The sequence below is a fragment of the Hyphobacterium sp. SN044 genome (assembly GCF_021864465.1).
GTDB lineage: Bacteria > Pseudomonadota > Alphaproteobacteria > Caulobacterales > Maricaulaceae > Hyphobacterium.
Genome location: NZ_JAKKUV010000006.1, coordinates 1 through 57,671, shown reverse-complemented (window position 1 = coordinate 57,671; position 57,671 = coordinate 1). Strand labels below are relative to the sequence as shown.

The 57,671-nt window shown below is 66.6% G+C and carries 42 protein-coding genes and 1 pseudogene (1 of these 43 running past the window's edge); 23 read left to right on the top strand and 20 right to left on the bottom strand.

Translation table 11 applies throughout. The features are described from left to right. The 3 genes in view from L5876_RS09510 to ccoS are tightly spaced (each overlapping or abutting the next) and all read left to right on the top strand, a layout consistent with a single transcriptional unit that may run on beyond the window. On the top strand, positions 1 to 276 hold the 3' portion of the coding sequence (locus L5876_RS09510; RefSeq protein ID WP_236956069.1) for a FixH family protein. 186 nt of this gene lie to the left of the window's left edge; only the last 276 of its 462 coding nucleotides appear in the window; the start codon falls outside the window, past its left edge; its stop codon occupies positions 274 to 276. Further along, positions 264 to 2,444 carry a heavy metal translocating P-type ATPase gene (locus L5876_RS09505; RefSeq protein WP_236956067.1) on the top strand — a complete coding sequence of 727 codons (2,181 nt, stop codon included), beginning with the start codon at positions 264 to 266 and terminating at the stop codon, positions 2,442 to 2,444. Before L5876_RS09510 ends, L5876_RS09505 begins: the two co-directional genes overlap by 13 nt. After that, entirely contained in the window at positions 2,441 to 2,632 is a 192-nt protein-coding gene (gene ccoS, locus L5876_RS09500; RefSeq protein ID WP_039710531.1) for a cbb3-type cytochrome oxidase assembly protein CcoS, read from the top strand. Before L5876_RS09505 ends, ccoS begins: the two co-directional genes overlap by 4 nt. Here ccoS and L5876_RS09495 read toward each other — a convergent pair. Continuing rightward, entirely contained in the window at positions 2,608 to 3,357 is a 750-nt protein-coding gene (locus tag L5876_RS09495) for a DUF2189 domain-containing protein (protein ID WP_236956065.1), read from the bottom strand. The genes ccoS and L5876_RS09495 overlap by 25 nt on opposite strands. A 94-nt stretch (positions 3,358 to 3,451) precedes the next feature. Between L5876_RS09495 and L5876_RS09490 the strand changes: the two genes are divergently transcribed. Then, positions 3,452 to 4,165 carry a sulfite exporter TauE/SafE family protein gene (locus tag L5876_RS09490; protein WP_236956063.1) on the top strand — a complete coding sequence of 238 codons (714 nt, stop codon included), beginning with the start codon at positions 3,452 to 3,454 and terminating at the stop codon, positions 4,163 to 4,165. A gap of 7 nt (positions 4,166 to 4,172) precedes the next feature. Here the strand turns inward: L5876_RS09490 and hemN are convergent, their stop codons facing one another. From hemN to L5876_RS09470, 4 genes are all read right to left on the bottom strand, one after another. Then, a complete protein-coding gene (hemN, locus tag L5876_RS09485) occupies positions 4,173 to 5,510 on the bottom strand; it encodes an oxygen-independent coproporphyrinogen III oxidase (RefSeq protein WP_236956062.1) in 1,338 nt (445 codons plus the stop codon). Between the two features lie 54 nt (positions 5,511 to 5,564). Further along, complete coding sequence (locus L5876_RS09480) at positions 5,565 to 7,373, bottom strand: sulfate permease (RefSeq protein ID WP_236956061.1); 1,809 nt, start codon at positions 7,371 to 7,373, stop codon at positions 5,565 to 5,567. A gap of 41 nt (positions 7,374 to 7,414) precedes the next feature. After that, on the bottom strand, positions 7,415 to 8,281 hold the full coding sequence (locus L5876_RS09475; protein ID WP_236956060.1) for an MBL fold metallo-hydrolase: 867 nt from the start codon (positions 8,279 to 8,281) through the stop codon (positions 7,415 to 7,417). A gap of 68 nt (positions 8,282 to 8,349) precedes the next feature. After that, complete coding sequence (locus L5876_RS09470) at positions 8,350 to 9,168, bottom strand: ferredoxin--NADP reductase (protein ID WP_236956059.1); 819 nt, start codon at positions 9,166 to 9,168, stop codon at positions 8,350 to 8,352. A 381-nt stretch (positions 9,169 to 9,549) separates the two neighbouring features. On the opposite strand from L5876_RS09470, the gene L5876_RS09465 reads away from it, so the two are divergent. After that, on the top strand, positions 9,550 to 16,365 hold the full coding sequence (locus tag L5876_RS09465) for an Ig-like domain-containing protein (RefSeq protein WP_236956058.1): 6,816 nt from the start codon (positions 9,550 to 9,552) through the stop codon (positions 16,363 to 16,365). 17 nt (positions 16,366 to 16,382) lie between these two features. Here L5876_RS09465 and L5876_RS09460 read toward each other — a convergent pair whose 3' ends face one another. Then, positions 16,383 to 17,333: a class I SAM-dependent methyltransferase gene (locus L5876_RS09460; RefSeq protein WP_236956057.1), complete on the bottom strand. Its 951-nt coding sequence runs from the start codon at positions 17,331 to 17,333 to the stop codon at positions 16,383 to 16,385. Positions 17,334 to 17,546: 213 nt separating this feature from the next. Between L5876_RS09460 and L5876_RS09455 the strand changes: the two genes are divergently transcribed. Genes L5876_RS09455 through L5876_RS09445 form a run of 3 tightly spaced genes read left to right on the top strand, consistent with a single transcriptional unit; the run spans position 17,547 to position 23,075 of the window. Beyond that, a complete protein-coding gene (locus L5876_RS09455; RefSeq protein ID WP_236956055.1) occupies positions 17,547 to 18,293 on the top strand; it encodes an ImuA family protein in 747 nt (248 codons plus the stop codon). After that, complete coding sequence (locus tag L5876_RS09450; protein ID WP_236956053.1) at positions 18,205 to 19,746, top strand: DNA polymerase Y family protein; 1,542 nt, start codon at positions 18,205 to 18,207, stop codon at positions 19,744 to 19,746. Before L5876_RS09455 ends, L5876_RS09450 begins: the two co-directional genes overlap by 89 nt. Next, entirely contained in the window at positions 19,746 to 23,075 is a 3,330-nt protein-coding gene (locus tag L5876_RS09445; RefSeq protein WP_236956051.1) for an error-prone DNA polymerase, read from the top strand. Before L5876_RS09450 ends, L5876_RS09445 begins: the two co-directional genes overlap by 1 nt. On the opposite strand, the gene L5876_RS09440 is transcribed toward L5876_RS09445, so the two are convergent. Beyond that, positions 23,069 to 23,539 (bottom strand): MgtC/SapB family protein, encoded by a 471-nt coding sequence (locus L5876_RS09440; protein WP_236956050.1) that lies wholly within the window; start codon positions 23,537 to 23,539, stop codon positions 23,069 to 23,071. The genes L5876_RS09445 and L5876_RS09440 overlap by 7 nt on opposite strands. Before the next feature lie 103 nt (positions 23,540 to 23,642). Here L5876_RS09440 and L5876_RS09435 point away from each other — a divergent pair, with 103 nt between their 5' ends. The 3 genes from L5876_RS09435 (at position 23,643) to L5876_RS09425 (ending at position 26,320) form a co-directional block, all read left to right on the top strand. Continuing rightward, entirely contained in the window at positions 23,643 to 23,867 is a 225-nt protein-coding gene (locus tag L5876_RS09435; RefSeq protein WP_236956049.1) for a hypothetical protein, read from the top strand. Positions 23,868 to 24,035: 168 nt separating this feature from the next. Next, the gene (locus L5876_RS09430) at positions 24,036 to 25,550 is read left to right on the top strand and encodes a peptidoglycan-binding protein (protein WP_236956048.1); all 1,515 of its coding nucleotides are present in this window, start codon (positions 24,036 to 24,038) and stop codon (positions 25,548 to 25,550) included. A gap of 32 nt (positions 25,551 to 25,582) precedes the next feature. After that, a complete protein-coding gene (locus tag L5876_RS09425; protein ID WP_236956047.1) occupies positions 25,583 to 26,320 on the top strand; it encodes a hypothetical protein in 738 nt (245 codons plus the stop codon). 9 nt (positions 26,321 to 26,329) lie between these two features. Here L5876_RS09425 and L5876_RS09420 read toward each other — a convergent pair whose 3' ends face one another. Further along, positions 26,330 to 26,863, bottom strand: a complete 534-nt coding sequence (locus L5876_RS09420; protein ID WP_236956046.1) for a DUF421 domain-containing protein — start codon at positions 26,861 to 26,863, stop codon at positions 26,330 to 26,332. Positions 26,864 to 26,927: 64 nt separating this feature from the next. On the opposite strand from L5876_RS09420, the gene L5876_RS09415 reads away from it, so the two are divergent. Next, the gene (locus L5876_RS09415; RefSeq protein WP_236956044.1) at positions 26,928 to 27,437 is read left to right on the top strand and encodes an MgtC/SapB family protein; all 510 of its coding nucleotides are present in this window, start codon (positions 26,928 to 26,930) and stop codon (positions 27,435 to 27,437) included. Positions 27,438 to 27,501: 64 nt separating this feature from the next. On the opposite strand, the pseudogene L5876_RS09410 reads toward L5876_RS09415, so the two are convergent. From L5876_RS09410 to L5876_RS09395, 4 genes and pseudogenes are all read right to left on the bottom strand, one after another. After that, positions 27,502 to 28,368: pseudogene (locus tag L5876_RS09410) on the bottom strand (SDR family oxidoreductase); the annotation flags it as partial. Positions 28,369 to 28,396: 28 nt separating this feature from the next. Then, entirely contained in the window at positions 28,397 to 30,874 is a 2,478-nt protein-coding gene (gene ligD, locus L5876_RS09405; RefSeq protein WP_236956041.1) for a DNA ligase D, read from the bottom strand. A 3-nt stretch (positions 30,875 to 30,877) separates the two neighbouring features. Next, the gene (locus L5876_RS09400) at positions 30,878 to 31,738 is read right to left on the bottom strand and encodes a Ku protein (protein WP_236956040.1); all 861 of its coding nucleotides are present in this window, start codon (positions 31,736 to 31,738) and stop codon (positions 30,878 to 30,880) included. A gap of 59 nt (positions 31,739 to 31,797) precedes the next feature. Continuing rightward, complete coding sequence (locus L5876_RS09395; protein ID WP_236956039.1) at positions 31,798 to 31,971, bottom strand: hypothetical protein; 174 nt, start codon at positions 31,969 to 31,971, stop codon at positions 31,798 to 31,800. A gap of 114 nt (positions 31,972 to 32,085) precedes the next feature. Between L5876_RS09395 and L5876_RS09390 the strand changes: the two genes are divergently transcribed. The 4 genes from L5876_RS09390 (at position 32,086) to gltB (ending at position 38,871) form a co-directional block, all read left to right on the top strand. Beyond that, complete coding sequence (locus L5876_RS09390) at positions 32,086 to 32,646, top strand: NADPH-dependent FMN reductase (protein ID WP_236956038.1); 561 nt, start codon at positions 32,086 to 32,088, stop codon at positions 32,644 to 32,646. Between the two features lie 19 nt (positions 32,647 to 32,665). Continuing rightward, positions 32,666 to 32,884, top strand: a complete 219-nt coding sequence (locus L5876_RS09385) for a hypothetical protein (protein ID WP_236956037.1) — start codon at positions 32,666 to 32,668, stop codon at positions 32,882 to 32,884. Between the two features lie 66 nt (positions 32,885 to 32,950). Continuing rightward, the gene (locus L5876_RS09380) at positions 32,951 to 34,372 is read left to right on the top strand and encodes an NAD(P)-dependent oxidoreductase (RefSeq protein ID WP_236956293.1); all 1,422 of its coding nucleotides are present in this window, start codon (positions 32,951 to 32,953) and stop codon (positions 34,370 to 34,372) included. Continuing rightward, entirely contained in the window at positions 34,369 to 38,871 is a 4,503-nt protein-coding gene (gltB, locus tag L5876_RS09375) for a glutamate synthase large subunit (RefSeq protein WP_236956036.1), read from the top strand. Before L5876_RS09380 ends, gltB begins: the two co-directional genes overlap by 4 nt. A 164-nt stretch (positions 38,872 to 39,035) precedes the next feature. Here gltB and amt read toward each other — a convergent pair whose 3' ends face one another. Both amt and L5876_RS09365 read right to left on the bottom strand, forming a co-directional pair. Continuing rightward, positions 39,036 to 40,328: an ammonium transporter gene (gene amt / locus L5876_RS09370; RefSeq protein ID WP_236956035.1), complete on the bottom strand. Its 1,293-nt coding sequence runs from the start codon at positions 40,326 to 40,328 to the stop codon at positions 39,036 to 39,038. 358 nt (positions 40,329 to 40,686) lie between these two features. Then, positions 40,687 to 41,919, bottom strand: a complete 1,233-nt coding sequence (locus L5876_RS09365; protein WP_236956033.1) for a NupC/NupG family nucleoside CNT transporter — start codon at positions 41,917 to 41,919, stop codon at positions 40,687 to 40,689. Between the two features lie 109 nt (positions 41,920 to 42,028). On the opposite strand from L5876_RS09365, the gene L5876_RS09360 reads away from it, so the two are divergent. After that, complete coding sequence (locus tag L5876_RS09360; protein WP_236956032.1) at positions 42,029 to 43,507, top strand: NAD(P)/FAD-dependent oxidoreductase; 1,479 nt, start codon at positions 42,029 to 42,031, stop codon at positions 43,505 to 43,507. Here the strand turns inward: L5876_RS09360 and L5876_RS09355 are convergent. From L5876_RS09355 to L5876_RS09330, 6 genes are all read right to left on the bottom strand, one after another. Further along, the gene (locus L5876_RS09355; RefSeq protein ID WP_236956031.1) at positions 43,504 to 44,187 is read right to left on the bottom strand and encodes a hypothetical protein; all 684 of its coding nucleotides are present in this window, start codon (positions 44,185 to 44,187) and stop codon (positions 43,504 to 43,506) included. The two genes, L5876_RS09360 and L5876_RS09355, sit on opposite strands and share 4 nt — an antisense overlap. A gap of 166 nt (positions 44,188 to 44,353) precedes the next feature. Continuing rightward, positions 44,354 to 44,713, bottom strand: a complete 360-nt coding sequence (locus L5876_RS09350; RefSeq protein ID WP_236956030.1) for a phosphate acetyltransferase — start codon at positions 44,711 to 44,713, stop codon at positions 44,354 to 44,356. Next, a complete protein-coding gene (locus L5876_RS09345) occupies positions 44,710 to 45,072 on the bottom strand; it encodes a MaoC/PaaZ C-terminal domain-containing protein (RefSeq protein WP_236956029.1) in 363 nt (120 codons plus the stop codon). The genes L5876_RS09350 and L5876_RS09345 overlap by 4 nt, the downstream gene beginning before the upstream one ends. Next, a complete protein-coding gene (locus tag L5876_RS09340) occupies positions 45,069 to 46,571 on the bottom strand; it encodes a long-chain fatty acid--CoA ligase (protein ID WP_236956028.1) in 1,503 nt (500 codons plus the stop codon). The genes L5876_RS09345 and L5876_RS09340 overlap by 4 nt, the downstream gene beginning before the upstream one ends. Beyond that, complete coding sequence (locus L5876_RS09335) at positions 46,559 to 47,362, bottom strand: enoyl-CoA hydratase/isomerase family protein (protein WP_236956027.1); 804 nt, start codon at positions 47,360 to 47,362, stop codon at positions 46,559 to 46,561. The genes L5876_RS09340 and L5876_RS09335 overlap by 13 nt, the downstream gene beginning before the upstream one ends. After that, entirely contained in the window at positions 47,359 to 47,967 is a 609-nt protein-coding gene (locus L5876_RS09330; RefSeq protein ID WP_236956026.1) for a TetR/AcrR family transcriptional regulator, read from the bottom strand. The genes L5876_RS09335 and L5876_RS09330 overlap by 4 nt, the downstream gene beginning before the upstream one ends. Before the next feature lie 90 nt (positions 47,968 to 48,057). Between L5876_RS09330 and L5876_RS09325 the strand changes: the two genes are divergently transcribed. The 6 genes from L5876_RS09325 to L5876_RS09300 all read left to right on the top strand — a co-directional run bounded on the left by L5876_RS09325 (position 48,058) and on the right by L5876_RS09300 (position 57,198). Then, complete coding sequence (locus tag L5876_RS09325) at positions 48,058 to 48,972, top strand: alpha/beta fold hydrolase (RefSeq protein WP_236956025.1); 915 nt, start codon at positions 48,058 to 48,060, stop codon at positions 48,970 to 48,972. Then, the gene (locus L5876_RS09320; protein ID WP_236956024.1) at positions 48,969 to 51,284 is read left to right on the top strand and encodes a TonB-dependent receptor; all 2,316 of its coding nucleotides are present in this window, start codon (positions 48,969 to 48,971) and stop codon (positions 51,282 to 51,284) included. Before L5876_RS09325 ends, L5876_RS09320 begins: the two co-directional genes overlap by 4 nt. Positions 51,285 to 51,366: 82 nt before the next feature. Further along, positions 51,367 to 52,290: an alpha/beta fold hydrolase gene (locus L5876_RS09315; protein ID WP_236956023.1), complete on the top strand. Its 924-nt coding sequence runs from the start codon at positions 51,367 to 51,369 to the stop codon at positions 52,288 to 52,290. Beyond that, the gene (locus tag L5876_RS09310; RefSeq protein ID WP_236956022.1) at positions 52,291 to 53,592 is read left to right on the top strand and encodes an MFS transporter; all 1,302 of its coding nucleotides are present in this window, start codon (positions 52,291 to 52,293) and stop codon (positions 53,590 to 53,592) included. It abuts the gene before it with no gap. A 99-nt stretch (positions 53,593 to 53,691) separates the two neighbouring features. Then, positions 53,692 to 54,405 (top strand): hypothetical protein, encoded by a 714-nt coding sequence (locus tag L5876_RS09305; protein ID WP_236956021.1) that lies wholly within the window; start codon positions 53,692 to 53,694, stop codon positions 54,403 to 54,405. A gap of 108 nt (positions 54,406 to 54,513) precedes the next feature. Continuing rightward, entirely contained in the window at positions 54,514 to 57,198 is a 2,685-nt protein-coding gene (locus L5876_RS09300; protein WP_236956020.1) for a M14 metallopeptidase family protein, read from the top strand. The last annotated feature ends 473 nt before the right edge of the window (positions 57,199 to 57,671 follow it).

Sequence of the window (57,671 nt, the reverse complement as noted above, 5' to 3'; positions counted from 1 at the left end):
GCTCTTGGCTGGACGGCGACGGCGGAGGTCGAAGGCGGACGTGTCGTGATCCGGGTTCTCGACGCCGAGGGTCATCCGATCGACGGGCTCGACATGAACGGCACGCTCCGCCATCCCGCGGACACGTCGCGCGACCAGGAGCTGGTGTTCGAGGCCCGGGCCGAGGGGCGTTATGCCGCCGTCCTGCCGGAGGGACTGCGCGGGCGCTGGACTCTGCGGGCATGGCGCGAGGGTGAGCCGCCCTTTACCCTGCAAACCGAACTATGGCTGCAATAGACCCCGCATACTCCGCTTCGACCGACGCCGATCCGACGGCCTTCGTGCGCGAGCGCGACGGGCACCGCGAGATCGACCTGCTGGTGAAGGGCGTGCATTGCGCGGGCTGCATTGCGCGCGTCGAAGGCGGCATGACGGAGATGCCGGGCGTGCGGAATGCGCGGCTCAACCTGTCGACCGGCCGGCTCGCGCTGAGCTGGGACGGCGACAAGTCGAAGGCGCGGGATTTCGTCCGCCGCCTCGCAGAGATCGGCTATCCCGCCACGCCCTACGCCCCGGAAGAAAGCACGTCCGCGCAGGACGCGGAGGAAAAGCGCCTGCTGAAATGCATGGCCGTGGCCGGCTTCGCGACCGCGAACGTCATGCTGTTCTCCATCCCGGTCTGGTTCGGCCAGGGCGAGATGGATGAAGGCACGAAGGGGCTTATGCACTGGCTGTCGGCGCTGATCGTGCTGCCGGCCGTCGCCTATTCGGGGCGCCCCTTCTTCGAGTCCGCCTGGCGGGCCTTGCGTGCGCGCCGGACCAATATGGACGTGCCGATCACGCTCGGCGTGACGCTGGCCTGCGGGCTCAGCATCTACGAGACGGTGTGGGGGTCCGGCCACGTCTATTTCGACGCGGCGGCGATGCTGCTCTTCTTCCTCCTGATCGGACGCTTCCTCGACAGCCGTTTGCGCGCGCGGGCGGGGGCGGCGGCGCGGCGCCTGGCCTCGATGCAGGCGGCGACGGCGAACCGGATGGACGCCAAGGGTCATGTCGAAGCCATTCCGGCACGCGATGTGAAGCCGGGTGACCGGCTGCTGATCGCGGCGGGTGAGAAAGTGCCGGTCGATGCCGTCGTGGCGGAAGGCGAAAGCGCGCTCGATACAGCGCTCGTGACCGGAGAGACCGTGCCGCGCGACGCCGTGCCCGGCGAGAAGATCTTCTCCGGCATGGTCAATCTCTCCGCGCCGCTGATCGCGGTGGCGGAGGCGCGGCGCGAGGATTCGCTGCTGGCGGAAATCACCCGCCTCGTCGAAGCCGGCGAGCAGGGCCGGTCGCGCTATGTCCGTCTCGCCGACCGGGCCGCGAAACTCTACGTGCCGATGGTCCATACGCTGGCGGCGTCGTCGGCGATCGGCTGGCTGCTCTTCGGGGCGGAGGCCTATACGGCCATCATCATCGCCATCTCGGTTCTGATCATCACCTGCCCGTGCGCGCTGGCCCTCGCCGTTCCTGCGGTGCAGGTCGTCGCGACGGGACGGCTCTACCGATCCGGCGTGCTGGTGAAATCCGGCGATGCGCTGGAACGCCTCTCGGAAGCCGATCTCGCCGTGTTCGACAAGACCGGCACGCTGACGATCGGCAAGCCGCAACTGGTCAACCGGGATGCGGTCGGCGAAGCCAATTTCCAGCTTGCCGCCAGGCTTGCGCGGACCAGCCGCCACCCGCTGTCACGTGCCGTCGCGGACCTTGCGGGGATGGGCGATGTCGCTTCCCGGGTCAGCGAGACGCCGGGCGGCGGCCTTGAGGCCATGGTCGAGGGCAAGCGCGTGCGCTTCGGCTCGGCGGCCTGGCTCGGTCTCCAAACCGGTCCCGACGGCGCGTCTGAAGCCTGGCTGTCGGTGGAAGGCGCGGATCCGGTCCGCTTCGCCTTCGCTGATGCGCTGCGCCCCGATGCGGCGGAGACGGTGTCGCGTCTGCGCGAGCTTGGTCTTGAACCGGTCCTGTTGTCGGGCGACCGGGAAGGCGCGGTGAAGGATGTCGCCGAAGCACTCGGCATCACGCACTGGCGCGCCGGTCTGAAACCGCAGGAGAAGATCGACGAGATCGAAGGCTTCAGGGCGCGCGGTCACAAGGCCCTGATGGTGGGCGACGGGATCAATGACGCGCCGGCGCTGGCCTCCGCGCACGTATCGGTTTCGCCGGCCGCGGCTGCCGACATCTCGCAGGCTGCCGCCGACCTCGTGCTGCAGGGAGAGGGGCTGTCGGCGATCCCGGACGCGGTCGTCGTGGCCCGCGCCGCCCGCCGCCGCGTGTTCGAGAATTTCGGCCTGACAATCCTCTACAACTGCATTGCCGTGCCGCTCGCCGTGTTCGGCTTCGTGACGCCGCTGGTCGCGGCCATCGCGATGTCCGGCTCGTCGATGATCGTCACGCTCAACGCGCTCAGACTGGCCCGCAAATGACCGTCATCCTGCTCCTGATCCCGGCCGCGCTCCTGCTCGCCCTGTTCGGGCTCGGCGCCTTCTTCTGGACGGTGCGCTCCGGCCAGTACGAAGACATGGACGGTGCCGCCGAGCGCATCCTGCTCGACGATGACGGTCCGCTACCCGACCGGGTCGAGACCGATCAGGACGGGAAAAGGTCCCGGTAGGCCCGGAAGCTGGCATGCCCCAGCCAGGGGAAGACGATCGCCAGCGGCAGGATGAAGAGGGCAATGCCGCCCGCCGTCATCAGCGCGATGGTGATCGCCCAGCTCAAGGCCAGGACCGGCATCCGCTTCACCGCATCGACACTGGCGATCAGCGCCGTCACGGCGTCAACATCGCGGTCGATCAGCATCGGGAATGAAAAAGCGGAGATCGCGAAGGCCGCGAAGGCGAGCGCGCCGCCGATCACCGTTCCCACCGCGATCATGGTGAGGCCGGCCGGATAGGACAGGGCGAATTGCGTGAACTCGCCCACCGGCAGGTAGTTGCCGATCGTGAAGCTGGCGTAGAGCGCCCGTGCAATGAGGATCCAGAACAGGAAGATCACGACGAGCAGGACGCCGAGGAAGGCGACCTGTCCGAACCGGCCCTTGGGGATGTCTCGGATCGCGGTCCAACTGACCTTCTGGCCTGCGTCTTCGAGCGCCGAAATGCGGTAGAAGCCGACGGCGAAGGCCGGAGCGACCAGGGCGAAACCCGCGAGCGCGACGGGCGTGATCGAGCCGAGACCGAGTGTCCAGAGACCGGCCGTGATCGCCAGCCCCACGGCCACGAAGATCAAGCCGTAACCGATGGAATATAGCGGCGCGGACCAGAGATCGCGCCACCCGGCCTTGAGCCAGTCCCAGTGCGATGCCGCGTCCACACGCTGTGCTGTCATCGTTGTCATTTCCGCCTCCCCGCGTCGAAAGACCACATTCTATTTACGGATGATTTCGGGCAAGGTTCAAGCACTCAAAAGGCCGCAGGTGCAGGGGACGAAATTGGACCACGGCGCGACCGTTTCGATCCTCACCCATCCCGGGTTCGCAGGGGGTGTTCTGACGGGCTTTGCCAGCACGCTGCACTGCGCCGTGATGTGCGGGGGGATCGGGTCGGCGCTGATGTTCTCCCTGTCGCCTGGCGGAAGCCTTACGTCGCGCGCCGGCGTGCTGGCGGCGGCGCAAACGGGAAAGTGGATCACCTATATCGGGCTCGGCGCGCTGGCCGGCTGGCTCGGCTCGGGCCTTCTGGCCTATCTTGAACCCAATGCCGCGCTACTTGTGACGCGCTGGCTGGCCGCAGTGACGCTGGTCTGGATTGGTTTGTCGATCACCGGGCTGCTCCCCTCCTTCGCCGCTGCCGACCGGGTGTTCGCGCCGGTCACGCGGCGGCTCGTGCAATCGGCCGGTTTCCGGGCCGCGGGGCGCGCCGCTCCGGCAGTGGCGGGGCTGGTCTGGGGGCTGATCCCGTGCGGCCTCGTCTATGCGGTCCTGCTGCTGGCGATGAGCGCCGGATCGGCGATGGACGGGGCTGTCGTGATGGCCGGGTTCGGTCTCGGCGTCATTCCGGGCGTGACCGCCACGGCGCTGGGTTTCGGCAGCCTCGCGAAACTGGGGCAGGCGGCGAAAATCCGCGGCGCGGCCGGCGTTGCCATCGCGGCGCTCGGCATGGCCAGCGTTGCCTATGCCCCCGCGGTGGCGTGGATCTGCCGCTAGGCGGTCTTCAGACCGAGACGGAGTGTTTCGCGTTACCGGCCATCAGCCGCGTGTCGAATGCGGCGGCGACGATGCGCGCCAGCGTACGGTATTCCGGGTTGATCATGACCAGATCACCATCCCGCCGGACGATGCCGTCAGCTTCCAGTTCCGACAGGTCGGGGTTCGCGACGGGCTGTCCGTGCTCGCGTGCAAGCGTGCCGAGATCGGCCTCAAGGTCGCACATCAGGCGTTCGATGATGTCTGACCGGAACAGGTCGTCGCCCTCATAGGCGCAGCCCCTTGCGACAGGCAGTTCATTCGCCAGGACAGCCTTTTCCCAGGCGGCGATATCGGCCGTATTCTGGATATGGCCCTGCGGCAGGCGGCCGATGGCTGACGCGCCGAAGCCGATCAGCGCATCGGCCGCGTCGGTGGTATAGCCTTGGAAGTTGCGGTGGAGATGGCCGGTGCGCTGGCGTTCCGCGAGCGGGTCTTCGGGCCGCGCATAGTGATCGAATCCGATGGCGACATAGCCCGCCGCGACGAGCCTGTCGGCGATCGCCTGGGCCTGCGCGATGCGGGCCTCGGTGCCCGGGAGATCGCCGGTATCGATCAGGCGCATATGCTTCTTCATGTGCGGGACATGGGCATAGCCGAAGACCGAGAGCCGGTCTGGCGCGAGTTCGAGCACGCGGTCCACGGTATCGAGGCAGCTTTCGAGCGACTGTTTCGGCAGGCCGTAGACGAGATCGACATTGATCGCGTTCACGCCATTGCCGCGCAGGCGGTCGGCGCAGGCTTTCGTCACTTCGAACGACTGTATCCGGTTGATGGCGCGCTGTACGTCCGGGTCGAAGGTCTGCACGCCGATGCTGGCGCGGTTGAAGCCGGTCGCGCCGAGCGCTGCCGCGCGTTCGTCGTCGAGCGTGCGGGGATCGACCTCGATGGCGATCTCTGCGCCGGGCTGAATGTCGAAACGGTCGCGCACCAACGCCATGATGCGGCGCATGCGGCTGGCCGGAACGAGGGTCGGGCTGCCGCCGCCCCAGTGCAGATGGTCGACCTTCAGCCGGTGCGGAACGAGCGCGGCGGTGGTGTCGATCTCCATCTCCAGCCGGTCGAGATAGCGCTCGATCGGGCCGTCCTTGAGACTGGCCCGCGTGTGGCAGCCGCAATACCAGCACAGCACCCGGCAATAGGGCAGGTGGAAGTAGAGCGAGCCGCGCTGCTCCGGCGTGAGTTCACCCAGCCAGCGCGCATAGGTCTCACCGTTCACACCGGCATGGAAGTGCGGTGCGGTCGGGTAGCTGGTGTAGCGCGGCGTGTTGCGCGCGGCGTATTTCAGAAGCACCGGATCGGTCATTCGATCTGCCTATACCCCTCACCAGAACACGGGAATGCGACAAATGAGACCGGCCTATTTCCAGATCGCGGACATGCCGGCGAGGCGCAGGGACGGGCAGGGTGTGCTGCCTGGCTCGGTCGTCGGGGCCGTGCCGTCGAGCGCGGCGGCGGCGCAGTCCGGGTCCAGATCGCGGATGGCCTCGAACTGGTGAAGATAGACCTTCCCGGTCAGCTCCTGGGGGAAATGCGAGCGTTTCAGCGCATCCATCACCGGGCCCTTTACCTCGGTCAGGTGCAGTTTCGCGCCGGCATCGGCGAGGCGGCGGTTGATCGCTTCGAGGCTTTCCAGACCGCTGGCATCGATCCGGTTCACCGCCGGACACATCAGGATGAGGTGTTCGAGGTCGGGCCGGTTGGCGAGCACCTGCACGACCGTTTCCTCCAGGAAATTCGCCGAGGCGAAATAGAGGCTTTCATCGACCCGGATGGTCAGGATCCGGTCCGGCACGACGACCGGATGGCGGTTGACGTTGCGGAAATGCTGCGTGCCCGGCACCTGACCGACGATGGCGAAGTGCGGGCGGCTGGTGTTGTAGAGGTGCAGGAAGAGCGACAGGACGACGCCGGTCGTGATCCCCCATTCCACGCCGAAGCTGAGCGTGACGGCGATCGTGCCGCCCATGGCCGCGAAGTCGGTCTTCGAGAAGTGCCAGACCTTCACGACTTCCTTCAGATTCACCAGAGAGAGCACAGCGATGATGATGGTCGCGGCGAGGACGGCCTGCGGCAGGTTGAACAGGAAGGGCGTCAGGAAGAGCGTCGCGAGCGCGATGCCGACGGCGGTGAAGGCGCCGGCCGCCGGGGTCTCTGCTCCGGCATCGAGATTGACCGCCGAGCGGGCGAGGCCGCCCGTCACCGGATAGCCCGAGGACAGGCCGGACGACAGGCTGGCTGCACCCAAGGCGACAAGTTCCTGGTTGGCGTCGATCCGCTGGCGCCTTTTCGCGGCGAGCGTACGGCCCACCGAGACCGATTCCACGAAGCCGATCAGCGCGATGAGGGCTGCCGAACCGGCCAGCTGGGCCCAGACTTCCGGGTCGAAGTTCGGGATGCCGAGTTCGGGCAGGTCGCGCGGGACCTCGCCCAGAATCCGCACGCCCCGGTCGGCGAGGCCGAGCGCGGCGACGGCGATGATGCTGGCAGTCACGGCAAAGACCGGACCGGCGCGGGCGATCAGTGCGGCGGGGGTTTCGGGCAGGCCGAAGCGGACGAGAAGGGGTTTCAGCCCCGAACGGGCCCAGGCGAGGAAGGCCAGAGACGCGAGACCGATCACCAGGGTCGGGATGTTGGTGTGGGGCAGGGCGCGGGCGAGAGAGAAGAGCTGGGCGAAGAGGTTATGGCCCTCGGCGGAAACGCCGAGAATATGCTTCAGCTGCGAGGCAGCGATGATCAGGCCCGAGGCGGTGATGAACCCCGACACGACCGGGTGGCTGAGGAAGTTGGCGAGGAAGCCCATCCGGAAGAGGCCGGAGACGAGCAGCATACCGCCGGACAGCAGGGCGAGGATGAGCGCGGCCTCGACATAGGCGGGCGAGCCGGGCTCGGCGATGCGGCTGGCCGCGGCGGCGGTCATCAGCGACAGGATGGCGACCGGGCCGACGGCGAGCTGGCGGCTGGTGCCGAACAGGGCGTAGACGATCAGCGGCAGGATGGAGGCGTAGAGCCCGACCTGCGGCGGCAATCCCGCGAGCATCGCATAGGCGAGCGATTGCGGGATCAGCATGATGGTGACGATCAGCGCGGCGTTGAGATCGCTGACCAGTGTCTGGCCGGTATAGTGGCGGCCCCAGTCGAGAATGGGGAGGTAGCGCGAGAGTTTCACCGCTGGTCCGCCCCCGTCATGTTGTCCCCCGACTCACGCGATCATAGCGCGTTGATCGGAAGTTTCATGTAGCGCTGGCCATTGTCCTCGGCAGGCGGCAATTCGCCGGCGCGCATGTTGATCTGGACCGAGGGCAGGATCAGCTTCGGCATCGGCAGGGTGGCATCGCGCGCGGTGCGCATGGCGATGAATTCCTCGCGGGACGTGCCGGTCTTCACATGGATGTTCGACCGCTTCTGCTCGCCCACCGTGGTTTCCCAGACGAATTCGTCGCGGCCCGGCGCCTTGTAGTCGTGGCACAGGAACATGCGCGTTTCGTCCGGCAGTTCGAACAGGCGCTGGATGGAGTCGAAGAGCGTACCGGCATCGCCGCCGGGGAAGTCGCAGCGCGCCGTGCCGAAGTCCGGCATGAAGAGGGTGTCGCCGACGAAGACGGCGTCGCCGATCACATGGCTCATGCAGGCCGGGGTGTGGCCGGGCGTGAGGAGCGCGCGCCCTTCGAGATGGCCGATGCGGTAGGTCTCGCCATCGGCGAAGAGATGGTCGAACTGGCTGCCATCCGTGTGGAAGGACTGGCCTTCGTTGAAGATCTTGCCGAACACGCTCTGCACCACCGGAATCCGGTCGCCGATCGCGGTCTTGCCGCCCAGCTGGCTGCGGATATAGGGCGCGGCGGTCAGGTGGTCGGCATGGACATGGGTGTCGATGATCCACTCGCAGGTGAAGCCCTGCGCGCGGACATGGGCGATCAGCATGTCGGCCGATGCCGTGTTCGTGCGGCCGGAGGCCTGGTCGAAATCGAGGAGGGAGTCGATCACCGCGCACGCTCTGGTGTCCGGGTCGGACACGACATAGCTGATCGTGTGCGTGGCGGGGTCGAAGAAGCCCTTGACGTCAGGTCTGTTCATGGCGGCCTCGCGTGGCGGCATGGGGTGGCTCACAAGATGGCGGGCGGCGGCCCGGCGTTCAAGCCGCGTCAGACGCCTTCGCCCGCGAAGGCCTTCTCGATCACGAATTGCGCCGGGGCGGCGTTCGAGCCTTCGGTGAAGCCGCGCTCGATCATCATGGCCTTGAGGTCGCGCAGCATGGCGTCGGACCCGCAGATCATCACCCGGTCGGTCGCCGGGTCGAGCGCGGGCATGCCTGTGGCCTCGAAGAGTTCGCCGTTGGCGATCAGGTCGGTGATGCGTCCGCGCTGGGTCTCGCTGTCGTCGCGCGTGGTCGAGGTGAAGTGAATGAGCCGGTCGCCGACCAGCTCGCCGACCAGCGGGTCCTGACGGATCGCGGCGACCAGTTCCTTGCCGTATTCGAGCTCCGCGCCGGTGCGGCAGGTATGGGTCAGGATGACGGTCTTGAACTTCTCATAGGTCTCCGGCTCGCGGATCACGCTCGCGAAGGGGGCGAGGCCCGTGCCGGTGGAGAAGAGGTAGAGGTGGTCGCCGGGAATGAGCGCGTCGTGGACCAGCGTGCCGGTCGGCTTTTTGCCGAGCAGGACGCCGTCGCCGGGCTGGATGTGCTGCAGCTCGGTGGTCAGCTGACCGCCCGGGGCCTTGATCGAGTAGAATTCCAGTTCTTCGTCCCAGGTCGGGCTGCAGATCGAATAGGCGCGCAGCACCGGTTTGCCGGCGATCATCAGGCCGATCATCACGAATTCGCCGGCGCGGAAGCGGAAGGCCTGCGGCCGCGTGATGCGGAAGGAGAAGAGCGTGTCGGTCCAGTGCTTCACGGACAGGACGCGCTCGACCGTCGTGGTCTTCGGCGGGACGAAATCGTCATGGAGGATGTTGTCGAACATGGGCATTCCGGCGTTCTGGTCGCGGACGGAGCAGGCCGGGCCGCGAAGGGTCAGCTTTCACCTATGCGTCCGCCGCCCGAATGGCCAGCCCGCACGGTGCGAAAGCGTCAACGGGTCGCACGGACTTGCCATTTCGGCAGTCACCGGCGGCACACGTCTGAATTGACCCCGCCATCTCTGGTTTAATGCTTCTCGCCTGAAGGGCGATATAAGGCATAGATTGTTGAATATATTGCGCCCTTCGCGAAAATATTGTTGCGGCGTCCATTGTTTATTTTCATTCTCAACAGCCGGGGGCGTGCGGTGAATTTAACCGCGCGGATCCCTGACAGAGGGGATGACCGGCTCCAGCGGTACGGCCCCGAGACAACGGGGACGTTCATGACCGGTTTCGTCGTGCTGAAGTCGCTTGTCCGCCGGCTTTTGGGCCATGCCCGCGCCGTTCGGACGATTGCAGTAACGCTTGCGGCCGCCGCGCTGCTCGGTACCGCTCTCGCGCAGCCCGCCCACGCTGCGCAGGACGAGCAGACCCTGGCAGAAGCGCTGGCGGCGTCGGAACGCGTGCCGGTCATCGTCGTGTTCGATCTCCCCGAATTCGAGGCAGATGGTCTTGATGGTCCCGCGTTCGACGCGGCGGCCGACGCCCGGATCGCCCGGCAGAGAGCGATCATCGAGCGCGCGCTGGGTGTGTCCTCGGCCACGCTTGCTGCCCCGGCCGCGCAGGGGTCGCCGCTGCGGCGCGAATACCGCAGCGTGGCGATGGTCTCGATGTATCTGACGGCAGACGAGATCAACGCCCTGCTGGCGGATCCCTCCGTTTCCGATATCCAGCTCGACCGGCCTGTGCCGCCAATGTCGAACGGCACGATACCTCTGATCGGCGCCAACACGCTGCACAGCGCGGGCCTGACCGGTGCCGGCAGCACGATCGCCATTCTCGATACAGGGGTCGATCATGAACATCCCATGTTCTCAGGACGTATTCTCGAATCCGCCTGTTTCTCGTCGACGGTTTCGACAGATTCGACGAGCCTGTGTCCGGCCGGTGCCGCAAGCGACACGACGACCGCGGATGCGGGCGATGACTGCGCCTATACGGGCGATACGGGGACGGTGATTGCCGGGTGCGGACACGGCACGCACGTGGCCGGCATTGCCGCCGGGGCCAGCTTCGTAGATCCGGGTACGGGCGACACGCTGATCGGTGTCGCGCCGGGCGCGAATATCGTCGCCGTTCAGGTATTCTCCAATTTCACGGCCTATTGCGCGGGCTTCGGCCTCGCCGTTCCGTGTGCGCTTTCCTACACGTCCGACCAGATCGCGGCGCTCGACTGGCTCTATACCAATCGCGCGACGCTCGGACTGACCTCGATCAACATGAGTCTGGGCGGGGGCAACAACACCACATTCTGCAACGCGGATTCGCGGTATACGGTCATCAACAATCTGCGGACCGCGAATGTCGCGACGGTCATCGCTTCAGGCAATAACGGGTATAACAACGCCGTCGGGGCGCCGGGCTGTATCGAGCCTGCCATCACGGTTGGCGCGACCGACGACAGCGATGTCGTCGCCAGCTTTTCCAACTCCGCGACCATGATCGACATGCTGGCGCCGGGCGTGGCGATCAATTCGGCTGAGCCGACCATAAACGACACGCTTCCCGGCCGGGCCCGGTCGATCAGCGGCACGTCGATGGCAACGCCGCATGTGGCGGGTGCCTTTGCCCTGCTGCGGGCCGCCAATCCCTCCGCCACCGTCCAGGACATCGAAACCGCCCTGGAAAATACCGGCCTGTCGGTCACGGAATCGCCCTCCAACCTCGTCCGGCCTCGAATCCGGGTGAATCTCGCGCACGCTTCGCTCGACACGGCGGCGCCGACGGTCTCGATCACCGGGCCATCGGGAGTGGTCACGGCTGCGTTCACCGCGACATTTACATTCTCGGAGAATGTCACCGGATTTGTGGTCGGCGACATAAGTGCGAGCAACGCTACCGTGTCGAACTTCCAGGCCACGAGTGCCTCGGTCTACACCGCCACCATCACGCCAACGGCGCCTGGCACGGTAACGCTCAACGTTGCAGGTTCGGCGGCCACGGATGCCGCCGGTAACAACAACACGGCGGCGACCCAGTATTCGGTCACCTATGCCATCCCGCCGCGCGTCAGCCAGATCATTCGCGATACGCCCGCCGTTTCACCAACCAATGCCGACAGCCTGACCTGGGCGGTCAGCTTCAACACTGGTGTCACCAATGTCAGTGCCGACGACTTTACGGTGTCCGGAACGACGGCGTCGCTGGGTGTGATCCAGGACAATGCCCAGAGCTATCGGGTCACGGCATCGGGCGGCGATCTCGCCTCGGTCAACGGGACGGTCACGCTGGGTTTCGCGCCGGGCCAGAATATTCAAAGTACGGCCGGTGCCGCGCTTGTGGATACGAGCGTGACCGGCTCGAACCAGCCGACCTATACGCTCGACAACACCGCGCCGACGGTCTCGATTTCAGGACCGGCCGGTCCGGTGCAGGGCCAGTTCGCGGCGACCATCACCTTCTCCGAAGCCGTTTCCGGTTTTGCGTCGAATGAAATCACGCTGTCGAATGCGACGCTCGGCAGCTTTTCCGGATCCGGCACGACCTATAACGCCAATGTCACACCCTCGGGGGATGGCACGGTGACGGTCGATGTCGCCGGCGGCGTGGCAACCGACAGTGTCGGCAACGGCAATACGGCGGCGACGCAATTTTCGGTGACCGCAGATGGCACCGCCCCGCGCGTTGCCTTGATCGAACGGCAGACACCGGCCACCACGCCGACGAATGCGAACAGCGTGATCTGGCGGGTGACGTTCAGCGAAGCGGTGTCGAATGTCGATGTGGGTGACTTCACGGTGTTCGGATCGACGGCTGGCGTGACGAATGTCACGAATCCGTCCGGCAATTTCTGGGACGTGACCGTATCGGGCGGCGACATCGCCGTGATGAACGGCACGATCACGCTCGGCTTCGCCGGTGGACAGAACATTACCGACACGGCGGGCAATGCACTCACCAACACCACGCCGACCGGAACGAACAACAACAGTTTCGTCATCGACAACACCGCACCGGCACTGACCGCCTTCGCGCGCAACACGCCGGCGGGCGAAAAGACCAATGCCGATACGCTGGTTTTCGATATCAGCTTCAACGAGGCTGTCGCCAATGTCTCGGCCGACGATTTCACCATCACCGGAACGACTGCGACCGGTGTGCTCGCCGGTTCGGGCTCGGCCTACACGCTGACCCTCTCGGGCGGCAATCTCGCAAGCCTGACCGGAACGGTCGGACTCAATCTGGCCGCCGGCCAGAACATCACCGACTCGGCGGGCAATGCCCTGCCGGCGGGCGAACCGGGCACCGACCAGACCTATGATGTGCGCAATACCGCACCGGCGCTGGCCTCGATCACACGCCTGACACCGGCAACCTCGCCCACCAATGCCAACAGTCTCGTCTGGCAATTGAATTTCAGCGCGATCGATTCGTTGTTCACACTCCCGGCCAACGCCTTCACCGTTTCGGGCACGACCGCGACCGTGACCAATGTCGAACGCTTTTCGATCGGGCTCTATGTGACCGTCTCCGGGGGCGATCTCGCCAGTCTCAATGGCGATGTCACGCTGGGTCTGGCCAATACCGACTTCGCCGATGACTACGGCAATGTCATGGACCGGACGATCCCGGCTGGGGCCGAGCTGACCTACACGGTCGACAATGCCGCACCGACGCTGGCCATCACGCCCGAAGGACCCGTGAATGCGGCCTTCACGGCGACCTTCACCTTCTCGCAGGCCATGACCGGCTTCGACGCCAGCGACGTGCAGGTCTTGAATGGCGCGGCGACGAATTTTGCCGGGTCGGGCGCGGTCTATTCCGCAACGATCACGCCCGCCGCGCAGGGCGATGTCACCGTCTTCGTCAATTTCGGGTCCGCCACCGATCTGGCGGGCAATCTGATGGAAGGTGCTTCCCGCGTCGTGAGGTTCGATTCCGTCGCGCCGGCCGCGTCGCTGTCAGGTCCGTCCGGCACCGTGAATGCCGCTTTCGATGTCGCGGTCCAGTTCACCGAGACCGTCACGGGGCTCGCCGTCGGCGACTTCACGGTGGGGAACGGAACGGCGAGCAATCTGACCGGGTCCGGCTTCCTCTATAACGTCACCATCACCCCCGCCGGGGATGGCCCGGTGACGGTCGACCTGGCAGCCGGTGTGGCCAATGATGCGGCCGGCAACGGCAATACCGCCGCGACGCAATTCTCGGTCACGATGGACGCCACAGCGCCTACCGTGGCGATCGGGGTGCCGACCGGTCCGGTGAATGGCGCTGTGACCGTGACCTTCACCTTCTCGGAGAATGTGACCGGCTTCTCCTCTGGCGACATCGTGGCCACGGGCGCGAACGTGTCGAACTTCCAGTCCCTGTCGCAGTCGAGCTATTCGGCGCGGATCACGCCAACGGCGAGCGGGACGGTCAATCTGTCGATCCTGGCCGGAACGGTCACCGACCTGACCAGCAATCCGATCGCGCTGACGACGGCGAGTTTCGTCGCGGACCTCACCGCGCCCACGCTCGTGGTCTCCGGTCCTGCCGGGCCGGTGTCGGGGGCCTTCACGGCGACCTTCACCTTCTCGGAAAGTGTCACCGGTTTCGATGCCGGCGACCTCCTCCTTTCGCGCGGCACGGCGTCGAACTTTGCCGGCTCGGGGGCGGTCTATACCGCGACGATCACACCGAACCAGGAAGGTCAGGTCCTGATCTTTGTCCCCGCGGAGGTGGCGAGCGACGCTGCCGGCAATCTCAACAGTTCGGGCAATTACGGCGTGACCTATGACGCGACCGCGCCGCGTGTGGTTTCGATCACGCGTCTTGACCCTGCGGGTTCTGTGACGAACCAGGATTATCTGCGCTGGCAGGTCGTGTTCTCGGAAGGGGTTTCGAACCTCTCACCGGAGGATTTCGATCCCTCGGGAACGACGGCGGGGGTGAATTCGATCATCGCGCTTTCGGCTTCGGCACCGGTTCAGGCCGCGGCTTCGGATGACGGCATTTTCCGTCCCTTCGCCGTCTCGGACACGACCTTCTACGTCACCGTTTCCGGCGGCGATCTGGCCGGGTTGAACGGCAATGTGGCGCTCGCCTTCGCGGCGGGTCAGAATATCACCGACCGGGCTGGCAATGCGCTGGTGAATACAACACCAACCGGCGCGAATGAGAGCTATACGCTCGATAACACGGCGCCGACGGTCAGCATTTCCAGTTCGGCCTCCGCTCCGGTCACCGGACCGTTCCAGATCACGGTCAGCTTCAACGAAGACGTGACCGGTTTCGATCTGTCCGATCTGACGGTCGGGAACGGTGCGGCGTCGAACTTCAGCGCGACCGACGCACGGACCTATACCGCCACGATCACCCCCGTGGTGACCGGCAATGTCACGGTCGACGTCACGACCGGAGCGGCGCAGGACACGGCGGGCAATGGTAGCGGCGCGGCGACGCAATTCGCGCTTGCCTATAACGGCCTGCGCACGCTGTCGGTGGACTTCTCCGGCCTGGGCGGCGGACGGATCGTCAGCAACCCTGCCGGGCTCGACTGCAGCGCCGATTGCAACGCCTCCATCGAGGGCGGGCGGAGTTATGCGCTCAGCGTCACGCCCAATCCGGACTCGGTCTTCGCCGTGTGGACGTCCGGACCCTGCGCCGGCCGCACCGACGCGGTGTGCACGGTCGATCTGACCACCAATGCGTCAGTGGGGGCCCTGTTCCAGCTGGCCTCGCCGCCGCAGGCGCGGATCATGACGGCGACCCTGCCGGGTGCACGATCGGGCTATATGGGCGGTGCGGAGATGTCGGCCCTTCTGTCGGTGTCGAACGGGCAGCAGGCCGCGGCGCAGAATTGCTACGTGTCGAACCCGACCGACTCGCCGGTCACCCTGACGTCGGCGCGACTCGACGGGTCGGGCAATCCGACCGGGCCGCTCAATCCGTATTTCGACCTGTTGCCGGGCGAGTCGGCGAATTTCGTGCTCGGCATGACGCCGAACACGCAGACAGGACCGTCCGGCTACCTGCTCTACCCGCTGGTGACCTGCCAGAATGCCGGCTTCATCGCCTTGCCCGGGATCAACTCGATCCTGCTGTCGATCGGAAGCGCGCCAGTGCCCGACGTGCTCAGCACCAGCGCCACGCCATCGGGTGACGGGGTGATCCGCATCGCGGCGTCGGGCCGGGCCCAGGTGATGACCGCGGCGGCGGTCAATATCGGCGCAGGCGACGGCTCTGCCGGTGCCAATGAGGCGACGCTGACCGCTTCGGTGGATACGGGCAGTGCCGCATTACCGGTCATGCTCGAGATGTGCCAGATCAACGCGTCCGCCCTGTGCATCACGCCGCGCGGGCCGAGCGTGACCACCGTCGTCCAGCAGAATGCCGCGGTCTTCTATGCGGTCTTCGTCCGCGATGCGAGCGGCGGGGCGGGCATTCCGTTCGATCCGGCCAATGCGCGGGTCTATCTCCGCTTCACCGATGCAGGCGGGACGGTTCGGTCGGTCGCCAGTGCGGCCGTCACCGCGCCGGCCGCGGCGGATATTCCGGTCGCGTCGGCGGTACCGTCGGGCCGGTGGAGCGTGGTGATGCGCCGCCATGACGGCGGCTGGCCGGATCATGTGTCCGCCGCGGTCCATGTCGCCGGGAATGGCGTCGCCATCATCGATGACGGGATGGCCCCGCGTCTCGCCGTGTTCGATCCGGTTCTCGACACCGAGGTGCCGGGCCGCTTCCGCCAGGCCGGGACGGACGGGCGCTGGACCAGCGAGGGCACGATCCGCCTCGGTGCGGTCTGGGCCGATCATCCCGGCGAATTCTGGGGCGTGCGCGATGCGCGCTCCGACAGCGCCATGCAGTGGCGTGACCTCGCCGGAGCCTATGGCGGCAGCGTCCATATCCTGGAGACCGGCGAGATCCGTGGCATCGCGGGCGGCTGTGCGGTCTATGGCCAGGCCAGTGGCGCGGCGTCATCGGTGATGGTGTTGTCGCTGACCGGGTGCGCGATGTCGGGCAGCTATGCCGCGGTCATCGACCTGCCAGCGAACGATAACGAGGCACCGGTCCTGGTGATCGCCGGACAGTCCGCCGGGTGGCGCCTAGCCCAATAACGTCTGGCGCAATAGCGTCAGGCGGTCTCCCGCGCCTCGCCGTCGCCTTCGCGCAGCCGTCCGTGCGGCTGGCGCGAGGCGATGATGCAGAGCGAGGTGATGTCCGTGCCCCGGTCGCGGCGCATGACGCCTTCGCTGACGCTCACTCCGGCGAAGCCGGCGGCGGCAAGCAGGTCTCGGACATAGTCCGGGGCATGGGCGAAGCGGCGGCTGTCACGCAGCGTCACGCCGTCCTCGCCCTTTTCCACCGTGAAGGCGAGCCAGCCGGTCTCGGCGAGAGAGCCCGCGCACCAGGCGATGATGTCTTCGAGCGCGCCGACATAGGTGAAGACGTCGGCCGCGACGATCAGGTCGTAGCGCTCCGCGCCGATTTCGAGGCGGGCGATATCGGCCTTGTCGAGCCGGTCATAGACGCCCTTGCGGCGCGCTTCGGCCAGCATGCGGGCGGAGAGGTCATTGCCGTCGAGCCGGCCGCAGACCGGGCGGAGATATTCGCCCATCAGGCCGGTGCCGCAGCCGAGGTCGAGCGCATGTCCGGCGCGGGTGAAACCGGTGGCGCGCAGCGCGTCCATGATCAGCTGCGGGCCGCGATAGCCGAGCTTGCCGACGAGGGATTGCTCGAAGCGCGGCGCATACTGGTCGAACAGAAGCTCGACGAAGGCGGGGGGCAGGGATTCCGCCAGCGGTTCCGGGCGCAGGAGGTCGCGCTTCGGTCCGGCACCGAGGGGATCGGCCGGGTCGATCTCGACGCAGCGGGCCCAGGCGGCGTCGGCGGCTTCGGTGCGTCCGGCCTTTTCCTGCCACTCGCCGAGCCGGTACCAGCCGGCGCTCCAGTTCGGGGCCAGTTCCAGCGCGCCGGCCATGACTTCGCAGGCGCCGTCGAGATCACCCGCTGCGGCGAGGCTTTCGGCGAATTCGGCGCGGCGGTCCGCGGCAGGATCGCCCGAGAGGAAGACAGGTCCGGCCATGGCGGCGGCTTTCGAAAGTCCGCTCATTGACCGCTGGGGGTCACGCGGCGGAGGGGCGCTGCATCCGGCGCGCCGGTGCATCGCGCGGCGAATTAGGGCTGACCCCCTCGGCTGTCAATCGGAATCGGATCGCCTGCCTCGGCAGCGTCCTCCGGGCATTGACTCTTCGTTCCGCTTGAGGATTCATGACGAGAACAAAAGCGGAACAAACTCGTGAAGGATGTGCGCCCGAAACCCCCGGACCTGAGTCTCGTCTCGCCCTTCCTGCGCTCCGGCGATGCGCTGGAGCCGCCGGAACGGGCCGAGACGGGCGAGGGGGCGGAAGGGCCGGATTTTCCGGCCGGGCGGGCGGAGCTGACCGAGGTGTTCGCCAGCGGCGGGGATGCCGGCGCGATCGGTTTCGCGCTGGCCCAGCTGCCGGCCGGAAAACCGCTTCTGTGGGTCCAGGACCGGCTCTCGGCGCTGGAAGCCGGCCGGCCGCATGGCGGCGGGCTCAAACGCTTCGGCGCGGATCCGGACCGGCTGGTTCTCGTCTGTGCCCGGGATGCGGGCGATGTGCTCTGGACGATGGAGGAAGGCCTGAAATGCGCGGCGCTCGGCGGTGTGATCGGAGAGGTATGGGGCGCAGCCCGTGCGCTCGACTTCACCGCATCCAAGCGTCTGGCGCTGCGCGCGGAGCGCACCGGGATTCCGGTCACGCTCCTGCGCTTTTCCGCGCCGGAAGACCTGTCCGCCGCGCGGCGGCGCTGGCGGGTGACCTCGCTGCCGTCCGCGCCGCATCCCGGCGATCCGAAGGCGCCCGGCGCGCCGCGCTGGCGGGCCGAGCTGTTCCGGGCACGGGACCGGACGCCCGGCGTGTGGGAGGCGGAATATGACGGCGCGGCGCATCGTCTCCGTCTGGCTCCTGCGCTTCCCGATCCAGCGCTGGCGCCGGCGCAACTTCGGGCCGCAAGCGGGTGAGGAGGACGATCCGCTCGTCCTGTCCCTCCAGGGGCCGCACGGGCCGGTCATCCACGATCTCAACGCCGCGGCGGTCCGCGAGGGGCTGAGCCGGGGCGGCCGGGTGACGGACGCGAAGACGCGCGTGCCGGGTCTTCTTGTCGCCGAGGCCAACCCGGAAGCCGATGCGAGCGACCTCAAACGCCTGGCGGCGTGGTCGCGGCGCTGGTGCCCGTGGACGCGGGCCGACGGAACGGACGGCCTCCTCCTCGACACGACCGGGTCGGATCATCTCAAAGGCGGGGAGGCGGCGATGCTCGCCGACATGCTGCAGGCCTTTGCGGCCTCGGGCCTGACCGCGCGGCTGGCCGTCGCGCCCACCACCGGGGCGGCCTGGGCGCTGGCGCGGCGGGCGCCGGGCGTGATGACGGTCTGCCGCGAAGGCGAGACGGCGGAGCGGCTTGCCCGCCTGCCGGTCGAGGCGTTGCGGCTCGACGGGGAGACCGCGCTGCTCCTGAACCGGCTGGGTCTGAAGACGATCGGCGCGGTGGCGGCGGTGCCGCGCGAAGCACTGATGCGCCGCTTCCGCAGCCGCAGGGAGGCGTGGCGCAACCCGGTGATCCGGCTCGACCAGGCTTTCGGGCGGCTCGCCGAGCCGCTGAAGCCCGGCCTGCCGGAGACCCCGATGCGGGCGATGAAACGCTTCGTCGAACCGGTCGGGGGCGTGGAGAATGTCACCGTCATCCTGAAGGCACTTCTGGATGATCTGTGTCCGGAAATGGAGAAGCGCGGCGCGGGGGCGCGGCGGCTGAAGCTGACCGGTTACCGCACCGATGGCGGCACATCCTCCGTATACGTTGCGGTCAGCCGGGCGAGCCGCGAGGCGGCGCATCTGGCCAAGCTGTTTGCGCACCGGCTAGACCGGCTCGATTGCGGCTATGGCTTCGATGCGATGACGCTCGACGTCATGGCCTTCGATCCGATGGACAGCGGGGCGCAGGATCTCGAGGGCAAGAGCGCGGCCAGCGTCGATGTCACGCGCCTGATCGACCGGCTGACGGCGCGGCTGGGTCCCGAAGCGGTGATGCGCCCGGTGGCACAGGGCAGTCATTTGCCGGAGCGCGCGGAAATCTACACCCATGCCGGAAAACCGGGCGGCGGTGCGGTGCGTACGGAGCGCGCCCGGCCGCTGCGGCTCTTGCAATATCCGCAGGAGGCGCAGGTGCTCTATGCCGTGCCGGAGGGCCCGCCCGCGCGTCTCGTCTGGCAAAGGCGGACGCGGCGGCTGGTCCGAAGCGAGGGGCCGGAGCGGATCGCGCCGGAATGGTGGCGCGAGAAGTCGACGACACGCTTGCGGGACTATTACCGCGTCGAGGACGAGGCCGGGCGGCGCTACTGGATCTACCGCGAGGGCCTGCCCGATGACGGGCGGGGCGGGTCGCCGCGCTGGTTCGTGCACGGGCTGGATGCGTGATGCCCGATACGCCGCTGACCCCCGACAAGCGCACACTGGCCGATCCGGACCAGTTCACGCCCAATCCGCGTGCGGATTATGTCGAGCTGGGCATCACGTCCTGCTTCTCCTTCCTGCGCGGCGCGTCGGATGCGACGGACCTGGTGCTGGCCGCCTGGGCGCTCGGCTATGACGCGATCGGGATTGCCGACCGCAACACGATGGCCGGCGTCGTCCGCCTGCACACGGAAGCGAAGACGGCGAAGCTGCGCCCCGTCATCGGTGTGCGGCTCGACCTGCTCGATGCGCCGTCCGTCTATGCCTGGCCGAAGACGCGGGCGGGCTATGGCGCGCTGTGCAAGCTGCTCTCCGCCGGGAAGATGCAAACCGCTGACGGTGAGTGGCAGGCCAAGGGCGTATGCGACATCACGCTTAGAATGGCGGGGGACATTCTCAGGGCGGAGGACGGTGTCGTGCTGGCCGCCATCCCCGGCGAGGATATCGGCGCCTTCGCCGCCGAACTGCCGCGCCTGACCGCGGCGCTGCCGGGGCTCAGCCATGTCATGGCGAGCTGGCTCTACCGGGGCGATGACCGGGCGCGGATCAACCGGCTCGACCGGCTGGCGCGGAGCCACCGCCTGAAACTGCTGGCGACGAATGACGTCCATTATCACGCGCCGGAGCGCCGCCCGCTGCAGGACGTGATGACCTGCATTCGTGAGAAGACGACGATCTTCGAGGCGGGCACACGGCTGGAGGCCAATGCCGAGCGTTATCTGAAAAGCCCGCGCGAAATGGCGCGGCTGTTCTCCGACTGGCCGGACGCGATCGCGGAGACGCGGCGCATCGCCGATGCCTGCAGTTTTTCGCTGTCGGAACTGCGCTACGAATACCCCAAGGAGACGGTGCCGGAGGGCAAGACGCCGGACGAATGGTTGCGCGAACTGACCTATCGCGGCGTGGCGGAACGCTATCCGGAGGGGCTCAGCGGGAAGGTCAGCGGGCTTCTGGAGAAGGAGCTGGCGCTGATCGCGAAGCTCGATATCGCCCGCTATTTCCTGACCATTCACGACATTGTCGCCCATGCGCGCTCGGTGGGAATCCTGTGCCAGGGGCGCGGATCGGCGGCGAACAGCGCGGTCTGCTATTGCCTGAAGATCACCTCGGTCGACCCGGCGCAGCACGAATTGCTGTTCGAGCGCTTCATCTCCGAGGAGCGCGTCGAGCCGCCCGATATCGACGTCGATTTCGAGCATGAGCGGCGCGAGGAGGTGATCCAGCACATCTACGCGAAATATGGCCGCGCCCGCGCCGGCCTGTGCGCCACCGTCATCCACTACCGCCCGCGCATGGCGATCCGCGAGGTCGGCAAGGTGATGGGGCTGTCGGAAGACGTGACGAGCGCGCTGGCGAAAACGGTGTGGGGCAGCTGGGGCGGGCCGGCGGACGAGCTGAAGACCGAGCAGGCCGGACTCGACATGTCGGACCCGCATCTGAGGCGCACGATCCAGCTGGCCGACCAGCTGATCGGCATGCCGCGCCACCTGTCGCAGCATGTCGGCGGCTTCATCCTGACCGAGAACCCGCTGGTCGAGACCGTGCCGATCGGAAACGGCGCGATGGCCGACCGCAGCTTCATCGAGTGGGACAAGGACGACATCGAGGCGCTGGGCATCTTCAAGATGGATGTGCTGGCGCTGGGGATGCTGACCTGTATCCGCAAATGCTTCGATATGATCGCGGCGCAGTATGGCGAGCGCTGGACGCTGGCGACGGTGCCGCAGGAGGACAAGGCCGTCTACGACATGCTGTGCGAGGGGGATTCGCTCGGCGTCTTCCAGGTCGAAAGCCGGGCGCAGATGAACATGCTGCCGCGGCTTCGGCCGCAGACTTTCTACGACCTCGTCATCGAGGTGGCGATCGTGCGGCCCGGCCCGATCCAGGGCGACATGGTGCATCCCTATCTGCGCCGCCGGCAGGGCAAGGAGCGGACTGTCTACCCCTCGCCCGGACCGGGCCATGATCCCGACGAGTTGAAGAAGATCCTCGGGCGGACGCTGGGCGTGCCGATCTTCCAGGAACAGGCGATGAAGATCGCCCTCGTGGCGGCGCAATTTTCGACGGCCGAGGCGAACCAGCTCAGGAAGGCGATGGCGACCTTCCGGTCGAAGGGCATGGTGAGCGCGCACAAGGAGAAGATGGTCGGGCGGATGGTGGCGCGCGGCTATGACCCCGATTTCGCGGCGCGGTGTTTCTCGCAGATCGAGGGGTTCGGCGAATACGGCTTTCCGGAGAGCCATGCCGCCAGCTTTGCCCACCTCGTCTACATTTCGAGCTGGCTGAAATACCATTACCCGGCCGCCTTCGCGGCGGCCCTGCTCAATTCCCAGCCGATGGGATTCTACGCCCCGGCACAGATTGTCCGCGATGCGCGCGAGCACGGCGTCACCGTGCTCGATGCGGACGTGAACTATTCCGACTGGGACAATGTGCTGGAGCCGCGTGCGGGGGCCAGCGCGGGCAAGGAGGCGGGTTTCGCCCTGCGGCTCGGCCTCCGGCAGATCGACGGGCTCGCCAGCGAGGACGGGGCGCGGCTGATGGACGGGCGCGGGCGGCCTTACGAGACGGTCGAGGAGCTGCGCAGCCGTGCCAGGGTTTCGGCGCGCGGGATCGAGCTTCTGGCCTCGGCCGATGCCTTCCGGTCGATCGGGCTCGACCGGCGCGCGGCGCTCTGGGATGCGCGGGCGATCAAGAATGCACCCGACCTGCCGCTCTTCACCCATGGCGAGACGGCGGACGAGGGGGCGGACACGCCCGTGCCCCTGCCGGCCATGCCGCTGAGCGAGCATGTCATCGCCGACTATCAGACGCTGTCGCTGTCGCTGAAGGCGCACCCGATGCGCTTCCTGCGCGCGGACTATGCCGGGCGCGGCTTCATCCCGGCGGCGGATCTGAAATCCCTGCGCTCCGGGCGGCGGGTTTCGGTCTCGGGCCTTGTCCTGATCCGCCAGCGGCCGGGCAGCGCGAAAGGCGTCGTCTTCGTCACGATCGAGGACGAGACGGGCGTCGCCAATCTCGTCGTCTGGCCGGACACGCTGAAACGCTTCCGGTCCACCGTGATGGGTGCGCGGCTGATGGCGGTCGAAGGCAGTGTCCAGTCGGAAGACAATGTCATCCACGTCGTCGCGCGGACCATCATGGACGAGACCGCGCTGCTCTCTTCGCTGTCGGACGATCTCCTGAAGACGCGGCTCGCCCATGCCGACCACGGGGTCGCGCCGTTGCCGAGCCACACCCAGCGCCATCCGAGGAATGTCCGGGTGATCCCGAAAAGCCGTGACTTTCACTGATCCTCGCTGTCGTCCTTGTCCGGAAGCTTGTCCGGATCGGTGGCATCGAGCCGGCGCAGGAACAGAAGGCTGATCAGATTGATCAGCGCGAGAACGATCGCGATGTTGAACCGGCCCATGCCGGTCGCCAGGCCGATCGCGCCCGCATTCCAGATACTGGCCGCAGTCGCGAGGCCATGAACGGTCGTGCCGTTCTTCAGGATCGCCCCGCCGCCGATGAAGCCGATGCCGGTGATCACGCCCTGGATGACGCGGGCGTCGGCGTCCGGATAGCCCTCGGTGATCGGGCGCAGGATCAGCGCGATGCCGCAGGCGGCCATGGCGACAATGGGCAGGGTGCGGAAGCCATTGTGACGCTTGCCATAGCCCCGCTCCCACGCGATCGGCAGGGCGAGGATGAAGGCCGCGACGATGGCGACGCCATCGCGCAGCAATATGTCCAGGTCGAGATTGAGGGATTCCATCGGTTTGAAGAACCGGTGAGACGCCGCCGGGTTCCACGCAGCGGCGCGGCGAACGATACGGCTGCTCGCGCGTTGATCCCGGGAGACCAGAAAGAGGTGCCCCATGGCCCGCTGCGACCAATGCGGAAACGACTATCACGACCCGATGACGGTCACCCGGAAGGGCGAGAGCTTCACTTTCGACAGCTTCGAATGCGCCATCGCCAAGCTGGCACCGGAATGCGCGAAATGCGGCACAAGGGTTGTCGGTCACGGCGTCGAGAGCGACACGGCCATCTATTGCTGTGCGCATTGCGCCAACGAGGCTGGCGACGCGGCCCGCGCCTGAAATTCCGGCAAGCGTCGCGAAAGTTTTCGAAAACCGTCTGAACCATTTCCCCGAACGCGCGTTAACCCTTCTGGAAATTCGCGCAAAAGGGGAGCTATGCGCGCATCAGTTTCATCCCGTCCGCGGCCGGTCAGAGTCGCGGCCCTTCACATGTTCCGGTGGTTATTGTTGCTGCCGGCCGCCGCCCTGATTCTCTCCGCATGCGACGTCAATTCCAGCCCCGGCGAACGGGTGCTGGCTGCGTGCCTGGAGGACGAATACCCGTCCCCGGCCTGCCGCTGCTATGTCGGCGAGGTCCGCGACACTCTCACCTGGAGCCAGCTCACGCGCTACGACCGCATGGCGGGCGAGGGTTATTATTCGGACCGCAACCGCCTGCGCTCCGTGTTCCAGGAGGAGGGCGACTTCTTCGAACGCGCGGCGCGGACCTGCGACCTCAATCTCTGGGCCGCGTCGGTCTCACAGCCCGACCCGGGCAGCGTCTCCCTTCCCAGTCACGAAACCGCTATTCCGCCCACCAATCCGCCCCTCAGCAATACCCCGTCCGGCGGGCCGTCCTTCCTCACGGGGAGCGGACCGCGCGGCCGGCCGGGATACGAGCCGCTCTACGAGTTTCCGCGCGAGCCCTGGCCCTATCGCCTCGGCGAGGACGACCAGTCGCCGATCTGCATTCGCGGCTTCGGCTATGGCGAGGCGGGGTGCATGCCGCGCGAGCAGGCCGCCCGGCTCTACAATGACGGCGCACGCTACTGGCTGCTTCGCGGTGATGCGGAACTGGCGACGGTCGATCTTCAACGCCTGACCGATCGCGACTACCGCTACGATCCCGGCAGTCCGGACTATCGCGACCGGCCCTATTTCGAACATGACCGCGGGTCGATGCGCCGGGTGATGCGGTTCTGGAACCGCTCGGTCGACTGGGGCCGCCCGTTCGGCGCACAGTCCGCGCTGATGGCGCAGCGCCGCCTGCAGGCGCACATGGTGCAGTGCGAATCCTCACCCGGCAGCCTCGCGCGCGTGGCCCGGCGGGGGCCGGACCAGATTGGCGACGTGATCAGCCTGGAATTGCGGCAGGCCGCGCTTGCCTCGCTCGGCTATTACGCGGGCGATATCGACGGACATTACGGCCCGACGACACGCGACGCGGTGCGCGGTTTCCAGCGCGAACTCGGCTATGACGAGACCGGGACGCTGACCCCGCGCCAGACGACGCTGCTGATCTGTCACGCGGCACAGACGGCACGCGAACCGCATCTGCAGAACGCGCTGGGGATTATGTACGCGACCGGGCTCGGCGTGGAATACAATCCCGACCTGTCGCTCGAATGGTTCGAAACCGCGGCGCGCCGCGACGATCCCGACGCCTATTTCAACCTCGCCATCGTGTTCGGAACCGGTGCCGTTCTGGGCAGCTACCGCCTTTGCGGCATCATCGAGAATCCGGAACGTGCCGACGCCTATCTGCGCGACGCCGCGCGGCTCGGGCACACCACCGCCCAGCGCTGGCGCGCCTCGCGCGAGTTCAACGCCCAGCCGAACGCGGCCGACCGCTGGCAGCTGATCTCCACAAGGCTGGAATCCGCCGCGATCTCGCGCGGCAGCCTCTTCTATCTCGACTGGCGCAACCGGATCGATCTCGACCGGCTGGAATCGGCACCCCTGCAATGCCTGGAGGCCCAGTGATGGCCCGGCGGACAACAAATGGAGTCCCAGTGATGAAACGCTTCGCCCTGATCGCCGCGCTGGCCCTCGGGGGCTGCGCTTCGTCCGGCCACTACGAGGGCTATGACCGCTATGGCCGGCATGACGGCTATTATGATCCCTATCCGCAATACCCGCCGGCCCGCCATACCGGGCGTGGCGCTGATTCTGCAGATACGGCGGAACGGGTGTGTTCCATCGACCCGCTGACGGCGGCGCGCGAGGAATGGACCACCGAGATCCACGAAGGCGGCTATCGTTCCGGCTCCGGCCGCACCGAAAGCCGGCTGACGACGGCCGAACGGCCCTGGGGGCCGCAGACCGAAACGGTCGAGCTGGTGCGGGCGTTCGAGACCGATCTCGACGCGGCCTACCGGTTCGCGACGGCGTCCTGCCAGTCCTATGCGATCTGCATGGAAGAGCGGGGCTATGACGAGTACGCCTGCCAGGGTGCGGCCGACCAGTGGCGGCAAGCCCGGACGGAGTTCAACGCGATGTCCGGACGGCTCGCCGAGATCCGCTTGGAAATCGCCGAGCGGTGCCGGGACTGTTATGGCGACTGGCGGCGGCATGACGGTTACCGGGAGCATTACCGCTACCGCGATCGCGGCCATTATGCCCACCGCCGCCACCGGGACCGGGATTGCGACGGCATTCTGGGCGAGGTGTTCACGACCGGCGAGTGCGAATACCGGCAGAACGAATACTATCGCGGCGGCGAGCGCCGGCATCATCGCCGTTACCGCTACTAGATTCCCGGGTCACGACTTGCGAGTGGAATGCGCGCCCGGCAGGCCGATCAGCTCGTCCTGATCGTGGTCCGTCCGGCGCGGCACGACGCTGAAGCTCGCATCGCTTTCCAGAACGACCCACCGGACATCCGACAGGTGGTTGAGGCCGTTTTCCCGTACAGCGGCGTTGATCTCGCTCTCGGTGATGCGCTCCTCGCGCATGGCGGACCGGCGGAAATTTCCGTCGAACAGAAGGGTCGGGCGGGATTTGATGACGCGCTCCACCCAGTCGAACCGCGCCGCCCCGAGGGTGAAAAGGTATTGCAGGCCCATCAGCAGGCCGATCGCGAACACCGCTTCGGCGAGGGTCACGTCCTCGATCACCAGCAATGAGCCGACGAGCGAGCCCATCGCCACGGTGACGATCCAGTCGAAATTGTTCATCTGCGAGGTGGAGCGCTTACCGCTGAGGCGGATGAAGGCGATGATGGCGAGGTAGACGAGCGGGGCCGTCACGGCGATCGAGACGATATTGCCCCAGCCGTCGAAAAAGATGTCCGGCATGGAGAGTCTCCTTCCTCAAACGGGCCTCAACGGAACGGTTGCGCGGGGCGGGTGTTCCCTATGCGTGGAAGACCTGTCCCAAGCCCTCGGCTTCGCCCGCTCGGATCTGGGCATTGCCGCCGCCCTGTCGCGGCTCGCTGCCGCGCTGGTGTGCGGCGGGCTGATCGGGCTCGACCGGGAACTCCACCGGCGACCGGCGGGGCTGCGTACCCACATGCTGGTGGCGCTGGCGTCCGCGCTTTTCACCATCCTGACCTTCGAGATCGTCGCCTCGGTTGACATGCAGGGCGAGGCGCTGGGCGTCGACCCGGTGCGCGTGGTGGAAGCGCTGACCGCCGGCGTCGCCTTCCTTGCGGCGGGCACGATCCTGGTGAACAAGGGCGATGTGAAAGGCCTGACCACCGGGGCGAGCCTGTGGCTCGCCGGGGCGGCGGGCCTCGCGACGGGCATGGGCCTCTACTGGCTCGCCTATGCGGTCACGATTGCCGCGCTCATCGTCCTGATCGTCATGGAAGTCGCCAAGATCGCGATCGGCAAATGGACCAGCGACTGGCGCAAGAAGCTTGAGGACTGATTTCCGTCGGTCGCTTTTTCGAACCGCATAACCGGTTTCCACTTTTGCTGAAAAAGCTCCTTGGCTATCCCCCGATGATTTCCCCGCCATTCGGGTGCAGCACCTGGCCGGTCATGTAGGAAGAATCCGCGCAGGCAAGGAAGAGGTGGCAGGTCGCCACTTCGTTGGGCTGGCCGGCGCGGCCGAGCGGCTGGCCGGAGCCGAAGTCGGCCACCTTGTCTGCCGGAAAGGTCGCCGCGATCAGCGGGGTCCAGATCGGCCCCGGCGCGACGGCGTTCACGCGGATGCCCTTCTTCGTGCCGATCTGCGACAGAGAGCGGGTGAAGGCGGTGACCGCCCCCTTGGTGGCGGAGTAATCGACCAGATGGTGACTGCCGCGATAGGCGGTGATGGACGTCGTGTTGACGATGGCCGACCCTTTTCCCATCCGCTTCATGGCCGCCTGCGCCATGTAGAAATAGCCGAACATGTTGGTCTCGAACGTCTTCTTCAGCTGGCTCGGCGGGATGTCCTCGAAGTCGTCGGCCGGGTGCTGCTCGGCGGCATTGTTCACGAGCACGTCGAGCCGGCCGAAGCGATCGATTGTCTGCTTCACGGCGTCCGCGCAGAATCCCGGATCGGCGACATCACCTGCAATAAGCAGGGCTTCGGAGCCTTCGTCCTCGACGGCCTGTCTGGTCGTTTCGGCGTCCCGGTCCTCGTCGAGATAGACGAGGGCAAGCTTCGCACCCTCCCGGGCGAACAGGACGGCACAGGCGCGGCCGATGCCACTGTCTCCGCCGGTGATCAGTGCGACCTTGCCCTCGAGCCGGCCCGAGCCGGGAAAGCGTGGGGCGAAATCCGGCTCCGGGTCGAGCTTGCTCTCGACTCCCGGCTGGCGGTTCTGGTGCTGGGCGGGACGTTCGGTCATGGCGCGCTCCTTTCTCGAGGAAGCAACGCCGGGGCGTGAGGTGCGTTCCCTAGAGGACCGCGTCGAGACGCGCTTTGGTCAGTGACTGGCGCACCATGTGATAGCCTTCCCACGGGTCGGATTTCAGCCGCTTCAGCCGGGCGTCGATATTGTCGAGCGTGAACTGGTTTGCCGCCTTGATGCGCGACAGCTCGTCCCAGGAGACGGGCGTGGCGACCGGTGCATGCTCCCGGGCGCGGGGCGAATAGGGCGCGATGGCGGTGGCGCCGCGCTCATTGCGCAGCCAGTCGATGAAGATCTTTCCCTTGCGCTTGGCCTTGGAGGCTTGCGCGACATAGCGGTCCGGGTCCGCCTCGGCCAGTTTCGTGGCCAGGCCCTTCGCGAAGTCCTTCACCTCGTCCCAGGAATTGCGCCGCTCGATCGGCACAACGACATGGATGCCCTTGCCGCCGGTGAGGAGGGGGAAGCTTTCCAGTCCCATCGCGCCGAGGACGTCGCGCAATTCGCGGGCGGCGGTCTTCAGGTCGCCGAAGTCGTAACCCTCGTCCGGGTCGAGGTCGAAAACAATGCGTTCGGGCTTCTCGACCCTGTCCGCGCGAGCGCCCCAGACATGGAGTTCCAGCCCGCCGATCTGGGCCGCGCCGACAAGGCCGGCCGCGTCGGTGATCTTCAGATAGCTGGCCTTGCCGCCGTCCTTTTCCCGGATCTCCACCGTCTTCAGCGCGTCGGGCGTCGAGGCGTTGTGATGCTTCTGGAAGAAGCATTCGCCGTCGCGTCCGGACGGGCAGCGGATCAGGCTCAGGGGCCGGTCCTTCACATGTTCGAGGATGCGATCGGCGTGGGCGGCATAGTATTCCGCGATGGCGCGCTTGGTCGCGCCCTGACCGGGATACATCACCCGGTCAGGGTGGGTGATCCTGACGCCGCAAAACGTCGCCGTGCCGTCTCCGGACGCGGGCATTTTCACCTCCTTCGCCGGTTTGTCCTCGCGCAATCCCAGAAAGCTCGGATGGCGCAGCATCCCATCGGACGTGCGCTCGGTATAGGCGATCTGGGCAACGAGATCGGGGGTCAGCCAGACGGCGCCGCGTTTCGCATCCGCGGGTAGATCCTCCACCGGCGGGGTCTTGCGCTCCAGACGCTTCATCTTTTTCGACAGGCTGTCGAACAGGGCCTCGTTGAAGCCGGTGCCGACCCGGCCGCGGTATTTCAGCGTTTCGCCCTCGTATTCGCCCAGCAGGAGCGAGGCGAAGGGACGGCCCTTCTTGTCGGACTTGCGGTAGCCGATCACGACGAACTCGTCATTGCCGACGCATTTCGACTTGATCCAGAGGGTGCCGCGTCCGGAGCGGTAGGACGCATCGAGCTTCTTGGAAATGATGCCTTCCAGATGCATGTCGCAGGCCCGGGCGATGACCTCGTCGCCCTGGCCCTCGATATGCTCGGAATAGCGCACCGGTCCGTCCGCCCTGCCGAGAACGGCCCTGAGCGCGGTCTTGCGGGCTTTCAGCGGTTCCTTCTTCAGATCGGTGCCGTTGAGGGCGAGGAGGTCGAAGGCGAAATAGGCGAGGGCGACTTTCTCCTCTCCGGCGCGTTGCAGGGCGGAGAAATTCGAGTGCCCCTCCTCGTCGACCGCGACGAGTTCGCCATCGATCGCGGCGCTGTCGACATCGAGGCCGGCGAGCGCGTCCGCGATGGGGCGGTATTTCCCGGTCCAGTCCTTGCCGTTGCGGGTGACGAGCCGGACCTTGCCACCGCCGATCAGCGCCTGCAGGCGGTAGCCGTCATACTTCACCTCGTGCAGCCAATCGTCGCCTTCCGGGGGTGCGTCGCGCAGAGATGCGAGCTGGGGTTCGGTGAAGGCCGGGGGCTTGCCCGTCGCCTTCGCGTCCTTGCGGGGCGGGGTATGTTTGGCGGGAGCCTTGCCAGAATAATCCTTGCCCTTCCTGTAGCGTTCGCCTTCGTCGGAGATCGCGTCCAGATCGCGGCCGGTCTCGACGCTCGCCGTCCAGGCCTCGACCGGGTCGGTATCCTCGTCGGCGTGCTCGTCCTTCTCCTTGATGAGCAGCCAGTTTTCGCGCGTCTCGCCCTTGTCCGACATGCGGATCAGCGCCCAGCCGCCCTTCAGGCGTTCGCCATGGAGGGTGAATTTGAGTTCGCCCTTTTCGAGGCCCTTTTTCGGGTCCTCCTTCGGTTCCCATTCGCCCCTGTCCCAGAGCATCACGGTGCCGGCACCATAGCCCTTCGGGATGACGCCCTCGAAGCCGGCGTATTCGACCGGGTGATCCTCGGTGCGCACGGCGAGGCGCTTGTCGGACGGGGTCAGGCTGGGCCCCCTGGTCACGGCCCAGCTTTTCAGGACTCCGTCGAGTTCGAGGCGGAAGTCGAAGTGAAGCCGCGACGCGTCATGCTTCTGGATCAAATAGCGGCGGCCGCGTTCCTGCCCCGCCGCACCCTCGGGCTCGGGCGTGACCGCGAAATCGCGTTTCTTCTTGTAGTCCTTCAAGAGGATGTCGATCTTGCCCATGGGTCAGCTCGCCTTCTTCTTGCGGCTCCCGGACGATTTCGAGGATTTCGATTTCGAAGCGGACTTCCTGCCGCCGCCTTTCGCGACGCTCTTCTTCAGCGCATCCATCAGGTCGATGACCTTGCCGCCGCCCGAGGGGTGGGCCTCGTCCTCGTCGATATCGGAGACGGAGCCGGTCTTGCGCTTCTCCTCGATGAGGTCGCGCAGCGCGTCGGCATATTGCGACTGGAATTTCCCGGCCTCGAAGGGGGCGGTCTTGCGCTCGATCAGCTCGCCCGCGAGGTCGAGCATTTCCTTGTCCGGCCTGGTGTCCGGAACCGCGTCAAACATGGAATCGCTTTCGCGGATTTCCTCGGCATAGCGCAATGTCTCGAGCAGAAGGCCGTCGCCGCAGGGCCGGATGGCGACGACATAGTCCCGCCCGCGTACCGCCATTTGCCCGAGGGCCACACGCCTTGCCTTGCGCAGCGCTTCGCGGATCACGACGAAGCCCTGTTCGGCGACATCATCGTCGGCCGGCAGTACGTAATAGGGCTTCTCGAAATAGCGCGGGTCGATCTCGCCCTGTTCGACGAACTGGACGAGGTCGATCGTGCTCTTCGTCTCCAGCCTGATCTCGTCGAGTTCGTCAGGCTCGATCAGAACGTATTCGTCCTTGCCTGTGGCAAAGCCCTTCACGATGTCGTCGGTATCGACCGGGCCGACGCCGGGGGCGATCTTCTGATAGCGGACGCGTTTGCCCGACGGCTTGTGAATCTGGTGCAGGCGGAGCCGTGACGTGCTCTTGGTGGCCGAGTAGAGCTCGACGCCGATGGTGACGAGCGAGAGGCGGAGATGGCCTTTCCAGTAAGCGCGGGCGGGCATGAAACGTCCTCCGGTGGAGTCAGCGATTCAACACGCCGGAGGCGGCCCGGTTCCGAAGGTCAGTCCGGTTTGCGGTCTTCTTCCTCGTAGATCGCGCGCGATCCGAGGTCCTGCCGGATCTTCTCGTCCTCGGTCAGCTTGCGCCGCGTGACCATGATGTAGCCCACGGCGATTGCCAGTGCGAGCGTGCCCCCGCCGACGGCGAGGAACCAGATGATGGACAGGTCGAGCATGGGTTTCTCCCGGTTCGGGCTGTGGGGAGGGAACCGCTGCCGCGGCGCGATGTTCCGGAACAGGTTGGGCTCTGAACGGTTGGACTCCCGAAAGACCAATCCGGGAGAAACGCCATGTCCGCCTCTCTGCGCATCGCCGCCCTGTGCGGCAGCCTTCGGGAAGATTCCTACAACCGGGCCATGCTTCAGGCCGCGTGCGACCTGTCTCCCGAGGACGTGACGGTCACCATCCATGATCTCGCCGGCACCCCCCTGTTCAACGAGGACGTCGAGGCGAAGGGCTGGCCGGAACCGGTACAGGCGCTGCGCGATGCGATGTGGAATGCCGATGGCGTGATCTTCGGCTCGCCGGAATACAATTTCTCGATCCCCGGCGTGTTGAAGAATGCCATCGACTGGCTGTTCCGTCCGGCCGGCAAGGGGCCGCTGTTCGGCAAACCCGCCTGTCTGATGGGGGCGAGCCAGGGCGCGTTCGGCACGCTGCGGGCGCAGATGCATCTGCGCGAAGTCTGCCACTACAACGCCATGCCGGTCCTGGCGAAACCCGAAATCCTGATCATGAAAGCGCAGGACAAGTTCGAGGACGGCACGCTGTCCGACGAGACGACGCGCAAGCTGATTTCGACAGCCATGGAGAAGTTTGCGGTTCTCGTGCGGCAGCACCCTTCAACCTGAGCCAGATAAGGAGATTCCCATGACCAAGGACATCCAAGCCAAACAAGGCTCCAAGGGATTCCGTCAGGACGAGCTGGAAAGCCCGGAATCGCTCGGCGAGACCTCGGACGCCGCCAACTCGAAGTCCGGCGGCAATCTCGCCCGCGATATCGGCACCAGGGACGAGCTGAAGCGGGCCAAGGAGCGCCCGGCGGGCATGACCCGCGTCCACAAGAGCGACGAAAAAGACGAGGACTGACGCCCGGCGCGACTATTGTGCAAAGCGGCAATTCATGCTGCACTGCAATAGGGAGGAGTTGCGTCACTGCTGAAATTCACCGACACGCGCCAGGCATATCCGCCGAAACGCGACGCCGAAGACCGGCGGCGCGACTTCGCGGAGATTTATCAGGCGTTCGGTGAAAAAGCGGCAGCCCTGCAATCCTCGCGCTGCTCGCAGTGCGGCATTCCCTTCTGCCAGAGCGGCTGTCCGCTCCAGAACAACATTCCCGACTGGCTGAAACTCGCCGCCGAGGGGCGGCTGGAAGAAGCCTATGCGGAATCGAGCGCAACCTCGACCATGCCGGAAATCTGCGGGCGGATCTGTCCGCAGGACCGGCTTTGCGAGGGGGCCTGCGTGATCGAACAATCCGGCCACGGTACGGTGACGATCGGCGCGGTCGAGCAATACATCACCGACACGGCCTGGGCCGAGGGCTGGGTCGAACCGGTCCGGCGCGGGCCCGACAATGGGCTTTCGGTGGGCATTATCGGTGCCGGTCCCGCGGGCCTGTCAGCGGCGGAGAAGCTGGCCGAGGCCGGGTGCAGCGTGACGGTCTACGACCGGTATGACCGGGCGGGGGGGCTCCTCGTCTACGGCATTCCGAATTTCAAACTCGACAAGGCTGTGGTTGGCCGCCGGGTAAAGCGCCTCGAAGAGGCGGGGATCGATTTCCGGCTCGGCTTCGAGGTCGGGCGCGATGCGCAGCTCGCCGATCTGACCGACCGGCATGACAGCGTGCTGATCGCCACCGGCGTCTACAAGGCGCGCGAACTGTCCTGTCCCGCCGGAGCTCCGGCTGTGCCGGCGCTCGACTATCTGACCGCCTCCAACCGGATGGGTTTCGGCGAGGCGGTCGCGGACTTTGACAGCGGAATACTGAACGCCGCGGGCAAGCGAGTCGTGGTGATCGGCGGCGGTGACACGGCGATGGACTGCGTGCGCACGGCGGTGCGACAGGGCGCGTCAAGCGTGACCTGCCTTTATCGCCGCGACCGGGCCAACATGCCGGGCTCGGCGCGCGAAGTGAAACACGCCGAGGAAGAGGGCGTGGTGTTCGAATGGCTCGCCGCGCCGGATGCGATCATGGGCAGTGCCAGCGGACCGTCGGCGGTGCGCGCGCACCGGATGCGGCTTGGCCTGCCCGGACCGGACGGCCGCCAGGCGCCAGACATCATCCCCGGCTCCACGCATGAAATTCCCGCCGACATGGTGATCGCCGCGCTCGGCTTCGAGGCGGAAGACCTGCCCACCCTGTTCGGCCATCCCGATCTGACCGTCACGCGCCGGGGCACGGTGAAGGTCGACGGGCCGAGCCTGATGACCAGCGTGCCGGGCGTGTTCGCCGCGGGCGACATCGTGCGCGGTGCGTCGCTGGTGGTTTGGGGCATTCGCGACGGCATGGATGCGGCGGCTTCGATGCTGAACTGGATGAGCGCGCAGCGCGCGAAGGTGGCCGCGGAATGACGCGCTGGACGCCCGAAACCTTCCGCGCCGGACAGGCGCGGCTGGCCGCCTCCGGGCTCTATTCGCCCGAGAGTGAGCGCGATGCCTGCGGCACGGGACTCATCGCTGCGATCGACGGGGCGCCGCGCCGCGAGGTGGTGACGCTGGCGATCAAGGCGCTCAAGGCAGTCTGGCACCGCGGCGCGGTCGATGCCGACGGCAAGACCGGCGACGGGGCGGGCCTCCGGATCGGGATCGCACAGGACTTCTTCAAGGCGCAGGTCGTGCGCACCGGCCATGAAGCGCCGGCGGGCGATGTCGGCGTTGGAATGATCTTCCTGCCGCGCACCGATTTCTCGGCGCAGGAAAAGGCCCGGACGATCGTCGAGGCGGAAATCCTGCATGCCGGCCTTGAACTGTTCGGCTGGCGGCAGACGCCGGTCAATCCGGGCGCGCTCGGGCAGAAGGCCAATGCGACGCGGCCGGAAATCGAGCAGATCCTGTTCACCGACCGGCATGGCCGCGACCGCGAGGCGCTGGACCGGGCGCTCTATCTGGCGCGCCGGCGGATCGAGCGGCGCGCCCGGCAGGAGGCGATCCCGTCCTTCTATGTCGCCTCGCTGTCGACCCATGACGTGATCTACAAGGGGATGTTCCTCGCCGAGGCGATCGACCACTTCTACGCCGACCTGCGCGATGACCGCTTCGCCTCGCATTTCGCGATCTTCCACCAGCGATACTCGACGAACACCTTCCCCGAATGGCGGCTGGCCCAGCCCTTCCGCATGCTCGCCCACAATGGCGAGATCAACACGCTGAAGGGCAATATCAACTGGATGAAGAGCCACGAAATCCGCATGGCCGCCGAAGGCTTTGCGGGTTCGGAGAGCGATGTGAAACCGGTGATCCAGCCAGGCTCGTCGGACAGTGCGGCGCTCGACCAGGTGTTCGAGTTGCTCGTCCGGGCCGGACGGTCTGCGCCGATGGCGAAGGCGCTCCTGATGCCGGAAGCGTGGTCGAAGCGGACCGATGTCGTGCCGCGCCGCTGGCAGGCGCTCTACGAATACTGCAACGCCGTGATGGAGCCGTGGGACGGCCCGGCGGCTGTCGTCGCCTGCGACGGCGACTGGGCGCTCGCCGGGCTCGACCGGAATGGTCTGAGGCCGCTGCGCTATTCACTGACCGAGGACGGGCTGCTGGTCGTGGGATCGGAGACCGGGATGACGCCGGTGCCCGAGGAGCGGGTCGTGGAACGCGGTGCGGTGCCGACCGGGCGGATGATCGCCGTGAATTTCGCCGAAGGCCGCTTCTATCCTGCAGAGGACGTGCTCGAATTCCTGTCCGCCAAGCACCCTTACGAGGAGTGGCTCGACAATATCCGCGACATCGAGGTCGAGGCCGGGCCGGGCGACGAACCGCTTCTGTGGGACACCGAGGAACGCCTGCGCCGGCAGGCCGCCGCGGCGCTCAGCGAGGAGGAAGTCGAGCTGATCCTCGCCCCGATGGTGGCGGGCGGGAAGGAAGCGATCGGCTCGATGGGCGATGACAGCCCGCTCGCCGTCCTGTCGGCGCGCTACCGGCCGCTGACGCATTTCTTCCGGCAGAATTTCAGCCAGGTGACCAATCCGCCGATCGACCCGCTGCGCGAAGGCCGGGTCATGTCGCTGAAAACCCGGTTCAAGAATCTCGGCAACATCCTCGCCCAGGACAAGGCGCAGACCGACGTCCTCGTGCTCGAAAGCCCGATCCTGACGAATGGCAGTTTCGCGCGGCTGATGGCGATCTTCGGCGACACGGTCGCGGTGATCGACTGCACTTTCCCGGCCGACGACGCGAAGGGGGACGGGACGGGCCTGAAAGCCGCCCTCGACCGCATCCGCACCGAGGCTGCCGATGCGGTAAAAGGCGGGGCGGCTCACGTCGTCCTGACCGACGAGGCACAAGGCAAGGCGCGGATGCCGGTGCCGATGGCGCTCGCGATCGGCGCGACGCATCTGCACCTGACACGCGCCGGGCTCCGGACCTATTGCTCGCTCAATGCGCGCGTCGCGGAATGCTCCGACGCCCATGCCTGCGCGGTGATGATCGGGCTCGGGGCGACGACGGTGAACCCCTATGTCGCCTTCGAAACAGCGCTGACGCTGCGGTCGAAGGACTGCGAGGGGATGGGCGCGGAGGAACGCGCTTTCAACCTGAAGACCGCGCTCGATGCGGGGTTGATGAAGATCCTGTCGAAGATGGGGATCTCGGTCATCTCCTCCTATCGCGGCGGGTGCAATTTCGAGATCGTCGGCCTCTCCCGCGCGCTGGCCGATGACTATCTCGGCGGCGTGCCGAGCCGGATTTCCGGGCTTGGCCTGGCCGGGATCGAGGAAAAGGCAAAGGGCCTGCATCACTGGGCCTGGACCAGCGAGGCGCTGCGCCTGCCGGTCGGCGGCTTCTATCGACAGCGGGCGTCGGGCGAACGCCATGCCTTCGAGGCGCAGATCGTCACCGATCTCCAGCGCGCCGTACGCGAGGGGGATTACGCCGCCTACAAGGCCTTCTCCGACGCGACGCATTCGCGCGATCCGATCCAGCTGCGCGATCTGCTCGATGTGCGTCCGGCCGGGGATGCGATCGGGATCGACGATGTGGAATCGGTCAATACGCTGCGCCGCCGCTTCGTGACGCCGGGCATGTCTCTGGGCGCGCTGTCGCCGGAAGCGCACGGGGCGCTCAATGTCGCGATGAACCGGATCGGCGCGAAGTCGGTCTCGGGCGAGGGCGGGGAAGACCCCGCGCGCTACAAGCCGCTGCCGAATGGCGACAACATGAATTCGGCGGTGAAGCAGATCGCGTCGGGGCGGTTCGGCGTCACCGCAGAATATCTCAACCAGTGCCGCGAGATCGAGATCAAGGTCGCGCAAGGGGCCAAGCCCGGCGAGGGCGGCCAGTTGCCCGGTTTCAAGGTCACCGAATTCATCGCCCGGATGCGTCATGCGACGCCGGGGACGACGCTGATCTCGCCGCCGCCGCACCATGACATCTACTCGATCGAGGATCTGGCCCAGCTGATCTACGATCTGAAGCAGATCAACCCGCTGGCGCGCGTGGCTGTGAAGCTGGTCTCGGCTGCCGGGGTCGGTGCGGTCGCGGCGGGCGTGGCGAAGGCCAAGGCGGACATCATCCTGATTTCCGGCAATGTCGGCGGGACGGGGGCGAGCCCACAGACCTCGATCAAGTTCGCCGGCGCGCCGCTGGAGCTGGGGCTCGCCGAAGCGCACCAGGTGCTGTCGCTCAATGGCTTGCGCGAGCGGGTCACGCTGCGGGCCGATGGCGGCATCCGCACCGGCCGCGACGTGGTGATTGCGGCAATGCTGGGTGCGGAAGAGTTCGGCATCGGCACGACTTCACTCGTCGCGCTCGGCTGCCTGATGGTCCGGCAATGCCATTCGAACACCTGCCCGGTCGGCGTGTGCACGCAGGATTCCGCGCTGCGCGAACGCTTCAAGGGCCTGCCCGACCATGTCGTCAACCTCATGACATTCATCGCGCAGGAGACGCGCGAAATTCTCGCCAGTCTCGGTGCGCGGTCGCTGGAAGACGTGATCGGCCGCGCCGACATGCTCGACCAGGTCAGCCGCGGTGCGCCGCAGCTCGACGATCTCGATCTCAACGCGCTGCTGGTCCGCGTCGATGCGACGGAAAAGCCGATGCGCTCAACCCGGGAGCAGCGCAATGCCGTCGCCCCGGCGCTCGACGACACGATCCTCGCCGATTGCGAGCCGCTTTTCTCGCGCGGAGAAAAGCTGCAGCTCGACTATGATGTGCGCAACACGAACCGGGCGGTCGGAACGCGGATCTCATCTGAAATCGTCACGCGGATCGGTCCGAATGCGCTGCGGCCGGGGCATCTGACCCTGCGCCTGAAAGGCTCGGCCGGGCAGTCGCTCGGCGCGTTCGGCGCGACGGGTCTGCGGATCGAACTGACGGGCGATGCGAACGATTATGTCGGCAAGGGCTTGTCCGGCGCGGTGATTGCGGTGAAGCCGTCTCCGGGGCGGGCCATGCGGACGACTGAAGACGCCATCATCGGGAATACCTGCCTCTATGGGGCGACGTCCGGCGCGCTCTATGCCGCCGGCCGGGCGGGCGAGCGTTTCGCGGTTCGCAATTCAGGCGCGGAAGCCGTGGTCGAAGGCTGCGGTTCGAACGGGTGCGAATACATGACGGGCGGCCGGGCGCTGATCCTCGGCCGGGTGGGCGACAATTTCGCCGCCGGGATGAGCGGGGGCGAGATCTTCGTTCTCGAAAGCCGGGAGCGTCTCGAAGCCCGGCTGAATGACGACAGCGTCGTGATGGTGCCCGCCGATGCACAGGCCGCGTCCCGGGCGCGGGCAATGCTGGAGGCGCATGTCGCCGCGACCGGCTCGCTGCATGGCCGCGGCCTGCTCGACCGCTGGGCCGAGACCGAGGCGTCGCTGGTCTGGATCCTGCCGAAGGAAACCCTCGAGCGGGAAGAGCAGAAGCGGGCTTAGGGTATTGCCCCTCTGCAATTCGTGACGTTCCCCGGTTTCGCTTAGCGAAGACCGGGGTCCTTCTGAACGCAGAAAATGGATCCCGGATCGCGCTGCGCGCGTCCGGGAAACGTCGGACAATCAGCCAAGCGTCCCTCCCCTTCAAGGGGAGGGGAAACTCCAGATCAATCCCGGCCGAAGAAGTCCGGATAGGCTTCCATGCCGAGCTCGGCGCGGTCGAGGCCGCGCATCTCGTCCTCGACACTTGGGCGGAGGCCTATCGTCTTCTTCAGGGAGAACCAGACGAGGGCGCTGGCGGCGGCGGTGAAGGCGCCGATGGACAGAATGCCGAGCGCCTGCATGCCGAATTGCTGCCAGATGTTCAGCCCGTCGCTGAGAGAGGTGAAGGGCACGACCATCGTGCCGAATATCCCGCACAGCAGGTGCGCCGGAATCGCGCCGACCACATCGTCGATGTTCAGCCTGTCGAGCAGTGGCACCGCGAGGACAACAATCACGCCGCCGGCGCCGCCGATGATCATGGACTGCCACAGCGCCGGTTCGAGCGGTCCGGCGGTGATCGCGACGAGGCCGCCGATCGCGCCGTTCAGGACGAAGGTCAGGTCGGCCTTCCGGAACAGGATTTCCGAGGTAATGAGGGCTCCGATCACGCCTGCCGCGGCGGCCATGTTGGTGTTGGCCATGATCTTGGCCACGGCGCTCATGTCCTCGATCGTGCCGGCGGCCAGCTGGGAGCCGCCATTGAAGCCGAACCAGCCGAACCAGAGGATGAAGGTGCCGAGCGCGGCGAGCGGCAGGTTGGAGCCGGGCATGGGTTTCTGCACCCGGCGGTCCGGGCCGTACTTGCCATAGCGCGGGCCGAGGAAGAGCGCGCCCGTCAGCGCTGCCCAGCCGCCCACGGAGTGAACCAGGGTCGAGCCGGCAAAGTCCTGGAAGCCATTGGCGTAGAGCCAGCCTTCGCCCCACTGCCAGGCCCCGGTGATCGGGTAGATCAGGGCGGTGAGAACCGCGACAAAGATCAGGAAGGGGCGCAGCTTGATCCGCTCCGCCAGCGTGCCGGACACGATGGAGGCTGCCGTTGCGACAAAGGCCATCTGGAAGAACCAGTCTGCCGCCGAGGCGACATCGCCTTCCGGCGTGTCGAGCGCGTCGGGCGACCAGACGCCGAGACTGCCGACGAAGCCGCCGTCGACGCCGTCATACATCAGCCGGTAGCCGACGAGGTAGAACATGATGCCGGCGATGGCGAAGAGGGTGATGTTCTTCAGTGCGATGGTGGCGGCATTCTTGGAACGGACGAGACCGCTTTCGAGCATGCAGAATCCTGCCGCCATGAAGACGACGACCATGCCGGACATCAGGAGAAGGAAGGAGTTGTCGACGAAGGCGCCGGTGTCCACCGCGGCGGCCGGTGCGGCTGCGGCGGTTGCGAAAGCGGTCAGCAGTCCCGTCGTCATGCGACTCCCCTTTGCTGCATTGCAGCATCGTGTCGCACCTGCGAAGAAATGTAAACGGCGGGCGGTCGATTTTCGAAAAAGCGGTTTGCCCACACGTGGTTGCCCTCCCCCTTGAGGGGAGGGCCGGGAGGCTGTGCGTCAGCCAGCCGACCGGGGTGGGGGTAATTTCAATTACCTCTCTCTGAAGTTCCCCGGTTTCGCGCGGCGAAGACCGGAGTGCAGAAGCTATAAGACATGGATCCCGGACCGGCTCCGCCGTCCGGGAAACGTCAAATAATGCTATGATCAATCACCCCACCCCGCTCCCGTCCTTCTTACGAAGGCCGCTCGCGTCCCTCCCCTTCAAGGGGAGGGGAATCTACGCCCCGACGAACAATATCCCCGCGATCGCCGCGCTCATCAGGTTGGATAACGTCCCCGCCGCGACGGCCCGGAGACCGAAGCGGGCGATCTCGCCCATCCGGTCCGGAATGAGGCTGCCAAGCCCCCCGAGCAGGATGCCCACCGAGGACAGGTTCGCGAAACCGCACAGGGCGAAAGTCAGCACCGCGAGCGAGCGCGGGCTGAACTCGCTTTCCGCCCCGGTCAGGGAAAGGTAGGCCACGAATTCGTTGAGGATGATCTTCTCGCCGAGGATCGCGCCGGCGGCCTGCGCTTCGGACCACGGGATGGAGAGGACATACATCAGCGGCGCGAAGATCCAGCCGAGGATGGACTGGATGGTCAGCCCGTCGATCCCGAACAGGCCGGCAATGCCGCCGATAATCCCGTTGAGGAGCGCGATCAGTGAGACGAAGGCGATCAGCATGGCGCCGACGTTGAGGGCCAGGTGCAGGCCGTCCTTGGCGCCGATGGCCGCGGCCATGATGACGTTGGAGTGCTCGTCGCGCGGCAGCTTGACCTCGATCAGGTCCTGTTTGGCCGAATGGTCCTTGGCGTCCGGCATGATCAGCTTGGCCATCAGAAGACCGCCGGGCGCGGACATGAAGGAGGCCGCCAGGAGGTATTCGACCGGAATGCCCATCTGGGCATAGGCGGCGAGCACCGATCCCGCGACCGAGGCGAGGCCGGAGGTCATCACGGCGAAGAGCTGAGGCTGGGTCAGACCGGCGAGATAGGGACGGACGACGAGCGGTGCTTCGGTCTGGCCGACAAAGATGTTGGCCGAGGCATTGAGCGATTCCACCCGCCCCGTGCCCAGCACCCAGTGAAGCAGGCGGCCGAGGCCGGCGACGACCCATTGCATCACGCCGATATAGTAGAGGACCGACATCAGCGAGGCGAAGAAGACGATGACCGGCAGGACAAGGACGGCGAAGATGACGCCGTTTTCCTCGACCGAGGCGAGCGGCCCGAAAACCATGCCGATCCCCGCCTGCGAATAGGCGAGGAGTTGGCTGATCCCGGTGGACATGGCGTCGATCGCGGCCCGGCCGATCGGGACGTGCATCACGAGGACGGCGATGCCGACCTGGATGGCGAAGGCGCTGAGGACGATGCGCAGGCTGATCGCGCGGCGATTGGTGGAGAGGGCGAAGGCGATCGCGAAGATCGCCGCGATGCCGAACAGGCCGCTGACGGATTCAGGCATTCGCTTTGCGCTCCCCCGCAAACTTCGTTTCCGGCGTAGCGGGGCAGGCCGGATCGCGCAAGCGCGCTTGCCCTCTGGTCAGCGCGAGCGGCGTGAATAGAGTGCGGGCATGAGCCGCGACGACCCTCACATCCTGGACGCGCTCGTCATCGGGGCGGGCTTTGCCGGCCTGTGTTCGGCCATAAGGTTGAAACAGGCTGGCTATCGCTTTGCCGTGCTGGAGCAGGCGCCGGCGGTAGGCGGGACGTGGTGGTGGAACACCTATCCCGGTATCGCCTGCGATATCCCGGCGCACTTCTACTGTTTCTCCTTCGCGCCGAATCCCGACTGGAGCGCGGCCTATCCGCCGGGGCCGGAAATCCAGCGCTATCTGGAGGACGTGACCGACCGGTTCGGCCTGCGCGAAGCGATCCGCTTCGAAATGCGGGTGACGCACTGCGTCTGGGAGGCGGACCGGGCCTGCTGGCGGATGGAGACCGAGGGTGGGGAGGTGATGCGTGCAAGGCATCTGGTCCAGGCGACGGGCGGGCTGCACCAGCCGAATCTTCCCGATATTTCCGGGCGCGATTCTTTCCCGGGTCCCGTCCTGCACACGGCGCGCTGGGATCATTCCATCGGCTTCGAGGGCAAGCGCGTGGCCATTGTCGGCAGTGCGGCGAGCGCGATCCAGCTGGCCCCCGCGCTGGCGCGGGACGGGGCAGAGGTGACGCTGTTCCAGCGCACGGCCAACTACATCAATCCGCGCGGCAACCACGCCTACAGCGAAGCGATGCGGACGCAGTTCCGGCGCTTTCCCTGGCTGATGCAGGCGTGGCGCGGCTATCTGCGCCAGCGGCTCGACACGCTGATCTACCCGATCGTCCGCCGGGCGGGCGGCTTCGGGCGCTTCGTGCGCGGCCGGGTTCTGAAGGGGATGCGCCGGCGGATAAGCGACCCGGACATGCAGGCCGCGCTGACCCCGCCCTATGCGCTGGGGTGCAAGCGCATGCTGATCTCGGACGACTTCTATCCGGCGCTGGAACGCGGCGATGTGCGGCTCGTCGCGTCAGGCGTGGACCGGATCGAGGGCCCTACGATCATCGCCAGCGACGGCACGCGGGTCGAGGCGGATATCCTCGTCTTCGCGACCGGCTATGACATCGGCGCGCAGTTGCGGGCGCTGCCGGTCACGGGCCGGGAGGGCCGCGTGCTGCAGGACGAATGGGACGACATCGCCAAGGCGCACCGGGGCACGGCGGTGGCCGGATTTCCCAATTACTGGATCGTGACGGGACCGAATACCGGGGTGGGGACAACCTCGGTCATCTTCATGATCGAGACCCATGTCGACTACATTCTGCGCGCCATGGCGCGGGCCGGGTCCGGCACGATCGAGGTGCGGCCCGAAGCGCAGGCCGCTTACAATGCGGAGATCCAGTCGCGCCTGTCTGATACGGTCTGGGCCACCGGCGGCTGCGACAGCTGGTACAAGCGGTCCGACGGGCGGATCGAGACGCTCTATCCCGGCAATGCCGCCGATTTCCGCCGCATGCTGAAGCGCGTCCGGGTGGAGGAATATGACCTCAAACCCGTGAAACAGACCGCCTAGCGGAAGGCGGCTTCGCGCTCGTCCACGACCGGGCGGCGCTTGGTGGCGATCCAGTCGCCAAACTGCACCGGAATGCCGATGGCGACGCCGCCGAACAGGATGGCGAGACGCGTCCAGTCGAGCGGCGTCACACCGCCGCCGGTCAGGCTGTCCCACAGTGCGAGCAGCATCGAGGCGGGCGAGAAACCCATCTCCATCTCGCCGAAACCGGCGAGGCCCATGGCGTGATTGAGACCGGTCGCGGCGAAGACCGCTCCGGCGATGGGCGTCGCGATCATCGCCGCGCGGGCCGGATAGCGCAGCGCGGCGGCAGTCGTCAGCCCGCCAAGGACAAGGCCGAGAATCGACGGCAGGCCGGTCAGCCAGAGCGCGCCATAGACCAAACCTCCGGCGAGCACCGCGCCGTAGACGGGTGTCAGCAATATCGACAGCGAGCCGGCGACGATGCCGGCAACGGCCGCCCCGGTCATGCCGGTGTCGGCTTCGATGGCGATGAGGGCGGCGATCGTTCCGCCCGTGACCGCCGACAGCAGCGGGGCGAGACGGCGTCCCAAAAAGATCATGAGCGTGCCCAGGCCCAGCCCGGCCAGTGCCATGGCGAGCGTCGGCCCGGCCAGATAGGGCCGGAGCCAGTCCTGGAACGCATACCAGGCGTCAAAAACCGGTGCGGCACCGTCCATCCGCGACCTCCCGGGAGTGCGGAATGCAAGGAGCGGGCCGGGTTTTTGACTTTCCCCTCACCCAGACGCGCGTCTCCTTCGGAGCCGCCCTTCTTTCCCTCTCCCTCAAGGGAGAGGGAGGGGACCCGGCCTGAGCCGAAGGCGAAGGTTGGGGAGGGTGAGGGGTCTACCCCACCACATCCTTCGCCAGCACGAGGGCGCGGCCTTCGGCGATGATTGTGCCGTCTGATGTGGTGCAGGTGGTTCTGAGGTCGACGAGGTGTTTGTCGGGGCGCAGGCGGGTGATCTCGACCCGCGCGGTCAGGGCTTCGCCAAGTGGAGCGGGGGCGAGGTAGGCGGTTTCCTGTTTGAGATAATTGGTGCCCTGGCCGGGCAGTTCGACGCCCAGCAGATAGGAGAACAGGGCGTGGATAAGCGGCTCCGGCACGGTGTCCGCGGCCGGACTTGTCCCCGCCAGCGCGGCGAGTTCGGCGACCTCATCGGCGGTGTAGGTGCGGGTGATTTCGGCGGACTGACCGAGCCTCATTTCACCATCTCCGCTGTGCCCGTCACGACCTTTTCACCGGCTTTCGTGGCTTCCAGAGTGATGATCTTTCGATCTTCGTGATCTTCGGTGATCTCGGCGGAGAAATGGATCCACTCCCCGGCATATGTCGGGGCCGGAAACATCACGTCCTGACGGGCCTGCCGCCAGCCGGGCGCGAGCTGTTCGCAGAGACCCCGGAGCACCGAGCAGAGCATCGCGCCATGGGCGACGGTTTTTCCGAAACGGGTGCGGACGGCAAACTCCCAGTCGACATGGATCGGGTTGTCGTCGCCGGACAGTTTCGCGAAGGCGTCGAATTCGGCCTGGGTGAAAGCGCGGTCGAGCGAGACGGATTTCATGCCACGCCCTCCGGTTTCGGCAGCAGGTGTTTTTGCACCTTGCCCGCCGCCGTGCGCGGGAAGTCGGCGGCGAAGATCCAGTGGCGCGGCACCTTGAAGCCGGCGAGGTTCTCGCGGCACCAGGCCGTCAGCTCGGCTGCGTCCGCCGACTTGCCGGGCCGCAGGATGATGTGGGCGCAGCCGACCTCGCCCCACTTCTCGTCGGGCACGCCGGCGACGGCGGCTTCCAGCACGGCGGGGTGGCGGGCGAGGACATTCTCGACCTCGGCGGGGTAGACGTTCTCGCCGCCGGAAATGTACATCTCCTTGATCCGGCCCGCGACATAGACGAAGCCGTCTGCGTCCTCGCGGCCGAGATCGCCGCTTTTCAGCCAGCCGTCGTCGGTGAAGAGCTTTGCCGTCTCTTCGGGTCGGTTCCAGTAGCCGGGCGTGAGGCCCGGACCATGGAACTGGATCTCGCCGGTTTCGCCCTGCGGGACGGGATCGCCCTCGGGCGTCGCGATCCGCGCCTCGGTCAGAAGCCAGGTGCGGCCGACCGAACCGATCTTGTCGAGCGCGTGTTCGGGGTCGGACAGGAAGGCGGTCGGGCCGGTTTCGGTCATGCCGAAGCCGTTGCAGACGATGGCCCCCTTCTTCGCGAAGGTCTGGACCAGAATGTCGGGCAGGGGCGCGCCGCCGCAGGCCCAGTGGCGGACCCTGGTCAGGTCGGCACTCTCGAAATCGGGGTGCAGGGTCAGCTCACGGTAAACCGCCGGGACGCCGATGAACACGTCCATCTTGCCGGCATTCACAAGGGCCAGAAGCGCACCCGGATCGAAGCCCGGAAGGACGTAATTCGTCCCGCCCGCGAAGAAGACCGGCAGGGTGTGCAGATTGATGCCGGCGGTGTGGAAGAGCGGCAGGAAGTTGAGCGTCGCGTCCGTGCCGCGCAGGCCCGTCGCCTGGGCGATGTTGATGTAGTTCACATGCGCCATCGCATAGGTCTGGATGACGCCCTTGGGCCGGCCCGTCGTGCCGGAGGTGTAGATCAGATACCAGGTCTCGTCGGCGGGCCATTCGGATCTGCCGGGATGGCGGGCGCTGGCGTCGCGCCGCGCGGCATAGTCCGCGTCGAGACCGATCAGGACCGCGCCCGAGCCCTTGGCAGCGTTTTTCGCGACGGCTTCGTCCTCGGCGCCGAAAAGGACGAGTTTCGCGGCGCAATCCTCGATCAGCGGGACGAGTTCGGCGGCGGGCATGCGCCAATTGAGCGGCACCAGGATGGCGCCGAGACGGGCGCAGGCGAAGAGGATTTCGAAGAATTCCACCCGGTTGCGGCAGAGGATGGCGACCCGGTCGCCAAAGCCGATCCCGGCCTGTTCCAGAAGTGTGGCGGCGCGGCCCGCGCGGACGTCGAATTCCCCGAAGGTGACGGTCGTATCCGTCGTCAGGTCGATGAAGGCCGCACCAGCGGGATTCATGGCGGCGCGGCGGGCAGCGATATCGGTCAGGAAGCGCATTTCTTGGCCTCCGGCTTCGGCGCGGTGAAGGCGCGCATGCGGTCCAGCGTCTCGGGCCGGACGATATGGGCGAGAAAGGCCTGACGCTCCGCTTCGAGCGCCGGGGCCAGCGATTCGGCGTCCTGACCGGTCAGGCGGCGGGTACCGAGGATGATGGCGGGGTCGAGCGGGACGGCGTCCTGCGTCTCCGAGAGGGCGGCGGACAGGAGTGCCTCCGGCGCGCAGACGCGGTCGGCAAAGCCGATCCGCAGCAGATCGTCCGCATGCTGACGGGTGTCGCTGGCGATCCAGCCGGACGCGCGCGCCGCGCCGATACGATGGGGCAGGAGTGCTGTCCAGCCGCCATCGGGCGCGAACCCCATGAGGGCGTAATAGGGCTGAACGAATGCAGCGTCGGACATGAGGACGCGGTCGGCAGCGAGGGCGAGGCCGAGCGACCCGCCGGTCACGGGACCGTTGACCGCAGCGATGACGGTTCCGGGGTGGCGGCGCAGGGTGAGGATGACCCGGTTGAGCGCGCCGACGAGACTGGCCGCGTAGTCGCGCAGCGCGCCGGGTGAGGCGGCGTGTTCGAGAAATCCGGCAATGTCTCCGCCGGTGGAAAAGGCCTTGCCGCTGCCGGTGAGGACGAGCGGACCGCCGTCCCGAGCGGATTGATCGAGTGCTGCGTGAAGGTGCGCCAGCAAGTCCGGGACGAGCGCATTGCCGCGCGACGGACGGTCGAGCGTGATGAGGCTGACGCCGTTCCGCCGCTCGCGGCGGACGAGTGCATGACCGGACGGCGCTGTCACGGGCGCAGCCCTTCGACGATCATCGCCGCGGCTTCGTTGGCGATCTCGCGGCTGGACCGGCTTTCGTCCCAGATGCCGTATTTCAGACCGAGATAGGTGTTCATCCCCATCAGGGCCCAGGCCCGGATGTCGGCGTCACCGGCGCTGATTTCCCCGCGCTTCACCGCGTCGTCGAGATTGCGGCGATAGCCTTCCACGAAGGTCTCGTAATAGGCGCGGTAGGCGTCCGGCGCGACGAACTGGGATTCCATGACGATGCGGTAGAGATCGCGGTGGGCGCGCACGAAATCGATGTAGAGCTCGATACCGAGCCGCTCGGCTTCGAGGCGGTTGGTCGCCGTGCCGATGCGTTCCGCGAGCCAGCTTCGCGTGGTCCGTCCCATGTGGTCGACGAGGCCGCGGAAGATCTCGTCCTTCGAGTCGAAATAGACATAGAAGGTGCCGAGCGCGACCTTGGCCCGCCTGGTGATCTCGCCGATCGAGGTGGCGTGAAATCCGTTCGCGCCGAATTCGCGTTCCGCCGCTTCCAGCAGCTTCCGGCGGGTCCGTTCTCCGCGCGCGGTTTTGGGCCCCTTTGCCGAGGCTGTTTCAATCGAAGTTGACATATGATTCACTTTTCACAAAATGAGCACACGCGCAATATCGCACAAAAGGGTCCGTTAGCGACCCCGCGCGACAAGGGGAGGTTGTGAGCTTTGCCTCACGCGAATGCACTGGCCGAGACCGGCGGGATCGCACGGTTGACGGTGCCGCTCAGCGACGGCACCGCGATGTCCGTGGCCGTGAGTGGCCAGGGGCCGGACCTCCTGTTCGTGCATGGCTGGTCGGCGCATGCCGGTTTCTTCGAGGACACCCAGCATCGTCTTGACGGCCGCTTCCGGGTGATCGCGCCGGACCTTCGCGCCCACGGATCGACCCCGCGCGGTCGTGCGCCTCTGACGATGAAGCAGCTTGCCAGCGACCTGAAGGCGATGGCCGAGGCGCTCGATCTCCACCACGCCGTCGCGATCGGCTGGTCAATGGGGGCGATGGTGCTGTGGCGGCTGCTGGCCGATCACGGCGACGCCCGTTTCGCCGGCCTCGTCGTGGAAGACATGAGCCCGCGCATTCTCAACGATCACGCCTGGACGCTCGGCATGTCGAACGGCATCGATGCCGCGACCTCGCAGCGCGCCTGCGAGTCGATGCGCGCCAACTGGGCCGCCTACGCCGATGCCTTTGCGCCGCGCATGTTCGCGCGCGATTCCCGCCACCGTCTGGGTGAGGACCGCGAGCGCGTCGTGCGCGAATTCGCCGCCCATGACGGCGATGCGATGGCGGATCTCTGGACTTCAATGGCCGCCGAGGACGCGCGGTCCATCCTGCCCGAACTGAAGCTTCCCGTCCGTGTCATCCATGGCGCGCTGAGCGAAGCCTACAGCCCGGAGACGAGCCGGTTTCTCGTCGAGACTCTTCCCGATGCCGAACTCGTCTCCTTCGCGCGATCGGGCCATGCGCCGCACCTGGAGGAGCCCGAGCGCTTCGCCAGTGCGGTCGCGGAATTCGCCGACCGGGTGCAGCCGGCCGGTGCCATCAAAAACCCAACCAGTTCCGAGGGGAGTACATCATGACCACCACGCGTAAACTGACCCTGCAGGCCACGCTCCTGTCCAGCGTCGCCGCAGCCGCCATCGTGACCGCGCCGGGCGCGATCGCACAGGAAGAACAGGCCACGCCGCAAGCCGACGTGATCACCGTCACGGCCCGCCGCCGCGAGGAATCGCTGATTGACGTGCCGATCGCGGTGACCGCCGTCTCCGGCACCGAGCTGGAAGCGATGGGCGCGCAGGACATCCTGGCCGTGGCCCAGCTGGCACCGAGCGTGACGCTCGAAGCCTCGCGCGGCACCAACTCGACCCTGACCGCCTTCATCCGCGGCGTCGGTCAGCAGGATCCGGTGTCCGGCTTCGAATCCGGCGTCGGTATCTATGTCGATGACGTCTATCTCAACCGTCCGCAGGGCGCGGTCCTGGACATCTTCGACGTCGAGCGCATCGAAGTGCTGCGCGGTCCGCAGGGCACGCTCTATGGCCGCAACACGATCGGCGGCGCGATCAAATACGTCACCCGCCGTCTCGACGCGGATTCTCCGACCGTGTCGCTGCGCGCCAATGTCGGCACGTATGAGCAGTTCGACCTGATCGGTTCGGCCTCGGCCCCGATCGGCGACACGCTGCGCATCGGTGCGGCGATCGCCCGCCTGACCCGCGGCGGTTTCGGCACCAACCTGACCACCGGCGAAGACAACTACAACAAGGATGTGCTGGCCGGCCGTCTGACGCTGGAATTCGAGCCGAACGACCAGTTCTTCCTGCGCCTGAGCGCCGACCGCGTCGAAGACAACTCGAATGCGCGCGGCGGTCACCGCCTGATCCCGGGGGCCTTCGGCGGCGCGCCGGTGCTGAACGACGTGTTCGACACGCGCGGCGGCCTCAATGTCATTCCGCAGTCGGTCGAGGCACAGGGTGTCTCGCTGTCGATGGAATACCGCCTCAACGACAACTGGACCGTCCGCAACATCCTCGCCTACCGCGACGATGAATCGCTGACCCCGATCGACTTCGACGCCCTCGCCGTGGCCGATTTCGACGTGCCGGCGATCTACACGAACGACCAGTTCTCGGAAGAATTCCAGCTGCTCTATGAAGGCGACCGCCTGTCGGGCGTCATGGGCTTCTACTACCTGGATGCCAATTCCGAGACCGTGTTCGACGTGCTGCTGGCGCAGACCGGCGCGCTGATCAACCTGCCGGGCCTCAACGCCCAGACGTTCGGTGATGTCGGCACCAACACCTGGTCGGTGTTCGCGGACTTCAGCTATGACATCGCGCCGCGCACGACGATCTCGGTCGGTGGCCGCTACACCTATGACGAGCGGAATTCGACCGTGCTGCGCCGGACCTATATCGGCGGCTTCTCCGAGTTCTTCGGCGGCAACCCGACGCTGATCGCCACGACGTCGAACTTCACCGGTTCGAACGACTGGACGGATTTCAGCCCGCGCGCCTCGATCACGTTCGAGCCGACCGACGAGCACACGCTCTATGCGTCCTACAGCCAGGGCTTCAAGGGCGGCGGTTTCGACCCGCGCGGCCAGACCTCGGCGACGCCGGACTTCAACCAGGACGGCAATATCACCGCCGACGAAATCTTCGAATTCATGTCCTTCGATCCGGAAACGGTGGACACGTTCGAGCTCGGCTGGCGCGTGGGCCTCGGCACCTATCGCCACAGCCTGACCGTCTTCCACTCGGAATATAACGACGTTCAGATTCCGGGTTCGGTCGGTGTCGACACCAACAATGACGGCATCAACGATACCTTCACCGGCGTGACGACCAACGCCGCCTCGGCGAAGATCACCGGTGTCGAATTCGAAGGTGCGTGGACGTTCGGCCAGGACACCTTCACCCCGGGTGACGCGTTCAACCTGACCTGGGCGCTCGGCTATCTCGACGGTCACTACGGCCAGTTCATCTCCGGCCTCGGTGTCGACATTTCCAACGTGGTCGAGATTCAGAACACGCCGAACACGACCGCCAATGCCTCGCTGGCCTATATGGTCCCGAGCTTCGGCGGCGACCTGACCCTGATGGGCCAGGTGGCGTATCGCGGCGATTCCACGCAGTTCGAAGTGCCCTTCCCGGTCCTCGACCAGGAATCCTTCGCACTGTGGAATGCCAGCGTGGTCTGGGACTCCGCCGATGGAAGCTGGCAGTTCGGCCTGCACGGCCGCAACCTGACCGACGAGGAATACCGGGTCGCCGGCTATGACTTCGTCAACAACACGACCTTCGCGCCGGAACTCGGTCTCGAAGGCGTGCTGACGGCCTACTATGGCGATCCGCGGACCTTCACCGCGACGGTCGCCTACCGCTACTAGGCGCGGGGGGACGCGTCTGGAACCCGGCCGGGAAACGCTCTAGGGCTTTCCCGGCCGGTGCCTTTTTCGGGGGAGGAGAGACATGCGCCTGATCTGGATACTCGTGGCCCTTCTGGTCGTGGCCGCAGGCGTCGCGGTCTTCTTCTTCGCCCGTCCCGCCCCCGAAGCCGGGCCGGCGATCGATTCGCCCTACTGGAGCGAGACCGATCAGCTGGTCGAGATCGGCGGGCGGCAGGTGCGGGTCCGGATGACCGGACCGCGCAACGCCCAACCCATCGTGCTGGTCCACGGCTTCTCGGTGTCTCTGGAAAGCTGGGAGGCCTGGGCCGAAGGCCTGGATTCCGACTACCGCGTCATCCGCATGGATTTGCCGGGCCACGGCCTGACCGGGCCGGACCCGCAGCAGCGCTACACGGTTCAGGACACGGCCGACTTCATCGGCGAAACGATGGATGCGCTGGACATCGAGCATGCCGTGATCGGCGGCAATTCTCTGGGCGGGCTCGCCGCCTGGCGGTTTGCAGCCGACCATCCGGAGCGCGTCGACGCGCTCGTCCTGGTGTCGCCCGGCGGGTATTCGATCAATGGCGTGACCGAGGAGCCGGTCGCCGTGCCGATGCCGGTGGCGATCTATCTTAGAAGCGCGCCGGAAGGCCTGGTGCGTGCGGGCACGGCCAATCTCTACGGCGATGCCAGCCGGATGGACCCCGCCGTGCCGGAACGGATCACGGCGTTGATGGCGGGCAATGGCGATGCCTTCGTGGAGCGCCTTGAAGTCTTCACCCTGCCGGAACCGACGGCCGATCTTCAGCGCGTCTCGGTGCCGACCCTGATCCTGCACGGGCGGATGGACCGGATGATACCGGTCGACCACTCTGAGGCCATGGCCGAAACGATTCCCGATGCCCGCCTGATCACCTACGACGACCTCGGACACATCGCGCACGAGGAAGATCCCGCGCGCACGCTGGCCGATGTCCGCAGCTTTCTCGACGAGGTTCTCTAGATGAGCGATGCCGTAGCCCCGACGAACCCGGCGGAGAACACCAAATACCGTTATCTGGTGCTGTTCCTGCTGTTCCTGGTCTATGCCTTCAACTTCCTCGACCGGCAGATCATCTCGATCCTCGCCATCCCGATCCGGGACGAGCTGGGGTTGAATGACCGGGAACTGGGCCTTCTGGGCGGCCTCGCCTTCGCCTTCCTCTATTCGACGCTGGGCGTTCCGATCGCCTGGCTGGCCGACCGGACGAACCGGACCTGGATCATCACCGGCGCACTGACCTTCTGGAGCGGCTTCACCGCGCTGTGCGGCTTCGCGACCAATTTCTGGCAGCTGTTCGCGGCGCGCGTCGGCGTCGGGATCGGCGAGGCGGGCGGTGTGGCGCCGTCCTATTCGCTGATCGCGGACTATTTCCCGCCGAAAAGCCGGGCACGGGCGCTTGCGGTCTATTCACTCGGTATTCCGATCGGGTCGGCCTTCGGCGTGATCGCCGGGGCGCAGATCGCCGGCGGGGCGATCAGCGAGGCGCTCGACTGGCGCGCGGCCTTCATCATCGTCGGCGTGGCCGGCATCGTCATCGCGCCGATCTTCAAGCTGTTCGTCCGCGAGCCGGTGCGCGGCGGGCTGGATACGGTGAAGACGGACCCGGCCGCGAAGAAGCCGAGCTTCGGCGAGGTGCTGAAAGTCCTGTCAAAGAAGCCGTCCTTCTGGCTCCTCACCTTCGGCGCGGCCTGCTCCTCGATGATGGGCTATGGCGTCTTCTTCTGGCTGCCGTCCTTCTTCGCGCGGACCTTCGACCTCGGCATCATCGATACGGGCTGGCTGTTCGGCACGGTGCTGTTCATCGGCGGAACGGCGGGCATCGTGCTCGGCGGGGTGTTGTCGGACTGGCTCGGCAGCCGCTCGGTCTCGGCCTATGCGCGGGTTCCCGGCATCGCCTTCCTCCTGACCACGCCGCTCTACATCGCGGGCGTGCTGGCGCCGACGCCGATCCTGTCGCTGATCCTGTTCCTGATCCCGACCGCGCTCGGCCTCGCCTGGCTCGGCCCGGCCCTTTCGGCCTTCCAGCACCTCGTGCCGCCCTCGATGCGCACCACGGCGTCGTCGATCTTCCTGCTGGTCAACAATCTCATCGGCATTGCCGGCGGAATCTACGTGCTGGGCGAGTTCTCGACCCTGCTGACGCCGAGCTTCGGGGATGACGCCCTGCGCTATTCGATCATCCTCGGGTCGCTGATCTATCTCGTGGCGGGCACTCTTTTCCTGCTCGCCTCGAAGCGGCTGGAGAAGGATTGGGAAGGTTAGCCATAAATTTGCCCGGGTCGGGCGCTGCGCTTGCAGGGGAACCAGGCGAGGGCTAATCCGTTCGTTTGCCGTCGCACAACAGACCGAAAGGGTTCGACCATGCGTGCGTTGAAGTGGGTTTCGCTCGCCGTCCTGCTGGCTGCCTGCGGAAATGAGGCCGGTACCGGCGAACAGCGCAGCGCTGCGCTTCCGGACGATCAGGCCGCGGTCAGCGGTGACGCCGACATGGATGCGCTGCGCGGCGACATCGCCGGTGATGCCGGCCCGTCCGGGTCGCGGGACAGCGGCAACTGGACGCTTCTGGAAGGCGCAACCCTGAACGAGATGGTCGATACCACCGGCACCGATTTCGGCCCGGGATTCGGCGGCAGCAATTCCGCCGAGGTCCGGCGCGATGGCGACATGTTTGCGATCCTGGACGACGATGCCGCGAACCGCGAAGTCGTGGTCTGGACCGCCGGCGGGACGAGCCCGGACAATGGCCGGGTCTCGCTGTCCTTCGATATCGAAGGTGTCAGCAATCCCGATGCCTGGATCGGGGTGACGCTCGCGCACCGAAGCGGCGCGGACTATCACCGCGTGTCCTGCGCCTTCAGCCCGGATGGCGAAGACGCGCAGCTCTTCACTGACAATGCCGAGGGCGAGGCGGCGGCCACCGGGTCGCGCGCGACCTGCACGCTCGAAACCGATATCGAGACCGGCGAGCTCGACTTCTACATCTATCCCGTCGCTTTCACGACCGAGACGGGATGGGACGACAGCCTCACCGGCGAAGCCATTCTCTCGAATGTCCGGGTGTCGACGCGCGGATAATTCAATTCCCCCGCGCGTCTGAGCGAAGCGTTTGACCTTGCCCGGTTTCCCCCGGAACATCCCCTTCACGGGATGACAGGAAGGGGACCGGCCAAGGCCGGACGGGGCATGACACGTTCTCTACTTACACTGCTGGCTGTACTGACGCTGCCGGGTGCCGCGCTTCCGCTGACGCTGACCGCGGCGGCCGGGGCGCAGGACGCTTCGCCCTTCGAGATCCGCCACGACAGTGACATCCCGGACGGCGTTCGCGGCCTGGGCCATGAATTCGGCGCGGAGATCACCCCGCCGGAGGACGCGATCGACTATCTGCGTGCGCTGGAGGCCGCCGCGCCGGACCGGATCCGCGTGTTCGACTATGCGGAAAGCTGGGAAGGCCGGACGCTGGCCTATGCGGTGATCGCGCGTGCGGAAATTCTCGACAACCTCGATGCCGTTCAGGCCGATCTCGCGCGTCTGGCCGACCCGCGCGGCGTATCCGCCGCCGAGCTTGATCGTCTGGTTGCCGAGACTCCGCCGGTCGTGTGGCTTTCCTATGGCGTGCATGGCGACGAGATTTCCTCCACCGATGCCGGCCTTCGGACGGCCTATCACCTCGTTTCGGGGGTGAACGACCCGATGGTGGAGACGATCCTCGACAACACGATCGTCGTCATCGACCCGGTCCAGAACCCCGACGGGCGCGCGCGCTTCGTGCACAGCTTCACCGCCGCGCGCGGGATCGAGCCCGATCCGTCGCGCTTCTCGGCCGAGCATGACCAGCCTTGGCCGGGCGGGCGCTTCAATCACTATCTGTTCGACATGAACCGCGACTGGTTCACGATGAGCCAGCCGGAGACGGTGGGCCGCGTCCAGGCGATGCTCGACTGGCATCCGGTCGTTGTGGTCGACGCGCACGAGATGGGCGGGGATTCGACCTATTTCTTTGCGCCGGCAGCGGAACCGTTCAATCCGCAGATCGTACGCACGCAGCGGGCGGCGCAGGACCTGATCGGGCGCAATCACGCCCGCTGGTTCGACCGTTTCGGCTATACCTATTTCACGCGCGAAATCTTCGATCTCTTCTATCCGGGCTATGGCGACATGTGGCCGACGATGCACGGCGCGGTGGCGATGACCTATGAGCAGGCCTCGCCGCGCGGCCTCGTCTGGCGGCGGCAGGACGGCTCGACCCTGACCTATGGCGAGGCCGTCGATCACCATTTCATCGCCAGCCTGTCGACGGCGCAGGTGGTGGCGGAAAACCGCGAGCGCTTTGTGCGCGACCGGCTGGCCTTCCGGCAGGGGGCGATCGACGAACGCTCCGGTCCGCGCGCCATCCTCCTGGACCGCACCGGCAATCGCTGGGGCGCGGAACGGCTCGCTCGCCTGCTGGCGCGGCAGGGGATCGAGGTCGACGGGATCGACGGTGGTTTCACCGCCTGTGGCTCGCGCTTCCGCAACGGCGCCTATCTCGTCCGCTTCGACCAGCCGGCCGGGCGTCTGGCGCGCACGCTTCTGGAAGCCGATACGCGTCTGCCTGATGCCTTCATGGCGGAGCAGGAATCGCGACGCGCGCGCGGGCTCGACCACGAACTTTATGACGTGACGGCCTGGTCGCTGCCGCTGATGTTCGACGTCGACATGGCAGCCTGTTCGGCCCTGCCGACGAATGCGTCGCAGCGGTTCGACCCGGAGACGGAAATGTCCGGCGGTGTCGTCGGCGACGCGGCCTTCGGCTACGCCATTCCGTGGACAGATGCCGGTCAGGCGGCCATGGCCGCGGCGCTGCTGCGCCAAGGCGTGGCGATGCGAACGACTGACGCCCCCTTCACGATCGGCGAGCGGGTCTTCCCGCGCGGCACGGTGGTGATCCAGCGCCATGGTCAGGCCGACGGGCTCGACACGCTGGTGCGCGATGCCGCCGAGAATACCGGCGCCATCGCGATCGGCCTGTCGTCGAGCTGGACCGATGAAGGCCCCAATCTGGGCAGCGGCAATTTCAACGCCATGGTTGCCCCGCGCATCGCCATGGCCTGGGGTGAGGGTACGGCCCCGACCTCGGCCGGAGCGGTCCGCTTCGTGCTGGAGCAACGCTACGATCTGCCGGTGACGATCATCCGCACGGAGCGGCTTCGAAGCGCCGACCTGTCCGGGTTCGACGTGCTGATCCTGCCGGAAGCCGGCGGGGCCGGATATTCGGGCGAACTGGGCGAGAACGGCGCGCATGCCATTACCCGCTTCGTGCAGTCGGGCGGCGTTCTGGTCGGTCTCGGCGACGCGACGCGCTGGATGGCGTCTTCGGGTGTCGACCTGCTGCCCGTCCAGCGCGAACGGGCGGCCGATGCGATCCCGGACGACGGCGCGGAAGGCCCGGTCATCCCGGGACGGATCATCGAGGACGAGGCGCAGTTGCTGGCGGCGGAAACGCCGCGCAACGCAATGCCGGATTCCTCGCCGGGCGCGCTCCTGCGGGTCACGGCCAATGCCGATGCCTGGATGTCTGCCGGGTATGATGACGGGGCGTTCGCGCTGGTCACCGGTTCGGACATCTACTCCACCGTGCCGCTCGACGAGCTGACGACGGCACTGCGTTTCGCAGGGCCGGACGACCTTGTCGGAGGTGGTTATCTGTGGGCGGAGAACCGGGCGCAACTGGCCTACAAGCCCTTCATCGTCAGCCGGTCTTCCGGCCGCGGTCAGGTCATCGCCTTCACGCAGGATCCGTCAACGCGGGCCTATCAGGAAGGCCTCGATCTGGCGCTGCTGAATGCGGTGCTGCTCGGACCGGCGCACGCCTCGCCGTACCGGTAGGCTGTCGTCATATCAATCAATGACCGCCCTTTCCCCGCCTCCGCGAGGACAGGCGAGACGCGACCTTACGGTCGCTCCTCAGGACAGGTCATTGAATTCGAGCCTGTCCTGAGGAGGGCGCGAAGCGACCGTCTCGAAGGGCGGCTCGCCGCCTCCGACGCTCCCCGTTTTCGGGGTCCCCGCTTTCGCAGGGAATTCAGGTTTGGGGTGTCTCGAAGGGTGGCTCGATTATCTCTGACGTTCCCCGGTTTCGCATCGCGAAGACCGGGGCCCAGTCTGGATCCCGGACCGCCCTGACGGGCGTCCGGGAAACGTCAATCAAGATGGCGCTGGGATCCCTGCGAAGGTGTTTCGTTTCGGACGATTGTTTTGATTCCCCAGCGATCGTTGCTGGGCTAGCCTATGTTGCGTTGAGACGGAGGGCTGGGTGATGCAGGTCCGGCTTCACGCGAATGCGCGCACGACCCCGGCGA

Excerpts from the sequence above, each read along its gene's own strand:
- L5876_RS09505 (WP_236956067.1), top strand. The coding sequence starts at position 264 with ATGGCTGCAATAGACCCCGCATACTCCGCTTCGACCGACGCCGATCCG.
- ccoS (WP_039710531.1), top strand. The coding sequence starts at position 2,441 with ATGACCGTCATCCTGCTCCTGATCCCGGCCGCGCTCCTGCTCGCCCTG.
- L5876_RS09495 (WP_236956065.1), bottom strand. The coding sequence starts at position 3,357 with ATGACAACGATGACAGCACAGCGTGTGGACGCGGCATCGCACTGGGAC.
- hemN (WP_236956062.1), bottom strand. The coding sequence starts at position 5,510 with ATGACCGATCCGGTGCTTCTGAAATACGCCGCGCGCAACACGCCGCGC.
- L5876_RS09475 (WP_236956060.1), bottom strand. The coding sequence starts at position 8,281 with ATGAACAGACCTGACGTCAAGGGCTTCTTCGACCCCGCCACGCACACG.
- L5876_RS09470 (WP_236956059.1), bottom strand. The coding sequence starts at position 9,168 with ATGTTCGACAACATCCTCCATGACGATTTCGTCCCGCCGAAGACCACG.
- L5876_RS09465 (WP_236956058.1), top strand. The coding sequence starts at position 9,550 with ATGACCGGTTTCGTCGTGCTGAAGTCGCTTGTCCGCCGGCTTTTGGGC.
- L5876_RS09460 (WP_236956057.1), bottom strand. The coding sequence starts at position 17,333 with ATGGCCGGACCTGTCTTCCTCTCGGGCGATCCTGCCGCGGACCGCCGC.
- L5876_RS09450 (WP_236956053.1), top strand. The coding sequence starts at position 18,205 with ATGACGGCGCGGCGCATCGTCTCCGTCTGGCTCCTGCGCTTCCCGATC.
- L5876_RS09445 (WP_236956051.1), top strand. The coding sequence starts at position 19,746 with ATGCCCGATACGCCGCTGACCCCCGACAAGCGCACACTGGCCGATCCG.
- L5876_RS09440 (WP_236956050.1), bottom strand. The coding sequence starts at position 23,539 with ATGGAATCCCTCAATCTCGACCTGGACATATTGCTGCGCGATGGCGTC.
- L5876_RS09435 (WP_236956049.1), top strand. The coding sequence starts at position 23,643 with ATGGCCCGCTGCGACCAATGCGGAAACGACTATCACGACCCGATGACG.
- L5876_RS09425 (WP_236956047.1), top strand. The coding sequence starts at position 25,583 with ATGAAACGCTTCGCCCTGATCGCCGCGCTGGCCCTCGGGGGCTGCGCT.
- L5876_RS09420 (WP_236956046.1), bottom strand. The coding sequence starts at position 26,863 with ATGCCGGACATCTTTTTCGACGGCTGGGGCAATATCGTCTCGATCGCC.
- ligD (WP_236956041.1), bottom strand. The coding sequence starts at position 30,874 with ATGGGCAAGATCGACATCCTCTTGAAGGACTACAAGAAGAAACGCGAT.
- L5876_RS09400 (WP_236956040.1), bottom strand. The coding sequence starts at position 31,738 with ATGCCCGCCCGCGCTTACTGGAAAGGCCATCTCCGCCTCTCGCTCGTC.
- L5876_RS09395 (WP_236956039.1), bottom strand. The coding sequence starts at position 31,971 with ATGCTCGACCTGTCCATCATCTGGTTCCTCGCCGTCGGCGGGGGCACG.
- L5876_RS09390 (WP_236956038.1), top strand. The coding sequence starts at position 32,086 with ATGTCCGCCTCTCTGCGCATCGCCGCCCTGTGCGGCAGCCTTCGGGAA.
- L5876_RS09385 (WP_236956037.1), top strand. The coding sequence starts at position 32,666 with ATGACCAAGGACATCCAAGCCAAACAAGGCTCCAAGGGATTCCGTCAG.
- gltB (WP_236956036.1), top strand. The coding sequence starts at position 34,369 with ATGACGCGCTGGACGCCCGAAACCTTCCGCGCCGGACAGGCGCGGCTG.
- amt (WP_236956035.1), bottom strand. The coding sequence starts at position 40,328 with ATGACGACGGGACTGCTGACCGCTTTCGCAACCGCCGCAGCCGCACCG.
- L5876_RS09365 (WP_236956033.1), bottom strand. The coding sequence starts at position 41,919 with ATGCCTGAATCCGTCAGCGGCCTGTTCGGCATCGCGGCGATCTTCGCG.
- L5876_RS09360 (WP_236956032.1), top strand. The coding sequence starts at position 42,029 with ATGAGCCGCGACGACCCTCACATCCTGGACGCGCTCGTCATCGGGGCG.
- L5876_RS09355 (WP_236956031.1), bottom strand. The coding sequence starts at position 44,187 with ATGGACGGTGCCGCACCGGTTTTTGACGCCTGGTATGCGTTCCAGGAC.
- L5876_RS09350 (WP_236956030.1), bottom strand. The coding sequence starts at position 44,713 with ATGAGGCTCGGTCAGTCCGCCGAAATCACCCGCACCTACACCGCCGAT.
- L5876_RS09345 (WP_236956029.1), bottom strand. The coding sequence starts at position 45,072 with ATGAAATCCGTCTCGCTCGACCGCGCTTTCACCCAGGCCGAATTCGAC.
- L5876_RS09340 (WP_236956028.1), bottom strand. The coding sequence starts at position 46,571 with ATGCGCTTCCTGACCGATATCGCTGCCCGCCGCGCCGCCATGAATCCC.
- L5876_RS09330 (WP_236956026.1), bottom strand. The coding sequence starts at position 47,967 with ATGTCAACTTCGATTGAAACAGCCTCGGCAAAGGGGCCCAAAACCGCG.
- L5876_RS09320 (WP_236956024.1), top strand. The coding sequence starts at position 48,969 with ATGACCACCACGCGTAAACTGACCCTGCAGGCCACGCTCCTGTCCAGC.
- L5876_RS09315 (WP_236956023.1), top strand. The coding sequence starts at position 51,367 with ATGCGCCTGATCTGGATACTCGTGGCCCTTCTGGTCGTGGCCGCAGGC.
- L5876_RS09310 (WP_236956022.1), top strand. The coding sequence starts at position 52,291 with ATGAGCGATGCCGTAGCCCCGACGAACCCGGCGGAGAACACCAAATAC.
- L5876_RS09305 (WP_236956021.1), top strand. The coding sequence starts at position 53,692 with ATGCGTGCGTTGAAGTGGGTTTCGCTCGCCGTCCTGCTGGCTGCCTGC.
- L5876_RS09300 (WP_236956020.1), top strand. The coding sequence starts at position 54,514 with ATGACACGTTCTCTACTTACACTGCTGGCTGTACTGACGCTGCCGGGT.